This window comes from Novosphingobium sp. B 225 (assembly GCF_002198665.1).
Classification (GTDB): Bacteria; Pseudomonadota; Alphaproteobacteria; order Sphingomonadales; family Sphingomonadaceae; genus Novosphingobium.
Window position 1 is genome coordinate 1 of sequence record NZ_MWLM01000026.1, and the last position, 56,566, is coordinate 56,566.

Consider the following 56,566-nt stretch of genomic DNA (forward strand, 5'->3'; position numbering starts at 1 on the left):
CTCCGTCAGCGCTGCGCGCTGCCACCTCCCCCAAAGGGGGAGGATTGGTAGCGTTACAGCCCCTTCGCGTAGACCCGGTATTCCTTGTTGATCTTGCTGTCGATCGCGGCGGCGATCGCATTCATGCCCTGGTTGTCGTCCAGCACCCAGCCGATCTCGCCGCGCTGGCCGTTGTAATTCTTCACCGAATTGCTGCGAATCGCCTCGATCATCATGAAAGCCAGCTGGCTGGCCATGCGGCTGCCCTGCAACGTCTTGCGCACCCCCATCAGCGGCACGCGCATATCGGTGTTTCGGGGTTTGAGCGTCCACAACCCCAGTTTGATCCACCCCAGCAGGCTGGGCTTGCCGCCCCGGCCATTGGTCTTCATCTGGATCTGGTTGAGATCAGGCAGGGTCATCATGAAGGCCACCGGTTCGCCATCCAGTTCGGCGATCATGATCAGATCTTCGCGCACCAGCGGCTTCAGCTTTTTGCCGGTATAGGCCACTTCTGCATCGGTGATCGGCACGAAACCCCAATTGTCCGACCAGGCATCGTTAAGGATGTCGAGGATGGTCCGGGCTTCGGCATCGAAATTGCCTTTGTCCACTCCGCGCACGTGGATCCGGGCGTTGCGCTTGCCCATGTCGACGATCTTCTTGATCAGCGGCGGGAATTCCTGCGTTATATCAAGATCATAGGTGTAGAGCGTCTTTACACCGTCATAGCCCGCACCTTCGATCCAGGCCTGATAGGCCGGATTCTGGTGCCCCATCATCACCATCGGCGGATGGTCTGCGCCCTTGATCAGCAGGCCGGGCTCTTCCCAGACCGACAGGTTCATCGGCGCGAGCACACGGGTCATGCCTTGGCCGCGCAGCCAGTCTTCCGCCGCAGCGATCAGGGCCTTGGCGCTTTCCTCATCTTCGGCCTCGATCGCGCCCCAGTTGCCGGTGCCGGGCCCCATGCCCTGTTCGACCGGCTGGATCTGAGCCTGTTCATCGATATGGGCAGAGATGCGCCCGACCACGCGATCATCCCGGCGAGCCAGGAAATACTGGTGGCGGGCATGTTCGAAGAACGGGTTTCCGCCTGGCGAAAACTTTTCCACTTCTTCGCTGCGCAGCTGGGCGACCCAGTTGGGGTCTGATGCATTCAGCCGATAAGCAAGATCGATAAAAGCATTGAAATCCGCCTTGCTGGTGACGGGGGTGACAGTTACCTGTTGTTCAGCCACGATCTTGCCTTTGTTCGCGAATAGGGGCGTCTCGCGCCCTGCCTGCGGCGGGCAGCCCGGCAAAGTCAAGCCGGACCGTGCAGGAACGGGCGCGAAAAAACAGTCGGGTCACATTTGGATTGCTAGCATGACAGTACAGGAACGCATCGCCGCCGCGCCGTCGCTGGCCACGATTCCCGATGACAAGGACATGCTGCGTGCGGCCGTGGAATTGACTCGCGATCTGGCCGAGGCGCGGCCGGAAATCTATTGGCCCGACATGCTGGTTTCGGCCGGGATCGGCTATGCCGCGATGGCCGGAGCGATCCTGTTGCCCGGCTGGCAGGCCTGGGTCTGCGCTGCGGTGGCAGTGGTGTTTCTATACCGCGCGCTGTTGTTCATTCACGAATTGACCCATATCCACCGTGATGCCCTGCCAGGGTTCCGGTTCGTCTGGAATGTGCTGGTCGGCATTCCGATACTGACCCCCAGCCTGATGTATGAAGGGGTACACACCCTGCACCACGCGCGGACCCGGTATGGCACGCAAGAGGATCCCGAATATCTGCCTTTGGCGTTGATGAAGCCCTGGTCGCTGCCGCTGTTTATCCTGGTTGCGGCGCTGCTGCCTGCGGCCTTGCTGGTGCGCTATGCGGTGCTTGGCCCACTTGGCGTGGTTATTCCGCCGCTGCGCCGGCTGGTCTGGGCACGGGCCAGCTCGCTTTCGATCAACCCCGATTTCCGCCGCCGCCCGCCCGAAGGCGCATTTGCGCGAATGGTCGTGGCGCAAGAAGTGGGCGCGGCGCTGTGGGGGTGGTTCCTGATCTATACCGCGTGGGCCTATGACTGGCGGCCGCTGGCGATCGGCATGAGCGTGATCTCGGCAGTCGCGGTGTTCAACCAGATCCGCACACTGGTGGCTCATTTGTGGGAGAATGACGGTGCGGCGATGACCGTGACCGGGCAGTACCTCGATTCGGTCAACGTCCCGCCGCCCGCATTGCTTTCGCCGCTGTGGGCGCCGGTGGGCCTGCGTTATCACGCGCTGCACCACCTGCTGCCCTCGATGCCGTACCACGCATTGGGCGAATGCCACCGCCGGCTGACCGCGCACCTGGGTGCGGGGTCAACCTATGACGGGGCGAACTATCCCGGGCTGCTGCCATTGCTGGCCCGGCTGGCACGCAGCACGATGCTGCCGCGTTAGGGCCTGATGGCCTCTGCAAGTGCCGCAACGCAGTCCACGGGGTCTTGCCGTCCAACCCCTGCGGGGCGGGCCGATTTTGCTCCGTGGACAGCGTTGCTCGTCGATCACGATGCTACGGGCCGCACTCCGAACGGTTGCCAGCCTTTCGGAAAGCTGGAGCGCACCGCGTAGGACGAGAAGTTCGGGAAAGCCGAATCGCCGGTGCCGATGTCGAGCACGGCAAAGGGTGTGCGGCTGTGCCAGTCGCCATAGATCACGATTTCAACCTGGCCCAGCTTGCCGCTGGCGCCGCGCAGGCGGAAGTAGCTGTAGACCAGTTCAGTTCTGGCATCCTTGTCGCGGGTGGTGCGAACCAGGCCTTCCAGGCCATAACTCTTGCCGTCGTGACGGATCGGGCAGTCTGCCAGCAGCTTGTGGAAGGTCAGGTAGGGTCCCTTGATCCCGCCAAAGCTGCGGCCCTTGCCCACCTCGGCCACGATCAGCCGATTGCGGCTTTCGCTGCGCTTGGCATTGCCATAGCCCTGCATGTCGAACGCCTTGCCGTTCGTCGCCCAGTCGGACAGAGCGCCGCCGCGGGCGGTGATCCGCACCGCTTCGTTGATCCAGTCGCACGGGGTAAAGCGCAAGAGCTGGGCGTAGACCTGCTTGTCCATGTCGATCTTGCCGCGATATTCGACCACGGTGATCGCCGCCTCTCGGCCGGTCAGCGAACTGCTGCCACGAACCTTGTCACCCTCGTAAGTAAACCGCGCTGAACCGCGCGGGCTGGTGATCGTCACCTCGGTGCCTTGCGCGGACCAGGTGCCGACCCAGTCCTGCCTGTTGAAAGTCAGCAAGGCCTTGCCCTGCGTCAGAAAGCTGATCTGGATCTCGGCCCCGGCCTGGTCGCGAAAGCGCCAGTCGGTGCCGGTAAACTGGGCCGGGCCTGCAGGCAGAGGTTCGGCCGGATCAGCGGCCAGAGCCGGGGTGGAGATCAGGGCCAGGGCCAGGAGCAGGCGGCGCATGAAACCTCTCATTGATGGCGTGCTTGATCGGGGCCGGCGGATTGCAGGAAGGACTATTCCTCGGTTCGGATCAGCACGGTCATGCCGACCAGCAAGAACAGCAGAAACGGCCCCCACGCCGCGACAAGGGGCGGGTAGCCGCCGAAGTTGCCCATCGCGAGCGCGGCATTGTCGACCACGAAATAGGCGAAGCCCAGCGCCATACCGATAATCGAACGCACCAGCAGCGCGCCTGAGCGGGCGAGGCCGAAGGCGGCGACGGCGCCGAGCAGGGGCATCAGCAGGGCGGAAAGCGGGCCGGAGAACTTGTGCCACCACTTGCCTTCCAGCTCGCTGGTGCGGCGGCCCGAGGCCTTGAGGGCCTGGATTGAGCGGTGGAGGGAGATGATGTCTTCGCCGTCGGGATCGACCTTGCTGATGGCGACTTGTTGAGGAAACACATCCTGGGCGACGACTATGGAGGGGAGTGACCCGGAATGGGTCGAGGCGATGTCAAATTGTTTTGGGGATTCCAATCTCCAGCCCGGATTGGCATAGCTGGCCCGCGGCGAGCGCAATTGTTCCAGCACCATGCCGGTGGCATCGCGGCGGTACCAGGTGACGTTTTCCATGCGGATCCCCGCCCCCGTGCCGCTGACGGTTCCGGCGGTCAGGATATTCGGCCCGTCGCGCAGATAGACATTGGCGCGCACGCCCGAATCCGCCGGCACCGGACCATATTCGCGCGCCTGCCAGACCTTGAGCGTCGCGGACGAGCGGGTCACCACCCGTTCGTTGAAACCAAAGCTGAGCAGCGACACCACCGCCGCGCTGGCCAGCAGCGGCGCCAGCACCTGATGCGCAGAAAGCCCCGCGGCCTTCATCGCGATCACTTCGCTGTTCTGGTTGAGCGTGGCGAGCGTGATGATCGTTGCCAGCAAGACCGAATAGGGCAGGAACCGCTGCACCAGCTGCGGCACCCGCAGGCTGACATAGTGCCACAGCTCGGCCTGGCCATTGCCCGCCGCACCCAGGATCTTGCCGCTTTCGCTGAGCAGGTCGAGCGTCTGGAGCAACAGCACCAGAATCAGCAACATGCCCAGAATCCAGATCACGAACTGCCGCGCCAGATAGCGCGCCAGTGTGGCCGAGGGGAACAGTTCGATCCGCATCGCCTAGCGCCCCTTCACCGGATCGCGGCGGAACCGGGCGAGGAACTGGCGCAGCCACTTGCTACCATTCGTCGCCAGCCGATCGAGCGCACCGATCGGCTGGCCGCCGGGGACATAGGCGATCCGCCAGTACATCCACAGGATCAGCACGGCAAAAGCGATGAACGGCCCCCACAGCGCCAGCTCGGCCGAAACCCTGCCCAGCGCGGCCACCGCCTGCCCATATTCGTTGATCTTGTGATAGGCGACCACCATGATCACCGAAAGGAACACCCCCAGGAACGAGGTGGACCGCTTGGGCGGCACCGCCAGCGCCACCGCCAGCAACGGCAACAACAGCATCATCGCCACTTCGACCAGCCGGAAGTTCAGACTGGCCCGGCTTTCATTGCGCACTTTCTGGCTGACCGAATCGTTCCAGCCGATCCGCAGCAGTTCGGGCAGGATATATTCCCGCTCTTTGCCGCCGCGCTGGCGGAATTTCTCCACCGCAGGCAGATCGATCGGCAGGTCATGGCGGGTAAAGCTGAGCACGCGCGGGCTCTGCCCCGGCACGTCCTGTACGATCTGGCCCTGGGTCAGGCGCAGCACGATCGTGTCGGGGGCATCCTTCAGCGCCAGAAACCGCCCTTCGCGGGCGGAAATGGTCAAAACCTGGCCCTTGGCGGAACTGACCCGGGCGAAAATCCCGATCAGTTGGCGGCCTTCCTCGCGGCTCTGTTCGATCCGCAGCGCCATCTTGTCCTGCAAGGTGGTGAATTCCCCCACCTTGATCGAAGCCCCCAGCGCGCCCGAACGCAGTTCGAACTGCAGCTGTTCATACCAGTACCGCGTCATCGGCTGCAAATAGCCGACCACCACCAGATTGACCGCAGCCAGCACCAGGGTGATGGCATAGGGCACCCGCAACAACCGGGTATAACCCAGCCCCACCGCGCGCATCACGTCCAGTTCACTGCTGGTCGCCAGCTTGCGGAACGCCAGCAGAATGCCCAGCAGCAACCCCAGCGGAATCGCCAGCCCGGCATATTCGGGCAAAAGGTTGGCCAGCATCCGGAACACCACGCTGACCGGCCCGCCTTCTGTCGCGACGAAATCGAACAGCTTGAGCATCTTGTCGAGCACAAGCAGCGATGCGGCGATGATAAACACCGCCACCATCGGCCCCAGCACAAGCCGCAGGATATACCGGTCAATGGCGGGGAGGAATTTCACCGCAGGGGATGGGGCAGCCTGAGCATTGCAGGCTCCATAACCGCCCAGCGGCACTCGTGAAAGGGTTATCCTTGGGGCCGGGTCAGTGTTGCTGAGATTTGGGTTTACCCCAGCGACCGTTCAATCAGACGATGGACCTGAATGGTTCACGCAGAGACGCGGAGAAGAAAAAGGAGACGCAGAGAGGTAACGCTTCCGGCGAAGCCGCTCTCCATTCCAGGCATCGCGCCAAACGATTGGCCGGGATGGCAAGTAGCGCCTGCGCCGCAAGCGCTCCCTCTCTGCGCCTCCCCTTTCTTCTCTGCGTCTCTGCGTGAACCATTCAAACCGCGCGGTCCGCTAACCCCGTGGCCGGGTGGGCACACGACGGAACGGAATAGTTCACGCAGAGGCGCAGAGGCAGAAAAGAGGCGCAGAGAGGGAGCGCTTGCGGCGCAGCCGCTTTTCTTCCCCCGCATAGCGTCAAACGGTTGGCTGGGATGGCAAGTAGCGCCTGCGGCGCGGAGCGACCCCTCTGCGTCTCCCCTTCTTCTCTGCGTCTCTGCGTGAACCATTCCAACCACGCGGTCCGCTCACCCCCGTGGCCGGACAGGCACAGGATGGACCTGAATGGCTCACGCAGACGCAAAGTGGCAAAGCTGGGGGGCAGGTGGCCCTATTCCTCGATCCCCAGCAAGCGCTGCGCCAGCTTGAGGTGCGGGCGGTCGATCATCCGGCGGTCGATCTGCAATGCCCCGGCCGCTGGATTGCCGCTGAACGCGGCAACGATGGCGCGCGCTTCGGCCAGTTCTTCCTCGCTGGGGGTGAAGGCGGCATTGATGATCGGAACCTGGGCCGGATGAATTGCCAGCATCCCGGCAAAACCATCGGCGCGGCTTTCCTCGGCGGCCCGCTTCAGGCCCTTGTCGTCCGCGAAATCGGCATGCAGCGTGTCGATCGCAATCAGCCCGCGGGCATGGGCGGTCAGCAGCGTCTGGGTGCGGGCAAAACGGAATGCGTCGGTCCACTTGCCACCGGCATCGCGCTTGCGGGCCGCGCCGATCGCGGCCGACAGGTCTTCCGCGCCCCAGGTCAGCCCGGCCAGGCGCGGCAGCGGCATGGTCAGGTAACTGGGGATGGTGATCGCCGCTGCGGCGGTTTCGCTGACCAGCGGCAGGATCCGGGTCGAATTGGCCTGAACCCCGCAGCGCTGTTCCAGCTCATACAGTTCCGCGCCCAGCGCCTGGACCGATTCCGGCCCGGCCGATTTGGGCAGCATGATCCCGTCGGGCGCGCCGGGCAGCACGGCCAGCAGATCATCGCGCCACATCCGGCTGTCCAGCGCGTTGATCCGCACCCAGCGGCCAAATTTGCGGTCGGTCACTTGCTGGCGGTGCGCTTTCAGCCAATCGCAAGCCATTTCGCGCGCGCGCTGCTTGTTGTCATAGGTGACCGAATCTTCCAGATCGACGATCACCACGTCCGCGCCAGCGGCAGCAACCTTGCCCAGCTTCTTTTCGCTGTCCCCCGGAACGAACAGCCAAGACCGCACTGCCATGACGCAACCCCTTTGTTGTCAGCCCGCCGTCTCCATCGGCGGATAGTCAATATACCCTTCCGCTATTGGCAGATACCAGCTTTGCGGAACGTTAACGTTGGGTGCCAGATCGGCCCCGACGCGAATGCGCGCGGGCAGATCGGGATTGGAAATGAACGGGCGGCCAAAGCTGATCGCTTCGCACCGGCCCGATTGCACATCGGCCTCGGCCTCGGCGGCGGTGTAATCGCTGTTGAGCACCAGCGGTCCGGTATAGATCGAACGGATCACGCCGTCCTGCTTGGGCACATCGGTGCGGCCAAAAGTGCCCGTGGGCCCCGGCTGGCGCAATTCGACAAAGCCCAGTCCATGCTTCTGGCAAACCCGCGCGGCTTCGCTGAAGATCGCTGCCGGATCCGGATCATCGCAGCCCTGGCTGTCGCCATTGGGGGAAAGCCGGATCGACACCCGGTCTGCCCCCCACACGTCCACCAGCGCGCCCAGTACCCGGTCCATCAGGCGCACGCGATTGGCCGGACTGCCGCCGTAATCATCGTCACGCAGGTTGCTCGACAGGCGCAGGAACTGGTCAATCAGATAGCCGTTTGCGCCGTGCAGCTGGACCCCGTCAAACCCGGCTTCCTTCGCATTGCGCGCGGCATTGGCATAGTCTGCAACGATCCGGTCGATGTCTTCCAGCGTGGCGGCGCGTGCCTGGACATGCGGCTTGCGGCCCGTTGGCGTGTGGGCATGATCGGGCGCGGTGGTGGCGCTGGCCGAAACCGGCGGATTGCCATCCAGATAGTCGGAATGGACGATCCGGCCCATGTGCCACAGCTGCAACACGATCTTGCCGCCTTCGGCATGGACCGCTTCGGTCACCGGTTTCCAGGCCTGGGTCTGCGCATCGTTCCAGATCCCCGGTGCGGCGTGCCAGCCCAGTCCTTCCACACTGATCCCGGTCGCTTCGCTCAGGATCAGTCCGGCGCTGGCGCGCTGGCGGTAATATTCCACCATCCGGGCACTTGGCACGGCTCCGGCATCGGCCCGGCCGCGGGTCAGCGGGGCCATCAGGATGCGGTTGGCGGCATCAATCGCGCCCAATTTGATCGGCTGGAACAGTGCTTCGTGCATCAGGCAATCCCCAATTTCGATTTACAGGTTTAACCGTGCGGCTAAGGCAAGGTCATGGGCATTGCAACCGTGCACAGCGGCAGGAACTGGAACGGCTGGCATTTTGCCGCACTGCTGGGCGGCAATTTTGCGCTGGCACTGGGGCCGTTGTGGGTGCGGCTGGCCGATTGCGGGCCGGTTTCGGCGGCGTTCTGGCGGCTGTTGCTGGCCGTGCCGGTGTTCGTGCTGTTCGCACGGGCAACGGGCCAGCCGGTGCTGGGCCTGCCGCGCAAGGTGATGCTGGCGCTGGCCGGGGCCGGGGTGTTCTTTGCGCTGGATCTGGGATCGTGGCATCTGGGGATCGGGCTGACCCGGCTGGGCAATGCCACGCTGTTCGGCAATTCGGGATCTATCCTGCTGGTGGTCTGGGGGCTGATCGTGTTGCGGCGGCGGCCCCGCAGCAATGAATGGCTGGCCTTTGCTGCGGCACTGGGCGGTTCGGCAATCCTGCTGGGGCGCAGCCTGGAAATCGATCATGCCACGCTGATCGGTGATCTGCTCTGCCTGCTCGCCGGGTTCCTCTATACTTTCTATATCCTGCTGCTCCAGAACGCGCGGGCCAGCCTGGGCAACTGGTCCTTGCTGACCTGGTCCAGCGCCAGCAGCGCGGCGGTGCTGCTGGGTCTGGCGCTGCTGCTGGGCGAACCGGTCTGGCCGCGCGATTGGGGCCCGGTGCTGGCGCTGGCGCTGACCAGCCAGGTGATCGGGCAGGGCTTGCTGGTCTATGCGCTCAAGCATTTTTCGCCGCTGATCGTGGGGCTGGCGCTGCTCACTCAGCCGGTGGTTTCGGTGGTGCTGGGCTGGTTCTGGTTTGGCGAAGTGCTGTCGCCGCTTGACGGGCTGGGCATGGTGCTGGTCAGCGCCGGGCTGGTGCTTGCCCGCTCGACGCAGAAGTGATCGCGCGGGGGGGGATCGGTCATGGCAGGTTCGGACCAGAGTGCGGCGGTTCAGGCGATCCGGGGGCTTGACCAGCTGTGGCAGCGCTGCGCGCCGGGGCAGGCGCCGGCCCCGCTGACGCGCCATGACCGGCTGCTGGTGGACCTGCTGGGGCTGGGGATCGGGCAAGTGCTCGACCACCTGTTCCAGCAGCGCCCGACCTTTGAACAGTTTGCCGGGTGGATCGCGGTCACCGCCGGCCTGCCCGATCCGGTGCGGGTGGAACGCTATCACGCGCTGCTCGATGGCGCGCCGGTGCCGCCCGCCGCGCAGGCCCGGATCGCCGCGCTTGAAGCCGCGCCTGCGGTGCTGGACGCGGCGGACATGGCGTTCTGGGAGCAGCACGGCTTCGTCGTCCTGCGTCAGGCAATTTCCGCTGCCGAGGCTGAAGCCGCCGCGCGGGTCATGTGGGACCATATCGGGGCCAGTCCGGACGATCCCGCCAGCTGGTACGCCGATCCCGCGCGCGGGCTGTGGTTCCCGCTGTGGCAAGCGCCGGAACTGGACGTCGCGCGCCGGTCTCCCCGCGTCCACAAGGCGTTCGCGCAGATCTGGGGCACGGGTGACCTGTGGGGCAATGTTGACCGGATGAGCTTTAACCAGCCGGTCCGTGACGATTGCCCGTTCTTGGGATCAGCGCTGCATATCGATACCAGCATGGCCCCGCCGATGCCGCTGGGGACGCAGGCGATCATCTATCTTACCGATACGCCCGCCGATCATGGTCCCTTGCAGGTGCTGCCGGGGTTCCACCGCGATTACGATGCGTGGTTCGCCGCGCTGGACGGGCAGGACCCGCGCGGCGTGGACCTGACAGCGGGAACCGTGCCGGTGCCGGGCATGGCCGGGGACATGGTGATCTGGCACCACGCCCTGCCGCACGGCGCAACGCCCAACCATGGTGCGTTCCCGCGCATCGTGCAGTACCTCAACATGGCCCCGCCCGGTGTGGTGGACGAACGGCCCTGGATCTAGCGCGAGCCCAGATCCCCCTGGCCCACGGTCCCGCTGGCCATTTCCAGCATCTTGTCGAGGCTCTTCTTCGCTTGCAGCCGCAGCCCTTCCTCGATCTCGATCCGGGGGGAGAGGTCGCGGAGCGCAAGGTACATCTTTTCGAGCGTGTTGAGCGCCATGTAGGGACAGATGTTGCAGCTGCATTGCCCGTCCGCGCCGGGCGCGCCGATGAAGGTCTTGTCGGGGATCGCCAACTGCATCTGGTGGATGATGTGCGGCTCGGTCGCGACGATCAGGGTATCACCCTCGAACGCCTTGGCATAGTTCAGGATCCCGCTGGTCGAGCCGACGTAATCGGCGTGATCGACGATATGCGGCGGGCATTCCGGGTGCGCGGCGACCGGCGCGCCGGGGTGCTGGGCCTTGAGCTTGAGCAGCTCGGTCTCGCTGAACGCTTCGTGGACGATGCAGACGCCCGGCCACAGCAGCATCTCGCGGTTGAACTTGCGGCTGAGGTAGCCGCCCAGATGCCGGTCCGGGCCGAAGATGATCTTTTGGGTTTCCGGGATCTGCGCCAGGATCGTTTCCGCGCTGGAACTGGTGACGATCACGTCGCTCAGCGCCTTCACCTCGGTCGAGCAGTTGATATAGGTCAGCGCGATGTGATCGGGGTGCGCCTTGCGGAACTGGGCGAACTTTTCGGGCGGGCAGGCATCTTCCAGACTGCACCCGGCGTTGAGATCGGGCAGGATCACGGTCTTTCCGGGCGCGAGGATCTTGGCGGTTTCGGCCATGAATTTGACCCCGCAGAACAGGATCACATCGGCATCAGTCGCCGCCGCCTTTTTCGACAGTTCGAGGCTGTCCCCGATGTAGTCGGCCAGGTCCTGGATGTCCGGGCTCTGGTAATAATGCGCCAGGATGATCGCGTTGCGTTCCCCTCGCAGGCGCTGGATCTCCTCGCGCAGGTCAAGTCCGGTCAGGTTGGCGGGCTGGGCGGTCATTGGATTCACCTTGTTGCAAAGCTGCCGCCCAGATGGCCCGTCCCGCCGCACTAATCAAGGCAGGTATGCCTCCATCGGCCGCACCGCGCCGGGATGGCCGGCCATGACCGAGCGGGTCAGCTCCATTCCCCAGTCGCTATAGGCCAGCACTTGCCCCAGCGCGATCCAGCCGATTACCACGGCGCTCCCCACCAGCCATGCCGGGTGAACCGCGCCGAGGTGGCGGCGATCGCGCAGCATGCCGGCTGCGACAAAGCCCAGCCCGATCGTGTTGCTGATTTCCCAGCCCCACGGGATCAGCAGCGGCATCGGCAGCAGGCGGCCAAAGCCTGGCCCGGTGATCGAGGCCATGGCGCAGATCATCAGGCGGCGGTGCCAATCGTTGCGGCGGCGCATCCGCACGGCCAGCGCGACCATGGCCGCAAAGGCCAGCAGCCCGGTGGGATTGCCGATCAGGAATTCGTTCGCATCGAAAAAGAACGGCCCGCCGCTGCGCCGCATCGAGGCCACGGTCAGCGCCATGCCCAGCCCGACCATGACCGGCACCCAGATCGCCGCCAGCCAGCCCAGACGGCGGTGCTGCGCCCGGTTGCCGCTGGCCACCAGCCAGCTCTGCAGCAGGAACAACGCGGTCCAGCCGAAGAACACCACACCATGCAGGTGATAGACCAGCGGCACGGCAAAGCTTGAGCGCCCTGCGGCCAGCTGAACCGAAAAGCCCGCCACCAGCACCGCCGCCATCGCACAGGCGAGGTGAAAAAAGAACCGTTCCTCCGCGCGCGGGCGTGCGCCGCCTTCGGCCAAAGTCGCCATATGTGCTCCCCCAATCGTGGCGACCCGTTGTGCCCGGACATTCCACTGTGTCCGCCGGGCCGTCAAGCCTATTGGCCCGGCGCGGGTTCCCCGTCAAAGCGGACTGTCACCGTGATCCGGTCATGCCCTGCCGCGATCAGCGGGATCGTCAGGTTCTGGCTGATCGCCTGCTTTGCCGCGGCCCGTGCCAGATCCATCAGCACCGGGTTCTGCGCCTGCTGAACCGCCTGCTGCTGGGCGAGCAGGCTGTTGTCACGGGTCAGCTTGGTCTGCGCATCGGCCGTGATCCACACCCCTTCGCGCAGATACTGCGCACGGGCTTCGTCAAGGTTGGGGGCGGAAACCTGTACCGGCGGCAGGACCACATCCAGCCGCTGCGTGGCCGCATCCCAGTGCAGCCGGTCCTTGCCCATTGCCGACAGGTCCAGCGCATAGTCCACCCGCGCCGGGATCACCGCAACCTGGCGGCTTTTCAGCATGCCAAACAGCCGCGCATCATCGGCCGCGACCACCGGGGAAAGCTGGGCCGAAAACACCGTCAGCCGGTTCTGCTTTTCCAGCGCGAGCAGACTGGTGGCGAGCGGATCGCCATAGGGCGAGGCAAACAGGGCGCGCCACAGCAGCCACGCTGCCACGGCCAGATTGACGCCGACCAGTCCGGGCAGCAGCCAGCCGGGCGTGCGGCGACGCAGGTCTGGTGGAGTGGTCATGGCCCGATCAGCCCCCGCACCCGGTCAACCCTGACACCCGATCAGGCCCAGCATCTTGCCCGGTCCGCCAAGCTGGGGTGACGTGATGGTCAAGGCCGCGCCCATCGGGCTGACCGTGCCTTCGCCAACCGCAAAGCCATCGCGCGGGTTGTACAGCGTTGCCTTGGCCCCTTCGACCTTGACCACGGTCATTCCCACTTTGCATGCCATTTTTGGCAGGCCCGGAACCAAAGCCATTTCCAGCGAGATCGGAGTGTAAAGCGATCCCCAGCTGGCGATGCCTTCGGGCAGCACCGGCTGGCCATCCAGCCGCGCGCCGGGCAGCTTGGTGGCAAAGCGTTCGACCCGCGCCACCCAGGCTTTCGCGCGCGCAGCCTCGCCCTCGGCGGGGGCTGGGGTAATGGCAGGGCACTTTGCCGCCTCGCTGCTCTGTGCCGCGCAGTTCAGGATCATGGCGCGCCGCGCTTCGGGGCGGACCGCGCTCAGCAATTGCGCCTCAGCGCCCGGGCTGGAAGCACCCCAGCCTTTGAGAAAGTGGCTCGCCGCCGATGCCTTGACCCCCGAGACCGGAGTCCAGGTGGCCCAGAGTTCGCCGCTGCGCAGGTTGCCCAGGGCCAACACCCGCCCGGACCAGACGGCCTGATAATAAGTTCCGGCCTCGCTAATCGCCGTCTTCGCGCCCGCGAACACCGGATCGCCGCACGGCTTGGTGGCCACGACCCCGCGCACCTGATCGAGCCGCTGGTTGATCAGCGACCGATTGGCCGGATTGATGGCCGGATCCAGTTCTTCAAGCGTCAGGGCCAGAGCCTGCTGCCGTGCCGGGTCCAGATATTTGCATTTGCCATCGATCGCCAGATGGGTGGCGATATCAACATAGGCCTGCCCCATACTCTGGGCCTGCGCCGCGCCCGGCCAGGCCAGGCTGGCGGCCATGGCCAGAGCGATAGCGTTCAGTCGGGCAAAGCGTGTGCGGATCATAGGGTCATGCTCCATGTTTCACCATCCTCTGTAACCCGGCCCTGCCGCTCCAGATCGATCAGATGCGCCAGCACCGAACGCCCGGCCGCGCCGTTCAGCCGGGGATCGAGCCCCTTGTACATCACCGGCACCATCTGCCCGATGGTATGTGGCCCGGTTTCCAGCAGCCGCACAATCTGTGCTTCGCGGCTTTTGCGGTGGCCCAGCATGCCGCGCACCAGCTGGCGCGGCTTGGTTACGGCTGGGCCGTGAGCGGGGTAATAGACGCTGTCTTCGCGGTCATAAAGCTTTTGCAGGCTCGCCATATAGGCGCTCATGTCCCCGTCCGGGGGCGAAACCACGCTGGTGGACCAGGCCATCACATGATCCCCGGTGAACAGCGCGCCGCTTTCCACCAGGCTATAGCACAAATGATTGCTGGTATGGCCGGGGGTGGCGACCGCGCGGATCGTCCAGCCTTGCCCGCTGATTTCCTCTCCATCGCCCAGCACGCGGTCAGGCGCATAGTCCGGATCGAATGCGGTATCGGCGCGCGGGCCATCATCGTCCAGGCTCAACGCCGCGCAGCCCACGATCGGCGCGCCGGTCGCAGCCTGAAGCGCGCGGCTGGCCGGGCTGTGATCGCGGTGGGTGTGGGTGCACATGATCGCGGCGATCCGCGCGCTGCCCACTGCCGCCAGGATCGCTTCGACATGGCCTGCGCCATTGGTATCGGCGTGGCCAGGCATGCCGGTATCGGCCGGGCCCGGATCAATCACCGCCACATCATCCCCCGCGCCGACCAGATAGGTCTGGGTGCCGGTAAAGGTATAGTGCGACGGATTGGGCGCAAGCACGCGCCGCACCAACGGTTCGCATTGCTCGGACAGGCCGGTGGGCCAGGGTTTGGGCGGGGCGTCCATGGATTGGCATATGGCCCCTACTGCCCCCCTCGCCAAGTCCCGATCCGCTCGCTAATCATCGCGCCAAAGGGAGAGATACAGCATGACCACCACGGGCGATCTGATTCTGGTGCTGGATGCGGGCACAACCTCTACCCGCGCGATGGCGCTGGGGCTGGATGGGGCGATGCTGGCCGTGGCGCAGCAGGAACTGACCCAGTATTACCCCCAGCCCGGCTGGGTTGAACATGACGCGGGCGAGATCTGGGAACGGACGCTGGCCTGCATGCGCGCGGTGGTGGAACAGCTGGGCGGGGCGGCACGGATCGCCTGCATCGGCATCACCAACCAGCGCGAAACCGTGGTCGCCTGGGACCGGGCGAGCGGGCAGCCGCTGCACCACGCGCTGGTCTGGCAGGATCGCCGCACCGCCGATTTCTGCGCTGACCTCAAGAATCAGGGGCAGGAGCCGGTGGTTCAGGCGGCGACCGGGCTGCTGCTTGATCCCTATTTCTCGGCCACCAAGATGCGCTGGCTGATCGATAATGTGCCCGAAGCGGCCAGTGCGGCGCAGCGCGGACAGCTGGCGCTGGGCACGGTAGAAGACTGGCTGGTGTTCAACCTGACCGGCGGTGCGCATCTGACCGATGCCAGCAATGCCAGCCGCACGCTGCTGCTTGCGCTGGATGGTGCGACATGGGACGCGGGGCTGTGCGATCTGATCGGCGTGCCGCGCGCCGCGCTGGGTGAAGTGGTGGACAATGCCGGGCAGTTTGGCGTGACCCGGCCCGATCTGCTGGGCCGGGCAGTGCCGATCACCGGGCTGGCCGGGGATCAGCAAAGCGCCACCGTTGGGCAGGGCTGCCTGTCCCCCGGGGAAACCAAGGCGACCTATGGCACCGGGGCCTTTGTGCTGGCCAATATGGGCAGCGCCCTGCCGCGATCGGGCAACCGGCTGCTGGGCACGGTGCTGTGCCAGCTGGGCGGGCAGCGCAGCTATGCGCTGGAAGGATCGGTGTTTGTTGCGGGCAGCCTGATCAAGTGGCTGCGCGACAGTCTGGGCCTGATCGCCAGCGCCGGTGAGAGCGAGGCGCTCGCGCGTTCGGTAAGTGACAGCGGCGGGGTGGTGATTGTCCCGGCACTGTCAGGTCTCGGCGCGCCGCACTGGCGCCCCGAAGCGCGCGGAGTGATCACCGGGCTGACGTTTGCCACCACCCGCGCCCATCTGGCCCGCGCCGCGCTGGAAGCCATGGCGATGCAGACCGCAGACCTCGCCCGCGCCTTTGCCGCGGACGGGGCGGAATGGACCAGCCTGAAAATTGACGGCGGGATGAGCGCCAACGACTGGATGGCGCAGGATCTGGCCGATGTGCTGCAGGTGCCGGTAGAGCGCCCGCACTTTGTGGAAACCACGGCGCTGGGCGCAGCGATGCTGGCAAGCGTGGGGGCGGGGCTGTTTGGCTCGCTGGAGCAAGCGGCAGGCGCAATGCGCGGCGCGGTGCAGCAATTCGCGCCGGGCGCGGCAGTGGATAAGGCGCGGCGGGCGGGCTGGGATCGGGCCTTGGCGGCGGTCTGAGCTGAGGACCCGGTAGCGCTTCAGTTTCCCACCACTTCCGCCACTGGCACGTAATCATAGCCCAATTCGAGCGCGACGGCTTCGTAAGTAACTTTGCCGCCCGACACGTTGAGCCCCGCTGCCAGATGCGGGTTGGCGGCCAGCGCGCCTTTCCAGCCCAGGTCCGCGATCCGCAGCGCGTGGGGCAGGGTGACGTTGTTGAGCGCATAAGTGCTGGTCCGCGCGACCGCGCCGGGCATGTTGGCGACGCAGTAGTGGACGATGCCGTCCACTATATAGGTCGGATCGGCGTGGGTGGTGGCGTGGCTGGTTTCAAAGCAGCCGCCCTGATCGATCGCGACATCCACCAGCACCGCGCCGGGCTTCATCAGCGCCAGCATGTCGCGGGTGACCAGCTTGGGCGCGGCGGCACCGGGGATCAGTACGGCGCCGATCACCAGTTCGGCCTCGGCAATCATCTGTTCGATGTTGGCGCGGTTGGAAAAGCGGGTCTTGGCGCGGCTTTCGAAATGGGTGCCAAGCCGTTCGAGCACTTCGGGATCGCGGTCAAGAATGGTCACGTCCGCGCCCAGCCCGACCGCCATCTGCGCGGCGTTGAAGCCGACTACGCCGCCGCCGATCACCAGCACGCGGCCGGGCAGCACGCCCGGCACTCCGCCCAGCAGCACTCCGCGTCCGCCATGCGCCTTTTCCAGCGCGGTCGCCCCGGCCTGGATGCTCATCCGCCCGGCGACCTGGCTCATCGGCTTGAGCAGCGGCAGCTGGCCGCCCGGCCCGGTGACCGTTTCATAGGCAATCGCGGTCACCCCGCTCTTCACCAGATCCCTGGTCTGTTCAGGATCGGGGGCGAGGTGGAGGTAGGTGTAGAGCACCTGCCCTTCGCGCAGCATCGCCCGTTCGGCGGCCTGTGGTTCCTTGACCTTGACCACCATTTCGCAACTGCCAAAAATGTCCGCCGCGAGCGGTTTCAGCACGGCCCCGGCAGCGGCATAGGCGGCGTCGCTCGCCCCGATCCCGTCACCCGCGCCGGCCTCGACCCACACCTCATGGCCATGAGTCACCAGTTCGCGCACGCTTTCAGGGGTCAGCCCGACCCGGTATTCGTGGTTCTTCACTTCCTTGACAGTGCCGACACGCATGGGGGTTCTCCTTGGCGATCTCGTTACAATTGAAACGAAATTGCTGCAAGCTTCCATCTTGCTGGGTGACCTGATAGCCTCTGCCGTCATGTACGAACGCAAGCTAAAGCTCTGGCAAGAAGCCGGACTGCTGGACGAGGCGCAAGCCGCCCGGATCCGCGCGTGGGAGGCCGATCACAGCCGCCCGCTGGCGCTGTGGGCGGTGATCGGGATCGCCGCGCTGGCGATTGGCCTGGGCGTGGTGCTGGTGGTAGCGGCCAATTGGGAGGAGATCCCCGGCATGGTCCGGCTGGCGCTGCATCTGGCGCTGCTGGCCGGGACACTCGGCTGGCTGTGGCGCCGCGGGGACCGGATGGCGCGGGCGCAGCCGTGGGGGCTGGAAGCTCTGCTGTTCGTCACCGCCATGCTGGGGATGACGTTCCTCGCCCATGTCGGGCAGGTCTATCAGACCACTTCGCCGCTGTGGCAGCCGCTGGCCTTGTGGCTGGCACTGATGGGGCCCTTGCTGCTGCTGCGCGGACAAAGCTGGCTTGCGGCCATGCTGCTGTTCGCCACGTCGGTCTATGCCGTGTGGGACTATGCCGAGCCTGCGGGCGCGGTTTGGGGGCGGAGTGATCGACCCGGCGCCTTGGCGGTGACCGTGGTTACCGCCTTGCCGCTGCTCTACGCCCCGCTGGCGGCGTGGTGGCGCGGGCGGTCAGCCCGGCCCGCCTTCTGGCTCCGCCTTGAACAAGTGGGCTTTGCCTATGCCGTAGGCGGGACCAGCCTGATCGCGATTGCCAGCGTGGACAAGTCGTTCGATTCCGGCAGCAACGAATTCGTATCATTCGGCATGCTCGCCTTGCGCGCGGTCATTGCGCTGGCGGCGGGCGGGGCGATTGCGGCGGCGCGGCCCGGCAAATCAGGGCAGGCGACCGGCGGCATTCTGGCGCTGTGCGCAATGGTCCTGCTGCTGGCCTATCCCCTGTCAGGGTCACAAGTGGTGGCGGCGCTGCTGTTCATGGCGCTGTGGGCGGGGATCGCCGGGGCCAGCCTGCATGCGGGCTGGCGCGGGGTGTTCCAGCTGGCAGTGGCCGTGATCGCCTTGCGCCTGATCGTGCTGAGTTTTGAACTGGACGATGATTTGCTGACCAGCGGCGCCGGGCTGATTTTCAGCGGGTTGCTGATCCTGGGGATCGCCTGGGGTGCGATGCGGATCGCGCGGCGCTTTGCCCCGCCCCGGGAGAGTGAGGCATGAACCGCCGCCTGATCAACCTCGCCGCGCTGGCGCTGCCCCTGCTTGGCCTCGGCGCGGTCTGGCTGCAGACCGAGCTGCAAAGCCGCGAAGGCACCGAATGGGACGTGCCGGTGCAAGGCTATGACCCGCGCGATCTGCTGCGCGGACACTATGTCCAGTTCCAGTATGACTGGCCCGGCCCCGATCCCGAAGCGGGCCGCACCTGGTCCGCCCTGTGCCTGGTGGGATCGCCGCCCAATCTGGTCCGGGCGGTGCCGATCATGCCCGATGGAACCGCGGCGGGAAATCCCGCCTGCGTGCAGGTGGCGGGCCAGATTGATCCGCGCGGGGGTCAGGCGGCGAATACGTTCGGCGGGCGGCTCTATGCCCCGAAAAACACCGCGCTGGATCTGCAGGACAAGCTGGGAGATCCCAAGCTGCAAGGCCTGATCCGCATCCGCTTGCGCCCCGATGGCCACATCACCCCGCTGCGGATGACCTTTCGTCCCCGTCCGCCCCGGCCAGAAGGTGAAACGGATGCAGATCAGCCACCGGCGGTAAACATTACCCCGCGCCGATGACCCCCGATCCGCGCCTGCTCGCCGCACTGCATGGGCTGGCGCAGCAAGCGATGGTCGATGCGCCGGGACTGGCCGTGCTGGGGCTGTGCGGCGCGCAGGGTTCGGGCAAATCTACGCTGATCGCCGCACTGGCAAGCGATCTGGAGGAACAGGGCACGGCCTGCGCGGTGCTCTCGCTTGACGATCTCTACCTTGGCCGCTCCGCACGGGCAGAGCTGGCGCATCGCTGCCATCCGCTGTTCGCCACGCGCGGCGTGCCGGGCACGCATGACGTGGCGCTGGGCCTGGCCACGCTGGATGCTCTCGTACGCGGCCTGCCTGCACCGCTGCCGCGCTTTGACAAAGGCCGCGATGAACCGCTGCCCATGGCGCAATGGCCGCGCGCGCCAGCACAGACGCGGCTGCTGCTGCTCGAAGGCTGGTGCCTTGGCGCGTCACCGCAAGACCCGGCGGCACTGGCCGAACCGGTCAATACGCTGGAACGCGATGAGGATCCCCAGGGCCTGTGGCGCGGCGCGGTCAACCGCGCGCTGGCGGGCAGCTATGCCGCCCTGTTCGCGCGGATCACCCGGCTTGCCCTGCTGGCCGCGCCGGACTGGCTTGTGGTGCAGGGCTGGCGGGATCAGCAGGAACAGGCACTGCGCGATGTGGCTGCGCCCCGGGCCATGACCCGCGCCGGGATCGCCCGCTTCGTCCAGCACTATGAACGCCTGACCCGGCACATCCTGACCGAAATGCCGGGGCGCGCCGATCTGGTGGTGCGGCTGGGGCCAGGCCGGGAAGTGCTGGCATTGGAGAGCAAAAGCTAGAGCGGCGGCCGGCGCCGCTGCGCAGACGCTACTTGCGATCCGATCCTACCTTGGCGCAGAACGGCTGCGGCTCCGGCTCGCTCAGCTGGCACTGGGCCTTCACGTCATACTGGCAGAACCAGCCTGCACCGATCGACTGGCACTGCGGTGCAGCTGGCGGCAGGCTGACGCCTTGCAGCCGGGCATCAAGATTGGCGGCATGGTTGCGGCACTGCTGCTGCAGCTCTGCCGTGACCCATTCCAGCGCCGCGCCTTGCGCCGCAGCCTGATCGGCATGGCCCGGTCCGACTGGCAGGGGCCCCATCACGGCCACTGGCCGGTCGCGCTTGATCCAGGTGGTGCGCTGTTCCGGATGCAACAAGGCGGCACTGGCTCGCGCGGCATAGCGTCCGCCCTGATAGTCCGCGGTGAAGGCCTTGATTGCCGCGCAGTCGCCATCCTTGATCGCGGCCCAGGCGCGTTCCTCGTTCCAGCGCGGCCAGGGGATGAATTGCCCCATGCCCAGCACTCCGGACAGCGTGGCCAGCGTGCCGCCCGTTGCCATCACTGCCACTACCGCCTGGCGCTGGATCATGCGCCGCCGCGCCAGCGGTTCGGGCGGATAGATCTTTGCCCGGCGGTTGCGGACCGCGCCGATGATGTCGCGGGTATAGAGGCTGTCAAACAACCCACGCCACCAGCGGCCAAAAGCCGATCCGGCGGGAACCAGATAATCATAGCTCAGCGGCTTGGCGACAACCGCCGGGTCCAGCCGGACATGGATGAAATTGTCGGCCCTGGCCGCCAGATCGGCAATCCGGTCAAACCGGGTCAGTTCATCGCCGTCATCCGAACCCGCCTCGCTTGACCAGCACAGCACCACGCAGCGGGCCTTGGCGATGGCTTTTGCATCGACCGCCCCCTGGCCATCGATCGTGCTCAGGGCCACATCGATCCCGGCAGCAGACAGCGCATCGGTCAGCTCTGCCGCGCGCGAGCGGAAGGCCGGGCGGACGAAAACCAGAGTATCGATCATGGCCGCGCCCCCGCAGCCCGTGCATCGCGCAAGGCGATCATGCTCGCCCGGATTTGCGCGAATTGCGCCTGACCCTCTGGTGCGACCAGGCCGCTGCGCTCCATCCGGTCCAGTTCGGCCAGTGCCTCGGCCGGGCTGGTCCCAGCGATCCCCATTGTCGCCATCGTCGTCACGTGGTTGATCAGAACCAGCTGATCGGACCAGATCGCGCCGGGTAACGCAGCGCGCTTGCGCGACAGGGCCAGTCCGCGCTGAAGATAGGGCGTGGACGCAGGCACGCCGCCCACTATCTGGTTGAAATCCGCCGCCGTCCACAAGGCATCGCTCAGGGTGCGGGAAAGCTGGATGTCGCCGGGATCGGCGCGGACCAGATCATCCAGCATGGCAATCGCTTCGTCCAGCGCCGGCATCACCCGGTCACGGCGCAGCAGGTGGGCATCGACCTGCGCCTGGTAATGCAGCATCTTTGCCAGGATCATGCGCGGTCCGGGCAGCGCGGGGTTGAGCGCCAGGGCATCCCGCGCGGTGCGTACGGCGGTGGTAACGGTCCGGTCGGCGTCGAGCCACTGGCCACGCTTTGCCGAAAGCTGCACGGATTTGTCGAGCGCATCGACATAGTTCCGGAGCCGTTCGAGCGAAGTTGGATCTTTCTCTGCCCGCGTGCGGTTGCTCGCCACGCATTCATCCACCATCGGCCCGGCCGCGTCAGGTGCCAGATCGAGCAAAAAGCCGGAAGTTCCGCAAATGAGCCCTTCCAGAAAGCCCAGGAGGTAGGGATTTTCGCTGTTGGCCAGCGCCATCGCCCTGGCGCGCCCGATTGGTTCGACAAAAGAATTCGCCTGCCCGGTCCGGCCTGACAGTTTGCGCGCGCCTTCGATCGTTTGAATATCCAGAAATAGCTGCGCTGCCGCGCTCAGCACTTCGCCGCGGATCGCTTCCTGTTGCAGCGTGACGTTGGCCGGATCTTGTCCAAGCCCGGCTCTGATTGCCGCCAGCCCCAGGTCTATCTGCGCCTTGGCCGTCTTGGCGTCCTGAACCTGGATCGCCGCGATCGCCAGTTCATACCGGGTTACCGCGAGGAGGTTTCCGGCCGCTGGTACCGGATTGGCGTTCCTGAACAGTTCGGCAAGCCGCACGACTTCCTTGTTCGCGGCGAAAGAATCCTGCAGATCGCCGCGCAGCTTGGCGAAGCGGGCCTTGGTCTGCATCACTTCGATGCGTTCGAAATCGTTTGCGGCGATCTGTTCCATCCGGGTGACCAGCGCGGGAATCTTGTTGCTTTGTCCTGCGTCCTGATACAGCCCGGCCAGCTGCATCAGATCGGCCATGGTCGGGGTTTGCAGGACCACCTGTTCCCACTTGGAGATGGCGCTGGCGGTGGTTTCCAGCCCGCGTTCGACGGCCTGCGAATACATCACCGCTTCATTGCGCCGCGCAATCGCGGTCTTGCGGGCCAGGATCGCCTTGGTCGCCGCCCAGTTTTCCTTGCCGCCCAGGTTGAACAGGCGCAGCGCTTCGGCACCGTCAGGCGTTTCCAGCATGCTGTTGCCGACTTCGAGCAGCACCTGCCGTTCGCGTTCGAAATCCTGATCCTGTTTGGCCAGCAGGGCGACGAACTCGTCCTTTTCACGCGCGGCTTCGTCCAGCAGGCGTTCCAGTTCGGCAATCGTCGCCTTCTGGCTGGCGGCGCTGGCCGTCTTTGACGAAAGGCGCGCGTTAAGTTCGACGATCTTTCGGTCGCGTTCATCGATCACGCCGCGCAGCCGGAACAGTTCGGCGCTGGCTTGCCGCCCGAACGATGCAGCAGCTTCGGATGAGGAATAGACCAGGGTTGCCACCTGGTTGCGGTCCTGCGCGCTGCGGGCGCGGATCTGGGCATCGGCTGTGCCAGCGCTCAACAGCACGGCCAGAATTGCCAGCCAGTTCAGAATTGTGCGGGCCATGGCCAGTCCGTTTGCAACAGCAGCAATCCGCGAGCTTCGGTATATGTGCCGCCAAGTCAATAGAATCATTGCGGCATTGCAGGGGCTGGAAGGCTAAAGCTAGACCCTGTTCCACCTAAGTGAAACAGGGTCTAAAGCGGCTGGCCGTCCTTGTCGCGGTAGATTTCGCGGCGGCCGACGTGGTTTGCCGGGCCGACGAAGCCGTCTGCTTCCATCCGTTCAACCCATTTTGCCGCCGTATTGTAACCCACGCCCAGCTGGCGCTGGAGCCACGAGGCACTGGCTTTCTGGCTTTCAAACACGATCTGGCAGGCCTGGCGGTACTTGCGTTCGTCCGGGTTGTCGCTGGCGGTGGCATCCAGATCGTCGAACCCGAACATCCCGTCTTCGGGCTCTTCGGTGACCGAATCGACATATTCCGGGCTGCCCTGCGCGCGCCAGTAATCGGCCACGCCTTCCACTTCTTCGTCCGAAACGAACGGCCCGTGGACGCGGCGGATCGGGTCGGTGTTGGGCTTGTAGAGCATGTCGCCCTTGCCCAGCAGCTGTTCCGCGCCCTGCTCGCCCAGAATGGTACGGCTGTCGATCCGGCTGGTCACGGCAAAGCTGATCCGGGTCGGCAGGTTGGCCTTGATCACCCCGGTGATGACATCGACCGAGGGGCGCTGGGTGGCCATGATCAGGTGGATCCCGGCCGCGCGGCTCTTTTGCGACAGGCGCTGGATCAGCACTTCGATTTCCTTGCCGACCGTGACCATCAGGTCCGCCAGTTCGTCAACGATGACGACGATTTGCGGCAGCGGCTGGTAATCAAGCTGCTGCTCTTCGCACATTTCTTCGCCAGTTTCGGGATCGAAGCCAACCTGGATGCGGCGGCCCAGCGGCTTGCCCTTGGCCTGCGCGGCGCGGACCTTTTCGTTGAAACCGGCCAGATTGCGGACCGAAATCTCGCTCATCATGCGGTAGCGGCGTTCCATTTCCTCGACCGCCCATTTGAGCGCGCGCACCGCCTTGCTGGGTTCGGTCACCACGGGGGAAAGCAAGTGCGGAATGTCGTCATAGCTCTTGAGTTCGAGCACTTTGGGATCGACCAGGATCAGGCGGCACTGCGCCGGGGTCAGCCGGTAAAGCAGCGACAGCAGGATGCAGTTGAGCCCGACCGATTTGCCCGAACCGGTGGTCCCCGCCACCAGCAGGTGCGGCATGGTTGCCAGATCCGCAACCACCGGTTCCCCGGCGATATCCTTGCCCAGGATGATCGGCAGCATGCCCTTGTGGCCAGCAAAGGCTTCCGATGCGACCATTTCCTTGAAACCGACCATCTGCCGGTCGGCGTTGGGCAGTTCGATCCCCATCACCGTGCGGCCGGGGATGGAAGAGACGCGCGCTGAAATCGCGCTCATGTTGCGGGCGATGTCGTCCGCCAGCCCGACCACGCGGCTGGCCTTGATGCCCGGCGCTGGTTCCAGTTCGTACATGGTCACCACCGGGCCGGTACGCACGGCGGTAATCTCACCCTTTACATTGAAATCGTCGAGCACGGTTTCGAGCAGGCGGGCGTTGCGTTCCAGCGCCAGCTTGTCGATCTTTTGATGCGAGCTGGGCGGGGCATCGCGCAGCAGATCCAGTCCGGGCAATTCATAGGCGTCGAACAGATCGCCCTGGCGGCTGGTCGCGGTCAGCTGTGCGGGCTTGGCCGGGCGGGTCGGATCGCTGATTTCGGGCGCGCGGCGCGGCGCGGTGCTGAGCGGTTCGGGGGCAGAGGCACGCTCTTCGCGCACCCGCTTTTCGCGCGCGACCGGAATGATCCGGTCATTGTCATCATAGCGTGACGGGCGGCGGCGCAGCAGGTTGGGCAGGGTCAACAGGCTGCCCCAGTCAACCGCAAAGACCCGGCCGGCCAGCACGGCTCCGCCCGCAAGGCACAGCACCGCGGCGGCCAGCGTGGCCCAGCCGCGCCCGGCCTCGGGCAGCATATCGGCGAACAGGTGAACCGTCTTTGCACCAAGCAGGCCAAAAATCCCGCCCATGCCCGCGGGCAGCGATCCGCCGGGGCGCGTGAAGGCCAGCGCCATCACCGTGCCCAGCAGCGCCATCGCGAACAGCAGCACCCCGATCGGCCGCCACCAGGCGTGGTCGGCGTGGGGCAGATCGGCATCGTCTTCTTCCACCAGCCGCCACAGCTTGCGCGCAAAGACATAGAGCAAGGGCAGCAGCAGTACCGCGACCGGTCCGAACAGGAACAGCGCGCGTTCGGCCACCCAGGCCCCCGGCGCGCCCATCCAGTTGAGCACGGGCCCGCCCGATGCGGTCGAAACGCTGGGATCGGTCTGGTGATAGGTCGCCATGGCCAGGGCCAGGAACACCATGCCCGCCAGCAGCGCCAGCGCGCCCGCGATCTCGGCACTGCGCCGCAGACTGCGCCTGAGCGCAGTGCGCCAATCGACTTTCGCGCCGCGCGTGCCTGCCGAGACTGGACGTGTTGCCATGATGCTCCCCTGATCCGGATCGGCGTTATGCGCCTGTGGGTGACTCCGCGTCAAGAATCCTTGGGAATCAGGCGAGTCGGTTCGCCGCAGAAAGCCCATCAATCGCCGCCCAGCGGGCATGCTTGAGGCGCTTTGCGGTGTTCGGATTCATCCCGCCGAGCGCGATCACCGGCGCGGGAGAGCGGGCCGCGATCAGCCGGAACCGCAGCGGCCCCAGTGCTTTGCCGCCGGGGTGTGAGCGTGTCGGGAATACGGGGGAAAGCAGCACGGCATCGGCCCGGCATGCGCCGCGCAGCTCTTGCAGCGAATGGGCCGTGATCAGCCGCAGTGTCGCCGCTCCCGCCGCGATCCGTCGCGCCGCGCCATAGGCCCCGTCAGCGCTCCAGCGCCGCGCCTCTGCCGCCGATCCTGCCAGCACCGCCACTTGCCCGCGCGCCCGCGCGATCCGCGCCAGTGCGGTGAACCGTGCGCGCCGCTCAGCCTCGCTCAGGTGGTAGTGCCGGAACACGAACCCGCTGCCGCGCGGCAGGCGGCGCAGCGCCTGTTCCAGCACGGCATCGTTGCGCGCATCGGATATGAGCCAGAGCTTCGGCAGGGGCTGGCGGGATCGCATCGCCACGCTATAGCAGCGCGCCATGAATCAGCCACTCGAAGATGTCCGCACCCGCCTCGCTCACGCCGCCGCCATCGCCGGGCGCAAGGTGGAAGAACTGACACTGATCGCGATCAGCAAGACCCATGCGGCCGAAGCGATAGTGCCGCTGATCGAAGCCGGGCAGCGCACCTTTGGTGAGAACCGCGTGCAGGAAGCCCAGGCCAAATGGCCCGCGCTGCGCGCGCAGTATCCTGGGATCGAACTGCATCTGGTCGGCCAGCTGCAATCGAACAAGGCTGATGAGGCGGTGGCGCTGTTCGATTGCATCCATTCGCTCGACCGGCCCTCGCTGGTGACGGCTCTGGCCCGGGCGATGGACAAGGCCGCGCGGCGCGTGCCTTGCTTCGTTCAGGTCAACATCGGTGCGGAAGAGCAGAAGGGCGGCTGTGCAATCGCCGATCTGCCCGCTCTGCTGGCCGCAGCGCGCGGTGCGGACCTGCCGGTGATCGGGTTGATGTGCGTGCCCCCCGCCGGGATTGAGCCCGCGCCGTTCTTTGCCTTGCTCGACAAGCTGGCTGCGGATCACGGGCTGGCTGGTCGTTCCATGGGCATGTCGGACGATTTCGAAACCGCGATAATGCTGGGCGCGACCCATGTGCGCGTTGGCTCGGCCCTGTTCGGGGTGCGCGGCTGAATCAGCCCCCGTGGCGGCTAAGCTCGTCCCCGCTGACCGTCACCACATGCAGCAGGTTGGTTGAACCCGGCGTGCCGAACGGCACCCCGGCCAGCGCGATCAGTTTTGATCCAGCCGTGGCGAACCCGTGGCGCAGCGCCATGCGTTTGCCCTTGGCGATCATTTCTTCAAAGCTGCCGATGTCCTTGGTGTGGACCGCGTGGGTGCCCCACAGCAGGGCCAGGCGGCGGGCGATTCTGGGGCTTGGGGTCAGCACCAGCATCGGTACCCCGGGCCGTTCACGCGCGACGCGCCGCGCGGTGCTGCCCGATCCGGTGAACACCGCGATGGCCGAAACGCTGACGGTTTCGGCGATCGAGGCCGAAGCCTGGGCGAGCGCATCGGCGGTGGTGGCATCGGGGCGGACCTGGGTGAAATGGATCCGCTCGGCATAGCCGGGATCGTTTTCGACCTGCGCGGCGATACGGTGCATGATCGTCACCGCCTCCACCGGCCAGGCCCCGCTGGCGGTTTCGGCGGACAGCATCACTGCGTCGGCCCCGTCATAGACCGCATTGGCCACGTCTGACACTTCGGCGCGGGTCGGGGCCGGGCTCTCGATCATCGATTCCAGCATCTGCGTGGCGACCACCACCGGCTTGCCGCTGCGACGGGTGACCTCGACGATCCGCTTTTGCAGCGGGGGCACTTCCTCGGGGTTGAGCTCAACCCCCAGATCGCCGCGCGCGACCATGATCCCGTCGGCCAGTTCGATGATTTCTTCCAATCGGCCAATCGCGGCGGGCTTTTCGATCTTGGCCATCAGCGCGGTGCCGCTCGATCCCATCAGCTTGCGCGCTTCGGCCACGTCCTCGGGCCGCTGGACGAAGCTCAGCGCGATCCAGTCTGCGCCCTGTTCCAGTGCGAAAGTCAGGTCGCGGCGGTCCTTCTCGGTCAGCGCGGGCACCGGCACTACGGCATCGGGCACGTTCACGCCCTTGCGGTCGGAAATCACCCCGCCCACTTCGGCGCTGCACAGGATTTCATTGTCATCGGCGCGGATCACGCGCAGGCGCAGCTTGCCATCGTCGATCAGCAGCCGCTGGCCCTTTTGCAGCACGCCGAACAGTTCGGGATGCGGCAGGCAGACGCGGTTTTCGTCGCCCGGTTCGGGATTGCGGTCGAGCGTGAAGTGCCCGCCGTGGCGGATCACGGCCTTGCCGCCGGCAAATTGCCCGACGCGCAGTTTGGGCCCCTGCAAGTCGCACAGCACCGCCACCGGACGGCCCACGTCCTTTTCAACCGCGCGAATTGCGGCGATCGTCTGGGCGTGGGTTTCGTGATCGCCATGGCTCATGTTGACGCGGAATGCATCGGCCCCGGCGCGCAGCAGCTTTTCGATCATTTCCGGGCTGCGGCTGGCGGGGCCCAGCGTTGCCAGAATCTTGACCTTGCGGCCGCGCGGATCGAACTTTGCCACTTTGCACCCTTTCACTTCTGACCCGCGCTATGGCAAAGCAGGCGGGAAAGACCAAGGACTACCCCATGAGCTGTTCCGAAAATACGAATGCAACCCCCGGCGATGCCCTTGAGGCATTGGACGATGCGGTTGCCGCCGCTGCGTTCCGCCGGCTTGTCCGCCATTTGCGGCACCGCCATGATGCGCAGAACATCGATCTGATGGGCCTGTCCGGCTTTTGCCGCAATTGCCTGGCCGACTGGATCCGCGATGCCGGAGCCCCCTATGACAAGGACGGCGCGCGCGAGGTGATCCACGGCATGCCCGCCGCCGAATGGAAAGCGCGCTTCCATGTCGAGGCGACGCCAGAGCAATTGGAACGCATGGCCGCAAGCATGAAGAAGAACGCGCCGGTGGTGCTTCCACGTGAGTGGAACAGGCTCTAACCCTCAGCCAGCGCCGACCGCATCCAGGCCGGGGCCTGCTGCGGGGCGATATTCTCTACCCGCCGGTGATCTACCGCCAGGCCCAGCGCGGGATAGGCGGCGCGCTGGCGGGCCGGGTCGCTGGCGGCAAGCGGTACCACCACCAGCCGCCGGTTGACCTTTTGCCGCCAGTTCATCCGCGCGGTGTTTTCCTGGCCGACATAGCAGCCCTTGGTAAAGCTGACCCCGTTCAGTTCGGCGGCATTGCATTCCAGCCAGAGCAAGTCGGCAAGCTCGTCCGGCCCTTCGCAGACCCCTTGCTCCAGACGGTGGGCGAGCCATGCGGCGTCGGCACTATCGCCGCTGGCCGCGCCCAGCCAGCGCTGGCCCAACTCGGGCAGGCGCGGATCGGGGGCAGGGCCTGCGCCCGGCTGCCAATGCACCCCCAACGCCGGATCGATGGCGATCCCCAGCTTGCGGCGCAGGCGGTACAGCCCAAGTCGTTTGGCCAGAGCCTCGGCCTGATCGGCCGCGCAATCGACCAGCAGGTCCGCACCGTCTGCCCAGACCAGAAAATCGAACAGCACTTTGCCTTGCGGGCTGAGCAGCGCGGCCCAGACCGGCAAGGCGCCGGTCACGTCATGGGTTACCAGCCCTTGCAGAAAGCTGCGGACATCCTCGCCCGGTTCCAGCGGGGTCAGGCGCAGCACGGCGCGGCGGGTCAGCAGGGTGGCAGTCATCGCCGCACAAGGTGGTGCCTGCCGTCCCCGCGCGCAATGGCTGATTACAGGTCCATCGCCAGCCAGGCCTGAACGTTGCGCTTGGTGTTATAGACATAGACCCCGCTGGAAATCGGGATCACTTCATAGGCGCTGAAAATGTTGAACAGGGTGACCCGTGCGGTCACCGCCTTGCCGCCCAGCTTGAATTTGTAACGCGCGCCCATGCCGATCCGGGTCGAACCCGGCGCGAACAGGCTGTTGTCGACATTGGCAAAGACCCCGTCGTCATGGTTGACATAGGCGTCCAGCGTCACCGCTTTGGCAAACGGCAGGGTCCAGTTGACGTTGAAGCGCGAACGGAACTTCATCTGGTTGACCGGGCGCTTGCCGATCGGCTGGGCGATGCTGGGCGATGCCTTGACTGTCGGGTCCAGATAGACCCCGCCGGTGACCACGCGCAGGCCCTTGGTAATGTCGCTGGTGATCGAAAATTCCACCCCCTGATGGGTTTCATCCCCCAGCAGGCCGAACCGGTTGCCCACGTCCAGATCGATGAACGGCTTCTGGATCCAGAAATAGCCCGCGATCAGGGTGGTGCCCTTGACCGGGGTCCAGCGCAGCCCGGCGTCATACTGTTTGGTGCGGATCGCGGGCAGCACCTGATAGGCATTGGCGGCATAACTGGGCGCGCTGCCCGCATCTTCCAGCCCGCGCACGAAGCTGCCGTACAGGGTCAGCCCTTTGGCCAGGTTCAGCGCTGCGCTGGCACTGGGCAGGGTGATATTGGTGCTGCCGCTGGTCTGCGGCACGCCGGGGTTCGCCACGCGCTTGACGTAATGGGTGCGCTGCAGCCCCAGAGTCAGTTCGCCCAGCCCCTTCCAGGCCAGCGAATAACCGATCCCGCCGCTCAGCTGGCGGGTCTCGTCGCCGGTCTGCGGGCCAAAGTTGAACTGCGGCCGGGGCGGTTGCAGCACCGCGTCCAGCGGCCCGCTGGCAACGGTCTTCGCATCGCCCCCGCCATAGGTTGCATCGATCGAGCGGCCCCGGATCGCGGCGGTGATCAGGTGCTGGCGCGGTCCGTCAACGAAGCGGCGCGACAGCCGAAACTCCCCGCTCCACGAAGCCGCCTTGTTGCCGGGGTTGGCAAAGACCACCCGGTCGGTACTGGTATCGGGCTTGATCAGCACAATGTTGGTATGGCCCGGATCGCCGTTGTAGGCCGAATGGAACAGCCCGCCGCGCAGCGTCCAGTCGCCCAGATTGGCGTGGCCTACGGTGCCGAAGCTGTCGCTGCGGCTGTCATTGGTGGCCCAGTCCGGCCCCAGATACTTGCCCCACGGCAGACGCGGGGGCAGGGCATTGCTGGTCGGGATGAACAGCGACTGGGCGGTTTCATCGTTGAACTGCTGGTGGTTGTAGAACGCCAGCACCTCGACCCCCTTGGACGGGCGCCAGCGCGGGACGATCCCCACGTTATAGCCCTTGGAACCGGCGCCATTGGCATATTGGTTGTTATAGATCCCGAATCCGGCGGACAGCGCCAGCTCTTTGCCCGCAATCGGGATCTGCGCGTCCATTTCCAGCCCGACCGAGCCAAAGCTGTCCATCGATACGAACGGACTGACCGCGAACTTGTCGCCCGCCTTCTTCATCTGCAGGTCGACGATCCCGGTGGGGGCGGGAAAGGCATAGCCCTGTGCGGCGGGGCCAACGCGGATGGTCGATCCATCCAGCACGCGGCTGCCCATGCCGCCCTGGATGTCGAAATACATCCCTTCCAGCCGGTAATTGCCCGCGCTGCCGGGCGAGAAGCCGCGCACATTGCCTTCGTCATAGACCCCGATATTCTCGTGACTGGTCGATGTGCCAAAGGCGTCCTCGGCACTGGCGACCGCGTTGTCATCGGTGTTCTGTGCCTGGGCCGCGGCCGGCAGCAGCGCTGCACCGGCAAGGAGACTGGCCAACAGGGCGCGGGTCTGGGTCGGCATTCGGGTTCTCCCTCAACTACTTGTATGCGACCCGACCGGCGAGTGCTTTGGTGTATTGCGGGGGTAATACATCGCGTGAAGTGAGGCACGGCCCTATCGACGAACGGGCATGCTGGTCCGATCAACTACACGTGTAGTCGGTTTATGGCGATGCGCGGGCTGGGCAGCGCGGCGTGGCTGTGGCAAATGCGCGGCGCAGCTTAGCACAGAGGCTTTCGTGACCCAGACCCTGACCATCCGCCGCCCCGATGACTGGCACGTCCACTTGCGCGACGGGGATCTGCTGACGGGCGTGGCGCCCTATACCGCGCGCCAGTTCGCGCGGGCGATCGTCATGCCCAACCTGGCCCCGCCAATGACCGACGTTGCCGGGGTGGCGGCCTATCGCGACCGGATCCTGGCGGCGTTGGGGCCGGACAGTACTTTCACCCCCTTGATGACCCTGTACCTGACCGACGCCACCGACCCGGACGAGGTCGCGCGCGGCTTTGCCGAACAGGTGTTCGTTGCCGCCAAGCTTTACCCCGCCCACGCCACCACCGGATCGGCCCACGGCGTAACCGACGTGGCCAATATCCGCGGCGTGCTGGAACGCATGGCGCAGATTGGCATGCCGCTGCTGGTCCACGGCGAAGTGACCCATGCCGAGGTCGACATCTTTGACCGCGAGGCGGTGTTTATCGATGCCGTGCTGGCCCCGCTGCTGCGCGATCTGCCCGAACTGAAAGTGGTGTTCGAACATGTCACCACGCGCGAAGCGGTCGATTTCGTGCTGGCCAGCAGTGCCAATGTCGCGGCCACGATCACCCCGCAGCACCTCCACATCAACCGCAACGCCATGCTGGTGGGCGGGATGCGCCCCCACGCCTATTGCCTGCCGGTGGCCAAGCGTGAACATCACCGCCTGGCACTGCGCAGCGCCGCAACCGGGGGCAGCACCAAGTTCTTTCTGGGCACCGATACTGCGCCGCACGCCAGGCACCTGAAGGAAGCCGCCTGCGGCTGCGCGGGGCTGTTCAATGCCCCCTTTGCGCTGGAAAGCTATCTGGCGGTGTTCGAGGAAGAAGGCGCGCTGGACCGGTTCGAGGGCTTTGCCAGCGTCAACGGCCCGCGCTTTTACGGCCTGCCGCTGAACGAGGAAACCGTCACACTGGAACGCAGCGGGGTGCAGGTGCCGGAACTGATCGATGCGAACGGCACGGGAATCGTGCCGTTCCACGCTGGCGAACGGCTCAACTGGCGCTACCTCGGTTGACCGCGCGCCGCAGCGCCAGCAAGTCCCACACGAACAGCGCGATCGCCGCCCAGATCAGCACGAAGCAGGCGAGCTGCACCGGCTTCAGCGGCTCGCCAAACACGAACAGCCCCAGCATGAAACCGATGGTGGGGGACAGGAACTGGACCATCCCCAGCACTGAAAAGTCCATCCGCCGCGCCGCCACGGCAAACATCAGCAGCGGCACCGCGGTCAGCGCTCCGGCGCTGGCGACCAGCAGGCTCTGGCTCAGGTCATGCGCCAGGGCCGAACCCAGCGGTTGCTGGCCATACCACCATGCGGCTCCGGCGGCAGGCAGCAGCAGTAGCGCCGCTTCCACCGTCAGGCCCGGCAGCGGGCCAACCGGGGTAACCTTGCGAACCAGACCATAGAGCGAGAAACTGACCGCGAGCGACAGGCTGATCCACAGGGTATCGCGCGCGCCCCAGGCCAGCAGTGAAACGCCCAGCGCGGCCAGCGCCACGGCGGCCCATTGCCGCCGGCTGAGCCGCTCATTCAGGAACAGGGTCCCGATCAGCACATTGACCAGCGGGTTGATATAGTACCCCAGGCTGGTCGCCAGCACATGCCCATCCTGTACGGCGGCGATATAGATCAGCCAGTTGATGCCGATCAGCACGGCGGTGGCGAACAGGCGCAGCATCAGGTTCCGGTCCGTCAGTACCCGGCGCAGCTCGGCCCCTTGCCGCAGCACGGCGATGAACAGCAGGCACAGCGGGACTGTGAAAATGATCCGCCAGGCCACGAATTCGAACGGCGGCACAGCATGGAGCAGCCGCAGGTACAGCGGCAGCAGCCCCCAGATGATATAGGCGCCCAGGGCAAAAGGCAGTCCGCCGGGGCGATCACTGGTGGGTCCGCGCATCGCGCCGCGCTAGCCGCTGGTGCGCTGCGGGGCAAGCGCGCTTCCCTCGCGCGGCTGCCCTCGCTAGACAGGCATGGTCCAGCTGCCGTGGAGACCTGCCCGATGCCAAGCCGCCCCCTGATCCCGATTGTGCTGCTGCTCGCGCTGGCGGCCTGCGGCAAGGGCAAGCCCGATGCGGATGCCCTGGCGGGCCGCGATCCGGCGGTGGCGGGGGCTCTGGCCGATCCGGTCATGGCCGATCCAGACCTGACTTCGCAGAACCGCGGCAATGCGGCGCTCTCGGGCGGCGGCCCGGCCAGCGGTGAAATCCCCCCGGACAAGCGCGGTCAGGAAGAGATTGACCGGGCCAAGGCCGAAGTCATCACCCTGCTGGGCCGCACGGCTCCGCCCGCGCCGATGGCCGAAGCGAGCGATGCGGTCAGTGCGGCGGTCCAGGCCCCCACTGCCGCCGCGCTAGCCCGGGCCTTGCCCTTTGCCGCGCCCTGTGCGGGCAAGCTGGCCTATTCGGCGGTCTGGGCGGCGAAGCTTCCCGCCAAGCTCCCGGTCTATCCCCGCGCCCATGTCCGCGAAGCTGCCGGGGTGGATGACGCGGCGTGCCACTTGCGCGTGGTGCGGTTCATCACCCCGGTTGCAGTTGCCGATGTGATCGATTTCTACCACGCCTTGGCCACTGCGGCGCAATTGCCGGCCGCGCGGCGCAAGGCGGGTGATGATCAAGTGGTCGGCGGGGTAAAGGGTTCGGGCGGCTGGATGCTGTTCGCCCGCCAGCGCGCCGATGGCCTCAGCGAAGCACAGCTGGTTACCGCAGGCCTCTGAACTTACTCTTCGCGCAGCCCCACGCCGATCATCGCGCGCGGCTGCTCCATTTCGTTGGAAGCGACCGGATAGGCGCAATAGTCCGCCGCGTAATAGGCGCTGGGGCGGTGGTTGCCCGAAAGGCCGACTCCGCCGAACGGGGCAGAGCTGGATGCGCCATTGGTCGGCCGGTTCCAGTTGATCACCCCGGCGCGGACATTCGCCCAGAACCGGTTGTACTCCGTCGGTCCGCCGCCCACCAGCGAGGCAGACAGGCCAAACCGGGTAGAGTTCGCCTCGGCAATCGCCTCATCGAAATCGTTGACCCGGATCACCTGCAGCAAGGGGCCGAACAGTTCGACGTCGGGGCGGTCCTTGACCCCGGTCACGTCGATGATCGCGGGGGACAGGAACGGCAGGTCATCACGCGGGCGAACCAGGTGCTTGATCGCCTTGCCGCCGTGGCTCAGCAGATAGAGGAAGCTTTCGGTGAGCCCGTCAGCCGCCTGATTGTCGATCACCGGGCCCATGAAAGGGGTCGGGTCATCAAACGGTGCACCCACGATGATCCGTTCGGACAGCCGTTTCACTTCGGCTACCAGCGCATCGTACATCGACGATTTGACGATCAGGCGCCGCGCTGCGGTGCAGCGCTGCCCGGCGGTGGTAAAGGCCGATTGCACAACCAGCGTGGCCGCGTCGGTCACTTTGGGGGTATCCCAGACGACGATCGGATTGTTGCCGCCCATTTCCAGCGCGACGATCTTGTCCGGCCGCGCGGCCAGCTTGCGGTTGATCGCGATCCCGGCGTGGGCGCTGCCGGTGAACAGCACCCCGTCGATCCCCTCATGCGCCACCAGCGCCTGGCCTTCTTCGGGTCCGCCGATCAGCAATTGCACCACTGCCGCGCTGATCCCGGCGCGGTGGAAGCAGTTGATCAGCATTTCGGCGGTGGCTGGGGTCTTTTCGCTTGGCTTGAAGACAATCGCATTGCCCGCGATCAGCGCCGGCACGATGTGGCCGTTGGGCAGGTGCGCGGGGAAGTTATAGGGCCCCAGCACCGCCATCACCCCGTGCGGCTTGTGGCGCACGGCAGAAGTGCCCTGCAGCGCGTTGTCCAGCTTGCGCTGCGCGGTCCGGTCAGCATAGGCGCGGATCGAAATTTCGACCTTGTTGATGACGCTTTCCACCTCGGTCCGCGCTTCCCACAGCGGCTTGCCAGTCTCGCGCGAGATCATCGTCGCGAGCTTTTCGGTGTCCTTGCGCACTTCGTTGGCAAACCGGCGCAGCAGTTCCATCCGCGTGGCGAGCGGCTGGGCCGCCCAGGCCGGCCAGGCCCGCCGCGCGCGCGATACAACCTCGTCCACATTGCCGCGCTTGCCGCGCCACAGTTCGGCGCCGGTAGCCGGCTCCCACGAAATGATTTCAGCGGTACTCAAAGCCCTGTCCCGTCCTTCCGGTAGCGACCCCGGGGTTATTACCGGCCCTTAGCTGCTGCGCGCATATAAGCAAAGCCTTGCGTTAATTGATAATCACCAAGCCAAATTTTTTTCTTAAGGCGGGGGTCCGAGTGCCGCGCCCAGGCGGCGAATTTGGGCTATTGCCGTGGTGAACGCCGACCAATCATCGGCTGCCGCGATCGGCGCCCAGATCCGCTCGACCTCTGCGATCACCAGACTGGGTGGAACCGTTTCGGCCCACAGCGGATGATCGGTTCCGCTGGGCCGATAGGCGGCCAGCGCCGCAGCCCAATCGCCGTCTCCGGTTTCGCTGCGACCAAAGCGGTGACGATGGAAGAACAGGTCCGGTGCGATCCCGGTTTCGCGCATGTGGCGCTCTGCCACGGCGATCAGCGCGGCATCGGCATCGAACCCGCGCGATTCAATTCCCAGCCGCCAGACGAACTGCCGGGCCAGCGCCTGCTGGTACAGCATGCCAAAGCGGTTAAGCGCAAAGATCAGCGGCTCCGCTTCGGTCAGCAGGCGAAGCGACACGGCCAGCTGGGCACAGTTCCAATGCAGCGCTTCGGCCTGGCGGCCAAAGGCATAGAGCCCCTGATGGTCGAAATAGGCGGCGGTGAACCCGGGATCCCACTGCGGCAACCAGCGCCACGGGCCATAGTCAAAGCTTTCGCCCGAGACATTCATGTTGTCGGTATTGAGCACCCCGTGGACAAAGCCCGCGACCATCCATTCCGCCGCCAGCCGGGCGAGCCGTTCCACCACCTGGTGCATCAGGCGCACGGCCGGTTCGCTGCGCCCGGGGGCATCATCCGGCGGAACGCTGCCGGGGAACTGCGCCAGGCAGTAATCGACCAGCTCCGCCATGTGCTCACGCTCTTCCAGATAGAGCAGGCGCTGGAACGTGCCGATGCGGATGTGACCGTGGCTGAGACGGACCAGCACTGCGCTGCGGGTCGGGCTGGGTTCATCCTGCCGCCACAGATCTTCGCCGGTTTCGATCACGGAGAAACTTTTGCTGGTGTTGACTCCCAGTGCTTCCAGCAGCTCGGTCGCCAGAACTTCGCGCACTGCGCCTTTCAGCGTCAGGCGGCCATCGGCAGTGCGGCTCCACGGGGTCAGGCCCGATCCCTTCGTGCCCAGATCCAGCAGCCGCCCCGCGCCATCGCGCAACTGGGCAAAGGTAAAACCGCGCCCGTCGCCCAGATCCGGGTTATAGGTACGGAACTGGTGGCCGTGATAGCGCAGCGCCAGCGGCTGGGGCAGATTGCCGGGCAGGGCATCGAACCGGGCGAAGTGTCTGATCCACCCGGCTTCGTCCAGATCGCCCAGCCCCACGCTCTGGTCCCAGCGATCATTGCGAAAGCGCACGATGGCTTGCGGGAAGTCGGCAGGGCGCACCGGATCGGCCAGCCAGGGGGCCAGCGCAGCGATCGGCGTATCGGCCTGATAGGGTGAAGCTTGCGGTTCGGCGCGCATCGGGCAATAGTGGGGGCGAACAGTCCGCGGCACAAGCCGCAGCACCAAGGAAATCCGGGTCACCAGGATGAGCGAATTTGCCGACCGTTTCTGGACGAGCCGGGACGGGCTCAAATTGCACTACCGCGACTATGCGGGGCGCGATGATCGCCCGCCGGTGCTTTGCCTGCACGGGCTGACCCGCAATGCCCGCGATGCCGAAGGGCTCGCCGCGCGGCTGGCGGGCGAATGGCGGGTGCTCTGCCCGGAAATGCGCGGGCGCGGTGACAGCGCCTATGCCAGGGATTCGGCCACTTACAACCCGCTGCAATATGTCGAGGATCTGGGTGAGCTGTTTGAACAGGCCGGGCTGGAACGGGCGGTGTTCGTCGGCACTTCGCTGGGCGGGCTGATGGCGATGATCATGGCCCTGACCCATCCCCAGCGGCTGGCCGGGGTGGTGCTGAACGATGTCGGCCCCGAAATCGATCCGGCCGGGCTCGAACGGATTCGCGGTTATGTCGGACAGGGCCGCAATTTCCCGACCTGGATGCACGCTGCCCGGGCGCTGGAAGAATCGCAGAAGATCGCGTTCCCCGATAATGAGATTTCCGATTGGCTGGTCATGGCCAAGAAAGTCATGGTGGTGGGCGGCAATGGGCGGATCCATTTCGATTACGACATGAAAATCGCCGAACCCTTTGCCCGACCGGGGGGCGAAGCCGGGGTGGATATGTGGCCCGCGCTGGCCGGACTGAAGCATTGCCCTGCGCTGCTGCTGCGCGGTGAACTGTCGGATGTGCTCTCGCCCGCCACGCACCAGCGGATGGCGGCCAGCCTGCCCGATGCCCAGGCAGTTGAAGTGCCGCGGGTCGGCCATGCACCCACCCTGGATGAACCGGTCGCCGCGGCTGCGATCGACCAGCTGCTGGCCCGGATCGCCTGACCTTGCTGCGGTTGCTGCACCTCCATTCCAGCTTCGCGGCGGGCGGCAAGGAACTGCGCGCGGCCAAGCTGATGAATGCCTTTGGCCCAGGGGTGGAACACGTCGTGGTTTCAGCCGTGCCGGGGGAAATGGCGGCGGCGGCGGCGGTGGGCAAGCAGGTGCGGGTCAGCTATCCCGATGACTTCCCGGCGCTGTCCGGCCGCCCGCTCCCGCGCCGCCTGCTGGCGCTGGCGCGGGCGATGCAGGGGTTTGACCTGATCCTGACCTATAACTGGGGCGCGATGGATGCGGTCATGGCGCATACGGTGTTTGCCCGCCATCTTGGCCTGCCGCCGCTGGTCCATCACGAGGACGGGTTCAACCAGGATGAAACCCAGCGGCTCAAGCCCGCGCGCAACTGGTTCCGCCGGATCGCGCTGACCCATGCGCAAGCCGTGATCGTGCCCAGTCAGCGGCTGGAACATATCGCCCGCACCGCCTGGGCGCAGCCCGCACGCAAGGTGATCCGCATCGCCAATGGCATCCCGCTGGCCGATTATGGCCGCAAGGCCAAGGCCGATGCGCTGCCACGGGTGATCAAGCACCCCGGCGAACTGTGGCTGGGCACTCTGGCGGGACTGCGCGCGGTCAAGAACCTGCCCCGGCTGGTCCGCGCCTTTGCGCAAATGCCCGAAGAATGGAATCTGGTGATCCTGGGCGAAGGCCCCGAACGCGCTGCGATTCAGGCCGAGGCCATGCGGCTGGAACTGGGCCACCGCGTCCACTTGCCCGGTTTCGCCAGCGATCCGGCGCGGGTGCTGGGGCTGTTTGATCTGTTCGCGCTGTCTTCCGACAGTGAACAGTTCCCGATTTCGGTGGTAGAAGCGATGGCGGCCGGGCTGGCCGTGGTCAGCCCGCGAGTGGGCGATGTCGAAGCCATGCTGGCCCCGGAAAACCGCCGATTCGTTACCCCGCCGGGAGACGATGCGGCGCTGGGTGCGGCCTTGGCCGCGCTCGCCGGGGATCCCGATGCCCGCCGCAGCATCGGCCAGGCCAACCGCGTTCGGGCGCAGGCCGATTACGATGAAGGGCGGATGATCGCCGCCTATGCCCGCGCCTATGGCGATGCAATGGGGCGGCGCAGCTTCCCCTGAACCCATTCACGCGCCCTTCAGCGGGGGACAGGCAGTCATTCGCTGATTGAAAAGGCGGGTTCTTGCGCTAAACAGCCCGCACATCCGGTTACCTTCGTGAAAGCAGACACCCTTGGCCAAGAGTCCCGCCAACCCGACCAATCCCGCCAACGATCGTGATCAGGCCCAGCAGGACGGGTTCCTGCGCGAAGTCGATGAAGCACTGCGTGAGCAGGAAGTGTTCGATCTGATCAAGCGCTATGGCAAGCTGGTGGGGCTGGGGATCGCAGTGATTCTGGGCGGGCTGGCCGGCTATTTGTGGTGGGATCACTCGGCCAAACAGGCTTCTTCCGAACTTAGCGAGAAAACCGTGCTGGCGCTCGATAAGATCGATCCGCGCGGCGGCGGGATGGACCAGGCGCTGAAAGATATTGATCCCCTGACCAAAGAAGGTTCAGCCGCGGCCAAGGCCAATGCCTTGTTGCTACGTGCCGGAATCGCGTTCCAGCAAGGCAAAGTGGAAGATTCCGCGCGTGATTTCGCCGCGGTAGCCGCCGATACTCAGGCCCCCCAGGCGCTGCGCGACATGGCGCTGGTCCGCGAAACCGCCATCCGGTTTGATCAGCTGCCCCCGCAGCAGGTGGTGGACCGGCTCAAGCCCCTGGCCGTGCCGGGCAATCCGTGGTTCGGCAGCGCGGGCGAGATGTCGGGCATGGCCCAGCTCAAGCTGGGCAAGCCGGATCTGGCGGGCGCGATGTTTGTGGCGGTTGCCAATGACAAGGAAGTGCCCCGTTCGCTGCGCACACGGATGCGCCAGATTGCCGGGCAGCTGGGTTTCGAAGCGGGTGAAGACCCCGCGATTGTACCGGCCGGCGCGGCGGGCACCAAGTAAGCAGGATGAATGCGATGCAGACCAGTTCGATTTCCCGCCGCGTGATCGCCGCTCCGTTGCTTGCGGTGCTGGCGCTCAGCCTTGCCGGTTGCGGCGTGTTCGGCGGCAAGGACAAGCCGACCACACCGACCGTGGGCAACCGCATCCCGATCCTGTCGCGGGTTGATACCGGGGCCAAGGTTGATGCCGGGCTGGCCGCGCTGTCGGTGATTGTCCCCCCGGCTACCGCCAATTCCGATTGGGCGCAGGCCGGCGGCACCGCCAACAAGAGCTATGGCAACCTGGCGCTGGGCGTTGCGCCCCAGCGTTCGTGGAGCGCCCGGGTCGCCGGTTCCGACAAGAAGCAGCGCCTCGCCGCGTCGCCGGTGATCGGCGGCGGGCAGCTTTACGTGATGGATACCCAGGGCGTGGTTCACGCCTTTGACGCGCAGACCGGATCGGTGCGCTGGACCGCGGGCTTCCAGATCAAGGGTGATGGCGCAAATTCGGTCTATGGTGGCGGTGCCGCCTATGACAATGGCCGGGTCTATGTCACCACCGGCATGGGTGAAGTGGCCGCACTCGATGCCAAGAACGGCGCTGTGCTGTGGAAGGTAAAGCCTGCCGGGCCGCTGCGCGGTTCACCAACGATCGCGTTCAATTCGGTCTTCGTGATGACCATGGACAACCAGCTGTGGTCGCTCAACGCCGCCGATGGTGCGCCGCTGTGGAACGAGTCCGCTTCCACCGGGCAGACCGGGGTGTTCGGCGTGGCCGCTCCGGCCGCGGGGCAGGGCACGGTGATTTCCGGCTTCTCGACCGGGGAACTGATTGCCTACCGCTATGAAAACGGCCGCCAGCTGTGGTCGGACGCCTTGTCGCGCACCTCGCTGTCGACCTCGGTCGGGGTGCTGACCGATATCGACGCCGATCCGATCATCGATCGCGGCCGGGTCTATGCGCTGGGTCAGGGCGGGCGCATGGCCGCCTATGAACTGGTTACCGGCCAGCGGATCTGGGAACTCAACCTGGCGGGGATTTCAACTCCGGCGGTGTCGGGCGACTGGATCTTTACCCTGACCGACGATGGCAAGCTGCTGGCGATTGCCCGCGCGACCGGCAAAGTGCGCTGGCTGACCCAGCTGGCGCGCTATGAAAAGCCGAAGAAAAAGAAGAACCCGATCTTCTGGTCCGGCCCGGTGCTGGCCGGGGACCGGCTGTGGTTCGTCAATTCACGCGGCGAAGTCTATTCCGCTTCGGTTGCTGACGGCACCCCCGTGCCTTTCACCGAGCTGAAGGAATCGGTCTCGCTCGCACCGGTGGTGGCAGGCGGTACGCTGTACTTCCTCGACGATGGCGGGCGGATCACGGCGTTCAGGTAATTGAGTGCAGCCGGCCGCTCTCATCCTTTCCGCCTGCGGGAAGGGCGGGGCGCTGGCCTGTCAGCCGAATCCCCGTTACCGGCCCTTTAACCAATCCGCGCTAGGCAAGCGGGCATGACCGTGCCCGATCACAGCGCGCCTCCCCGGCCGCAAAGCGATGTTTCGTCTGCCGTCGGGCTGGTCGGGGCCCTGGGGCTGTGCCTGTGGATCCTGTTCTGTCATTTCTACCCGGAAGTGGCCCCCGCTCTGGGTCTCGATCCTGCGCGCGGGCGGCTGACCGGGCCCAATGCGGCGCTGGCCGGGCTGCTTGCCTCGGCCGGGCCGATGGTGCTCTGGTCGGTGCTGGTCGACAAGGTCCACTTGCGCCCCAGCACCGGGATCGACTGGTCGCTCAAACGGCCGCTGGGCGATGTGATGGATATTTCGATCACCAAGCTGGCCGGGCTGTGGGCCACCTGGACGATCATCGGCTGCCTCTATTTCCTGGGGCGCTGGTACTGGAACGACTTTTACGCGATCTCGATGCAGGTGCTGGCCAACGTGATGGTGCCGGTGTTCTTCCTGTCCGTGCCTTATGTCTTGTGGCTGGACCGCAATCTGGTCGAACCAAAGGACGCCAGCTGGCACTTTGGCGCGATGCTGGTGGGGCGCGAAGCCTATGACCCGGAAAAGGTTCGCATTCATTTGCGCGCCTGGGCGGTGAAAGGCTTTTTCACGGCCTTCATGATCGCGATCGTGCCCGCCGGGTTCGCCGATCTGGTGGGCCGCGACTGGAGCGAATTCGTGCATCAGCCGGCCATGCTGGCGGGACTGCTGATCACCATGATGTTCGTGTTTGATGAACAGATCGGCACGGTCGGCTATATTCTGACGATGAAGCCGCTCGATGCGCAGATCCGTTCAGCCAACCCGCATCTGGCCGGTTGGGTCGCGGCTTTGATGTGCTATCCCCCGTTCCAGGTGATGCAGGGCGGCGGGCCGATCGAATACCAGATCAATACCCGCGACTGGGCCTATTGGCTCGATGGCTACCCTGCCCTGATGTGGCTCTGGGCGGCGATGCTGGTCTTGCTGACCGCGATCTATGCCTGGGCAACCGTGATTTTCGGTATCCGCTTTTCCAACCTGACCTATCGCGGCGTGATCAGCAACGGGCCCTATGCCTACACCCGGCACCCGGCCTATCTGTCCAAGAACGCGTTCTGGTGGCTGGCAACGCTGCCGTTCCTGGTGACCAGCCATTCGGCCACCGACGCGGTGCGCAACACCTTCTTCCTGGGCTGCGTCAGCGCGATCTATTACTGGCGCGCCCGGACCGAGGAAAAGCACCTGCTGGGCGAAGACGCGAAGTACCGCGACTACCACGCGTGGATGCAGCACCACGGCGCGATCACATCACGGCTGGTGCGGCTGGGGCAGATGTTCCGGCGCCGGGTCTAGCGGCTCAAAGCTCCGCCGCGCCGCTCACTTCAAAAACGGTGATCTTGCGCCCCGAAAGCCCCAGCGCGGTGCGTTCTTCACCCCAGGTCACCATGTGCGGGCTGGCGAAATGCACATCCAGGTGCTCCCGGCTTTCCCACAGTTCGCTGACCCGGATCAGGCCCGGGTCCAGTACGTCCTCGGCATAGTTGTATTCGATGCACCCGGCTTCGGCGCGAGTGGCCAGCATCACTTTGGCCATCAAGGGGCGCGCGGCCTCCATCGCTTCGGGCGGCATGCGGAACTGGCCGATCACGGCAACGGGCATCAGAACGCCTCCTCATAGACGCGGGACAGATCGCCGCCCCATTCGCCGTGGTATTTGTCGAGCAGGACCTGGGCGGGCACTTTGCCGCTGCGCACCACTTCGTCCAGCGGAGCGAGGAACCCGGTTTCGTTGTCTCCCACCCCGTTGATCCGCCCGCGCGCGGACAGCCCGGAGCGCGAGATGTCGAGCACTTGCCCGGCGATGTCGCGCAGGGTCCCGCCGCCGGGCAGCGGCGCGTCGAGCCCCAGCTTTGGCACGGCTGCTCGCAAGGCTTCGCGCCCGTCCATGTCCCAGTCCTTGACCAGATCCCACGCCGCGTCGAGCGCGCCCTGATCGTACAGCAGCCCGACCCACAGCGCCGGCAATGCGCAAATCCGGCTCCACGGCCCGCCATCGGCGCCGCGCATTTCCAGAAAGCTTTTCAGCCGCACTTCGGGAAAGGCGGTGGAAAGGTGATCGACCCAGTCGCTTTCAGTCGGAAGCTCGCCGGGCAGCGCGGGCAGTTCGCCTTTGAGAAAATCGCGGAAGCTCTGCCCGGCCGCGTCGATATATTTGCCATCGCGGAACACGAAATACATCGGCACGTCGAGCATGTATTCGACATAGCGATCATAGCCAAACCCGTCTTCGAACACGAAGCCCAGCATCCCGGTGCGGTGCGGGTCGGTATCGGTCCAGATATGGCTGCGGTACGACAGGAAGCCGTTGGGCTTGCCATCGGTGAACGGCGAATTGGCGAACAGCGCGGTGGCAAGTGGTTGCAATGCCAGCGAAGTGCGGAATTTCTGCACCATATCCGCTTCACTGCCATAGTCGAGATTTACCTGGATCGTGCAGGTCCGCAGCATCATGTCGAGGCCGAGGTTGCCGACCCGCGGCATGTGCCGCAGCATGATCTCATACCGCCCCTTGGGCATGATCGGCAGGTCTGCCCGGGCCTTGTCCGGCCACATGCCCAGGCCCAGAAAGGCCGTGCCGGTGCGTTCACCGATTGCTTTCACCTGATCAAGGTGACGGCCGGTCTCGTCACAGGTCTGGTGCAGGTTATCGAGCGGCGCGCCCGACAGTTCGAGCTGGCCCGCTGGTTCGAGACTGACCGCGCCGTCGCTGCCCGACATGGCGATGACGTTGCCGCCCTCAAGCACTTCCTTCCAGCCAAAGTCCTTCAGCGCCAGCAGCAGGTCGCGGATCCCGCCCGGCTCATCATAGCTGGGCGCGTGATGATCGCTGCGCTTGAACACCAGCTTTTCGTGCTCGGTGCCAATCCTCCACCGCTCACGCGGCTTTTCACCTTTGATCATCGGCGCGATCAACTGGTCGCGGCTCTCGATCACCGGATCGTTGCTATCTGAAACCTGTCTGGTGCTCATGGCGCGGGGATAAGTGCGCCGCGCGGCTTTCGCCAGCAATATTTGCGAGAGCCTGTCCTGATTGGGTGGAGGTATCGGCACGGAGCCTGATTTGGCTCAGCGCGAGGCGCGAGGAGGGAGCCATGCCATCGCATAGTGACCCCAATGGCTCTTGGCTCGCAACGCTGCGCTGGGCCAAATCAGGCCCGCCCTGCGGGTCGGCATCAGGAAACCCGCTGGACAGCGCCCACGTCGCTTGCAGGGGCAACGAGCCCTGCTGCACACCGCGCCTTGCCAGCGGGCTTTCTGATGCGATGACGAAGCCTCCACCCAATCAGGACAGGCTCTACTGCACCGTTACATCATAAATCAGCGCGACCGAGGCTGCTACCGCCAGCGAAGCGGCTTGCCCGGAAAGGGTCGAGCCAGAGACGGAAGCGCCGAAACCGTCGGTCTCATCGGTGCCGGTGGCGTTGTCATCCTCCACGGTTGCGGCGGCGGCACAGCTTGTGCCCGATTTCATCGTTCCCGCAACATAGCTGACCGTGCCGGGCAGGGCATCGGACAGGGTGATCGTGCTGGCCGCCGAATTGCCGCCATTGGTGATGGTTACGCAGTACCGCATCGTCGCGCCTGGGATCGCCTTGGGATTGGTGGTGCCATTCACCGGATCGCTGACCACGCTGCTGGTCTTGGCCACGGTCAGGTTGGGATAGATCACGGTGATCTGGTAATCCTCAACCTCGCCATAGCCGGCCAGGCCGCTGCTGGCGGCACTGCTGTTCGATGAAAAGCGCAGCCGGGCAATGGTGGGATTGATAGTGGTATTGGCCGGCGGGGTAAGCGCCAGGGCAATCACGCCGTTGGCCAATCCGTCACTATCGCCGCTGCCACCATCGACAGCATCGGTAATGGCCGCTTCATTGGTATCGCCAAAGTCACCGTCACCATTGCGATCGAACCACAGGCTAAGCTTGCCGGGGCCGCTCACTGCGACATTGATTGTGCTGGTCTGGCTGCGAAACAGGGCTGGGATGGTCGCGCCGTCATCGGCATCGGCCGAGGCATTGGCACTGTCATAGGCGGCGCTTTCGCTGGTCACGGCCGCACCCATACGCAGGCCGGGCAGGCTGCGATGATTGGCCGCGCCATAACTGGTCCCGGTCAGCGGTGCGTCGCTGAAATCATAGGGAGCATAGAACCCAAAGGCGGCGGCAGTTCCGCCAGCCGAATAGATCGTTACGCCCAGCGATAGCGCGGATGCGGTGCTTTCCACCACGGCTGTCCCAACCCCGCCAACCGGATCATAGATCGTGGTGGTTCCGGCGGAATTGCTGACCGTGATCGAACCATAGGTTTCGATCGTCTGCCAGGCCGTGCCGTTGCTGGTGGCGCTGATCGATTCGTTGGTGGTCGGCCCGTCGGAATCCTCGGCATCGCCCATGACATAGCGCAAGCTGACCGGGCTGCCGTTGAGCGTGGCAGACAAGGCCAGATTGAATTGCGGATCCCCGCTCGGGATATAGTTGACCAGCCCGATCGGATTGAGTCCGGCGTGGAGCAATTGCAGCGTATCCCCGCCCCATTCACCAACGGTGTAGGGCCGGATATCCTGCGTAATGCTGGTGATCTGTCCGGTGATCGCCATGCCGTCGCCCACGGTCCAGCTCTTGTTGACCGTGGCCCCGGCGTTGAAGAAGGCTGTGCCGGTACAGGTCCAGTCGAGCCAGAAGATCTGCCCAACCTTGGCGCTGGTTCCGCTGCTGGCATAGCCCGATCCGGTAGCGGTCGATCCCGTGGGGCAGTTGATTGTGTTGGCGCCAATCGTGACTGTCCGGCTGGCATAATCGTCTTCGCTGGTGACGCCATTGTTGACGGTGGAATCGGGATCGGACTGAGAACTGGCGGTTATCTGGGCAGTGTTGGTCACGCTGCTGCCAACCGCGCCGCTGGCGGTGGCGGTGATCGTCAGGCTGGCCGAACCACCTGCGGCCAGGCTGCCCACGCTCCATGCCCCGGTGGCACTGTTGTAGGTGCCGGTGCCAGTCGAACTGACATAGGTCGCGCCGCTTGGCAGCACGTCACTGACGGTCACTCCGGTTGCGGTAGCGCTGGAGGACGCAGCGCTGGCTGCAGTAAGGGTGTAGGTGAACGTGGTGCCATAGGTCGGCGCGGCGCTCGACGAGGTCATCGCCAGCGACAGGTCGGCCAGGGTGGTGCCGGTGATATAAAGATCGGACCGGGTAAAGGTGCCGACGTCGACCGAAGCATTGTCGCAGATGGTCAGCGTCCAGGTGCCGAACGAGCGCTGACCATTGAAGGCGGACAGCACGGTATTGGGACGGAAGTTGTGAGAATAGGGCGGAACAGCTGCGATTGAATCGGTGGCACTCACCGCATGGTTGACGATCGGTTGGGAAGCAGAATCGTCGAACAGGTCGGAAAGGTTGTCACCATCTCCGCCTTCGGCATTCATTAGCGTGACCACGGTACCCTGCGGCGATCTCAACGTGATGATCAAGTCGGCGCGAAAGGTGTGCTGCAGTGCCACACCTATGTTCACATCGGTGATCGTCACATTCGATCCTGCGGTGAAAGTTCGAACGAGCTCGGTTCCGGTCCCGCAAGTTACATCGTTGATCGCACCGCTGGTGTTGTTGGTGTACTGACTGCTGGCCTGCGCCCAGGTCGCGCTGGGCCAGGCCAAGGCCAGCAGGCACAGCAGACCCAGCGCCAGCCGCAGCGCATGCAGCGTCGCACTGAAGGACGCGGATAGGGGATATGACGGCCATGCCTGTGACATGGCCTGCAAATAACGCCAGCGTGGCTAAGCGATTGCTGCCGGGGCGCTAGGTATCAATCCTGATCGCGGGCCCAATCTCCGGTCACCCCCATCCACAGCGCGGTGGCGGCCAATGCAGCAGTTTCGCCGCGCAGCACGCGTGGACCCAGCGTGATCGCGCGGGCCTGGGACAGGGCGCGGATCGCTTCGCGTTCGGCTGCGTCAAACCCGCCTTCGGGGCCAGTCAGCACGGCGGCGGGGCCGCTATGGGCGGCAAAGGCTGGGGCGGCGGCGATTCCGCCTGCCTCATCGGCAAAAAACAGTGCGCGCGCCGGTTCCCATTGGCGCAGCAACTGATCAAGCTTCACCGGCGCGAGCAGTTCGGGCAGGGCGGTACGGGCGCACTGTTCGGCGGCTTCGGTCAGGATCGTCTGCGCCCGCTCAAGATTGAGCTTGTCGGCCACGCAGCGCCGGGTCAGCACCGGCTGAATCTGCCGCACCCCCAGTTCGCACGCTTTTTCCAGCACCAGATCGAACCGGTCCTTTTTGAGCAAGGCAGCGCAGAGCGTGAAATCGGGCACGCCCTCGCGCGGGCGCAGCAGGCTTTCGCAGGCCAGCACTACCTCGCGCTTGCCGGCCTCCAGCACCCGCGCGGCCCATTCGCCGGTCTGGTTATCACACAGCACCACTGCATCACCCGCGCCCACCCGCATCACCCGGGCAAGGTAGTGCGCCTGCGGGCCCTCGATCGTCACGTGATCGGCCACTCCCAGCGGCCCGGGCACAAACAGGCGCGGCGCGCTCTTGGGCGGCCAGGCGGGAATCTTGGGCTGATGACTGTCGCTGGTCATGGTCAGGCGGTGTGGCAAATTGCCGCGCGCCTGTCCATTTGCGTTATTTTGACAACACCGGCCCGCTCCCCCGGCCCGGTGTTGCTGCCGAAACTCGCTCTTTCGCGAGTTTCGGAGAAGTCCCTCAGAACGGTTCGTTGAGCCGCGCCAGCGCGCCTTCGATCAGCCCGGCGATCTGGTCCGGGCGACCATGATCGAGCTGCAATTGGCCAATCGCCACGCTGCTTTCGATCACATCGCGGCAACGGTCGAACCGGCGGTCTTCATAGGCCTGCAGCGCGGCGTTGACCGAAGCGTTGCGGGCCAGTTCCTGCGCCAGCACGATCGCGCTTTCCACGGCCATGCCTGCGCCGCTGGCAAGGTGCGGGGTGGTAGCGTGGACCGCATCGCCCAGCAGCACGACCCGGCCATTGGACCACGGCCGCGGCTGGAGCACCGCGGCCAGCGGGCGGTAATTGATCCAGTCTGCGCGGGTCATGTTGTCACGGATCCACCCGGCATTGCCGCCGAACGGGGCCAGGTGCGCTTGCAGATGATCGAACAGTTCGTCGTCGCTGAGATGCTCCTCGCGTTCGACATGCGGGGTCAGCAGGAACAGGTAAACCGCATCCTCGCCGCAAATGGTGATGCCGCAGGGGGCTTCGGCACCGAAATAGAATTCACCCATGTTGTCCTGTTCGGGCGGCTTGCGGATTGAGATGCGCCAGCAGCCCTGGCCGGTTGGCTGGGCCGGGCCCATGTGCGGAAAGCACAGGTCGCGCACGCCCGAAAACACGCTGTCCGCGCCGATCACCAGATCATAGCGGCCGCTGCTGCCGTCCGAGAAGGTCGCGTCCACCGCATCGCCGGTTTCGGACAGCGCGGTCACGGTCAGGCCAAGCCGCACCGGGATGTCCAGCGCCCGAACTGCATCCTGCATGATCCGGTGGAGCACCGGGCGCATGATCCCGCCGGTGGCGGGCAGGCCTTCCTCGATTACCGGTTCGTCCAGCACGCGCAGGATCTGACCGTTGAACAGCCGGATCCGCGAATGGTCGGTGACGGCGCCTTCCTGCTTGATCCGGTCCAGCAGGCCAAGCTGGCTGTAAGCGCGCAGCGTTGGCCCGGTGATCGTGATCCCGGCGCCATAGACCCGCCAGTCCGGATCGAGATCGATCAGATCGACCTTTACCCCGGCGCGCGCCAGGCTGATGGCTGCGGCCATGCCGCCAATTCCGCCGCCCACGATAAGTGCGCTGGCAATGCTGCTGATGTTCTCCCCGGTCATGCTGCCTGCTTAGACGGGCGGGCGCGACAAGGGAATTCCGAACCATGGATAGATAGCCATCCAAACAATCAAAGCGACCTTGCCAGCACGGGTCATTATGCACGCCATCAACAATCCGCGTATCGGGGAGGATCACGCATGCGCTTTGCACTCTATACCACCACCGCTCTGGCCGCATTCGGCCTGGCCGCACCAGCCATGGCCCAGGCAGCCGATGACCAGTCCGGCATCACCGATATCGTCGTCACCGCGCAGCGAAAGGAAGAATCGCTGCAGAAGGCCGCCTTGGCAATCGATGCGGTCAGCGCGGCCAGCTTGACCAGTCGGGGGATTTCGTCGGCGACGGACCTGACCAAGTCGGTGCCTGCGCTCAGCATTCCGGCATCGGGCGGTTCGATCGCCTCGGTGTTCCTGCGCGGGGTCGGCAACATCACCACCAGCAGCTATAACGATCCGGCAGTCACCCCCAACTATGACGGCGTGGTGCTGGGGCGCGGCGGCGGTGTGTTCGGTGCGGCATTCTACGATCTGCAGCGCGTCGAAGTGCTCAAGGGGCCGCAAGGCATTCTCTATGGCCGCAATGCAACCGGCGGGGCGATCAACATCATCCCGATGCGTCCCGAACTGGGCAAGAACGGCCTGGGCGGGAGCTTCAGCTATGGCAATTTCAACGCGGTGGACGTGAACGGCCACGCCAACCTGGCCGTGAGTGAAACTTCGGCGCTGCGTATTGCGGGCAGCTATCTTGAACATGACGGCTACAACCGCGATGGCACCGACGATGCCAAGCGTGGCAGTGTCCGCGCGCAGTTCCTCTATCAGCCATCAAGCGACCTTTCGCTGCGGCTGGCAGGCGATTACACCCATGTCGGCGGGTTCGGTCCTGGCGGGACCTATCTGGGTGGCTATACTCCGGGGCCAACCGGCTACACCTTCACTCCGACCACTTTCGATACCAACGAAGGGTTCAACACGGCGGCAGCCAATGCCTATCGCAAGACCGTGCTGGGCGCGCCCGGGTTCGGTTTCCTCAGCGCCATGAACCGCGATCAAAAGCTGGATGCGACCTATTGGGGGGTCAATGCCGAACTGAACTGGCAGACCGGCATCGGCAAGCTGACGGTGATCCCGGCCTATCGCGAAACCAAGGATCGCACGTTCCTGACTGGCCCTGCTTTCAACGTTTCGAACACCAACGAGGACATCAAGCAGTTCAGCCTGGAAACCCGCCTGTCGGGCCAGAACGGGATGCTGGATTACGTGCTGGGTGGATACTATTTCAACGAAAAGATCCACGCGAACAACCAGTACAATCAGGAATTCGTACTGCCGATCCAGGTCTATGACCACAAGGCGGACAGCTGGGCGCTGTTCGGCCAGCTGACCGGGCATGTCAGCGACCAGTTCCGCCTGATCGGCGGGCTGCGCTATACCCACGACAAGAAGTCGATCAACGGCATCATCAACAATTTCATCGCCTTCTGCGGCGGCATTCCGCCGGTTACGCCGCCGGCTTCGTTCGGCGTTGGCGGGCGTCCGGGCGGCTGCGCCAACCCGGCGGCGCTGCCGCGCTTCCCGAACTTCCTGAACACGGGTGACACGGTCAACTGGCTGAAGACCAATGGCTGGATCCCCGCCGGGATGACCGACCAGCCCAACACCCAGGTGTTCCCGCTGCTGTCGGGTGCCGGGCTGATCCTCAAGACCTACAGCCCCAACGTCGATAGCGGCACTTTCACCCGCGCGACCTGGAAGGCTTCGGCCGAATACGATGTCGGGGCGAGCAACCTGCTCTATGCCACGGTCGAAACCGGCTATCACTCGGGCGGGTTCCAGATGGCCGAGGGGCGTCCGCGCTACAAACCGGAATATATCACCGCCTACACCATCGGATCGAAGAACCGGTTCCTTGACAACAAGGTGCAGCTCAACCTGGAAGGCTTCCTGTGGAAGTACCGCAACCAGCAGATCACCTATTTCACGGTCGATACCAGCGGCACGCTGATCAACTCGAACGAGAACGCCGGGCGCTCGACGATCAAGGGGTTTGACGTTGATCTGGTGGTCAAACCGGCGGGAGGCACCACGATCAGCGCCAAGCTCCAGTACCTCGATTCGAAATACGATGACCTGCATCTTTACACTGCCGCCCCGCGTGACAACTTTGCCTGCCCGTTTACGCTGACCGGCCAATTTGCTGGCGGCGCCCCAGTGAAGGATTTCAACTGCTCTGGTACCACCGGGCTGTTCGCGCCCAAGTGGACGCTCAACTTTGGCGTAGAACAGGTTGTGCCGGTGACCGACAACCTGGAACTGGTCGCCGACGTCAATACCGCCTGGCGCGACAGCCAGTGGGGGGCGTTTGAGCGGCTGCCGTTCGAATTGATCCCGTCCTATTGGACAACCGATGCCTCGCTGACCCTGCGCAATGCCGAAGGTGGCTGGGCGATCACCGGCTATGTCCGGAACCTTGAAAACAAGCGCCGCAATCTGGCCCCGCAGTCCTCGCCGATCGGCGTGGCCGTGGCACACTATTCGGCGCCGCGCACCTACGGGCTTCGTCTCAGCGCGGATTTCTGAGGACGCCTGCCACATGATGCAGCCCCGGTGCCGCAAGGCGGTGCCGGGGCTTCGTCTTGATCAGATCGGGAGCGGGATGGGATGAGCAGCACCAATCGCCGGCAATTTGTGGCCGGACTGTCAACGACAGCCTTGCTTGCGGGAACGTCGCTGTCAGCCGCAAAGCCCTTGGCCAAATTCGGCAAGGGTCAGGCGGCGGCGCCCAACATCGTGTTCATCATGGCCGACGATCTTGGCTATGCCGACCTGTCGATCACCGGTTCGCACCATATCAAGTCTCCCGCGATCGATTCGATCGGGCGCGAAGGGGTGGTGCTGCGCCAGGGTTACTCATCAACCCCGATCTGCTCACCCACCCGCACGGCCTTGCTTACGGGGCGCTATGCCCAGCGGCTGGCCGTGGGGATCGAAGAGCCGGTGGCCGCCAATGCCCCCGCGAACCTGGGGCCGCCGCTTGATCAGCCGACGATTGCCTCGGTGCTGCGCGATCAGGGTTACCACACCAAGCTGATCGGCAAATGGCATCTGGGCGATCCCGGCAAGCACGGCCCGTTGCAGCATGGCTATGATGAATTCCTGGGCATCGTCGAAGGTGCGGCGGACTATTTCCGGCACAGGATGGTCATGGGCAACAGGGAAGTCGGCATTGGCCTTGCCCGCGATGACAAGGGGATCGCGGCAGGAGGGTACCTGACCGACATGTTCGGTGACGAAGCCGTGCGGACAATCGAGGCCGCTGGTGACAAGCCGCTGTTCCTCAGTCTGCACTTCAACGCGCCGCACTGGCCGTGGGAAGGGCGCGAGGATGAGGCTGCGGCCCGGACCATCGGATCTTCCCAGCACTATGACGGGGGCAATCTCGCCAAATACCGGGAAATGGTCGAAATCATGGACCAGAACGTGGCCAAGGTGCTGGCGGCGCTCAAGCGGACCGGCAAGGCTGACAATACCCTGGTGGTCTTTACCAGCGACAACGGCGGAGAACGCTTTTCCGAAACCTGGCCGTTCACTGGCCAGAAGGGCGAAGTGCTGGAAGGCGGAATCCGCGTTCCGTTGCTGGCGCGCTGGCCAGCCCGGATCGCGGCAGGCAGCACCAGTCAGCAAGTGATGGCATCGATGGACTTCTTGCCGACGTTCCTGTCGATCGCGGGCGGAAATGTCGCAGCCGCCGGCCGGTTTGACGGGATTGATCTGTCAGCGCAGCTGCTGGGCACGGCAGCGCCGGTCGAACGGACGCTGTTCTGGCGCTTTAATGCGGGCGGGCAGGCCGCCGTGCGGCAGGGCGATTGGAAGTACGTCAAGCTGGGCGGCAAAGAGCATCTGTTCAACCTGGTGCAGGATGAGCGCGAACGGGCCGAACGCGGGCAGGCCGAACCGCAACGCCTGGCAGACATGCGGGCACTGTGGGATCGCTGGAATGCCGAGATGTTGCCCTATCGGGTGGACGGTTTCTCGGAGAGTGTCAAAACCGCCTATCCTGACCGGTATTGAGGGGCAAGCCATGCGTGTCGTCATCACCGGTGCAGGCGGGTTCGTTGGCCGCCAGATCGTTGCCCGGCTGCTCGCGCGCGGGGATCAGGTGGTCGGGATCGACAGCCAGGCGAGCGGTATTCCAGCCGGAGCGGAAGTGGTCGCGGGTGACCTTGGCGATAGCGCGGTGCGCGCTGCGGCACTGGCAGGCGGGCTCGACGCGCTGATCCACCTCGCCACGGTGCCGGGCGGCGCGGCAGAGGCCGATCCGGTGGCCAGCCGCCGGATCAATGTGGATGTGATGTACGATTTGCTGCTGGAAGCGGCGGCGATGCGGCCCGGCTTGCGGGTGGTCTATGCCAGCTCAATCGCGGTCTATGGTGATCCGTTGCCGGCATTGGTCGATGATCAGACCCCGCTCAGCCCGAAGATGATCTATGGCGGGCACAAGGCGATGATGGAACATGCCGTCGCAATGTTCTCCAATCGCGGGATGATTGACGGGGTGACGGTGCGCTTGCCCGGCATCCTCGCCCGCCCCAAGGGGCCAAGCGGCATGAAGAGCGCTTTCATGTCGAACCTGTTTCACGCGCTGAAGGCGGGCGAAGCGTTCGCGTGCCCAGTCTCGGCCCAGGGCACGATCTGGGCGCAATCGGTGGCGCGCTGTGCGGACAATTTCCTGCACGCGCTCAGTCTGGATGCGGCGCTGCTGCCGCCAACCCGCGCGGTCACCCTGCCGGCCCAGCGGATCGCGATGGGCGATCTGGCGGGAGAGATCGCGCGGCAGTGCGGGGTCTCGCCCGATCTGGTCACCTACCAGCCGGATGCCGCGCTCGAAGCCGCCTTTGCGTCGAACCCACCGCTGGCGACTCCGGCCGCCGAGCGCGCCGGATTTGCGCATGATGGAGATCTTGCTACACTCGCCGCCAGCGCCCTCGTGACTTTGGAATAGACGGGGGGCTTGGAGGTTGGCGATGCGGTTCGGACGGCTTGACCTCAACCTGCTGGTTGCGCTCGATGCGCTGCTTACCGAAAAGAGCGTGAGCCTGGCGGCAGACCGGCTGTGCCTGTCGCAATCGGCCACTTCCAGCGCGCTGGGCCGGCTGCGCGACTATTTTGGCGATGAATTGCTGATGGTCAAAGGGCGGCACATGATCCTGACCGCGCGGGCCGAAGAACTGATTGAACCCGTGCGCGCGGTGCTGGAACAGATCCGCAGCACCATTGCCATCGCTCCGCCGTTCGATCCCGCCACGGCTGAACGCCAGGTTCGGATCATGGCGAGCGATTACACCACGCAGGTCCTGCTCGCCGAAGCGCTCGCCCAGCTGGAACAGGACGCGCCGAACATGCGCTTCGAAATCCAGCCGATGAGCACCAACCCGATCGAAGCGGTGGAGCGCGGCTATATCGATCTGTTGATGACGATCGATTTTGCCGTATCCGCCGATCATCCCAGCCAGGTCCTGTTCGAAGACGATTACGTGGTGGTCGGCGATGCACAGAATCCGGCCTTGCAGGGTGAAGTGACGCGTGAACGCTATTTCGAACTGGGCCACGTCACCGCCCGGTTCGGGCGCGCGCAGATGCCGGCTTTCGACGAATGGTTCACCCGCCGACAAAAGCAGCAGCGCCGGATCGAGATTGTTGCGCCCAGCTTCCTGTCGCTGCCGGGGCTGGTGCTGGGTACCAGCCGGATCGTCACGATGCATCGCCGCCTTGCCGAACAGGTCGTGCAGACCTTTCCACTGGTGATGCGCGAACTGCCTTTCGCAATCCCGCCGATCCGCGAAGTGGTGCAGTGGCACCTGACGAACAGCAATGACAAAGCGCTGCGCTGGGTGGTCGAACGGCTCGAAGCCGTGGCCCAGCGCCGGGCGCAGGGTGCCAGCAACGTGATCCCGCTGGAGCCGGTCGACGAAGTGCTGCGTGATGAGATTGCGGTGCGCTGGCAGAACGATACCGGCCAGCGCTGATCAGGCGTCCGCGTCGAACCTGGCCCGTGCCGCACGGATCGGGCCGGACTGTTCCTGAATCCACCCGATCAGCCCTTGCGCCTGCGCCAGCAAACCCTGCCCCAGCGCTGTCAGGGTATAGCTGACCCGCGGCGGCACATCCCCGGTTACGCTGCGCGCCACAAACCCATCGCGTTCCAGCGTGCGCAGCTTCAGCGTCAGCACCCGCTGCGAGATCGCCTGTTCGGCTGATAGCTGCGCCAGCACCCGTTTCAGTTCGGCATGGCGCCATGCGCCCATGCCCAGCACCAGCAGGATCAGGGTGGTCCACCGATCCCCCAGCAGAGCCATCACCGCGCGCACCGGCGCGTCGCGCTCGGTCCCATGGGCGGCCATCTGCGCGGCCAGTGCAGCGATGCCGTCGCGCGGCGCGGTCATGTGCCGGTCCCCTTGCAGGGCACAAATAAGTGCCGTCTTCCCACCATCGCCGTGCAGCTTAAGACCAGTGGCAGGACAAGCAAGTACCGGGAGAGTGATCATGGCAGGCGATGCGATCCGTCTTGATGGCAAGGTTGCAGTGATCACCGGCGGGGCTGGGGGGATCGGCTTTGCTACGGCCCGGCTGATGACAGCGCGCGGCGCGCGCGTGGTGCTGGCCGATATTGCGGTGGAGCGCGCGCGGGAACTGGCCGCAACGCTGCCCGGTGCCATCGCCCTGCCGCTCGATCTGGGTGACGAGGCGTCGATCGAGCAGCTGATCGAAAGCACCGTGGCGCACTTTGACCGGCTTGATGTGCTGCACAACAACGCCGCGCTGCTAGGGCCGGAGATTGCGCAGAACGATGGCGATGTGGAACGCATGGCGACCGAGCTGTGGGACCGGACCTACCGCGTAAACGTGCGCGGCACGATGATCGCCTGCCGCTCTGCCCTGCCGCACTTGCGGGCGAGCAAGGGCAACGTGGTCAACACGGTCAGCAATCTGGCGCTGCAAGGCCACCTGATCCAGGCCGCCTATGCCAGCAG

General features: G+C 65.3%; 49 protein-coding genes (1 of these 49 cut by a window edge). 21 read left to right on the forward strand and 28 right to left on the reverse strand.

All coding sequences use genetic code 11. The features are described 5' to 3' along the window. Positions 1–53: 53 nt before the first annotated feature. The gene (locus MNBBLIKP_RS03095) at positions 54–1,223 is read right to left on the reverse strand and encodes an N-acetyltransferase (protein ID WP_441339262.1); all 1,170 of its coding nucleotides are present in this window, start codon (positions 1,221–1,223) and stop codon (positions 54–56) included. 124 nt (positions 1,224–1,347) lie between these two features. On the opposite strand from MNBBLIKP_RS03095, the gene MNBBLIKP_RS03100 reads away from it, so the two are divergent. Beyond that, entirely contained in the window at positions 1,348–2,406 is a 1,059-nt protein-coding gene (locus tag MNBBLIKP_RS03100) for a fatty acid desaturase family protein (RefSeq protein WP_088307361.1), read from the forward strand. 104 nt (positions 2,407–2,510) lie between these two features. On the opposite strand, the gene MNBBLIKP_RS03105 is transcribed toward MNBBLIKP_RS03100, so the two are convergent. From MNBBLIKP_RS03105 to MNBBLIKP_RS03125, 5 genes are all read right to left on the reverse strand, one after another. Continuing rightward, on the reverse strand, positions 2,511–3,410 hold the full coding sequence (locus tag MNBBLIKP_RS03105; RefSeq protein WP_140420516.1) for a hypothetical protein: 900 nt from the start codon (positions 3,408–3,410) through the stop codon (positions 2,511–2,513). Between the two features lie 53 nt (positions 3,411–3,463). After that, positions 3,464–4,561, reverse strand: a complete 1,098-nt coding sequence (gene lptG / locus MNBBLIKP_RS03110; protein ID WP_088307365.1) for an LPS export ABC transporter permease LptG — start codon at positions 4,559–4,561, stop codon at positions 3,464–3,466. A gap of 3 nt (positions 4,562–4,564) precedes the next feature. Beyond that, the gene (locus MNBBLIKP_RS03115; RefSeq protein ID WP_088307367.1) at positions 4,565–5,776 is read right to left on the reverse strand and encodes an LptF/LptG family permease; all 1,212 of its coding nucleotides are present in this window, start codon (positions 5,774–5,776) and stop codon (positions 4,565–4,567) included. Between the two features lie 655 nt (positions 5,777–6,431). Then, positions 6,432–7,313, reverse strand: a complete 882-nt coding sequence (locus MNBBLIKP_RS03120) for an HpcH/HpaI aldolase/citrate lyase family protein (protein WP_088307369.1) — start codon at positions 7,311–7,313, stop codon at positions 6,432–6,434. Positions 7,314–7,331: 18 nt separating this feature from the next. Beyond that, a complete protein-coding gene (locus tag MNBBLIKP_RS03125) occupies positions 7,332–8,426 on the reverse strand; it encodes an alkene reductase (protein ID WP_088307371.1) in 1,095 nt (364 codons plus the stop codon). Positions 8,427–8,480: 54 nt separating this feature from the next. Between MNBBLIKP_RS03125 and MNBBLIKP_RS03130 the strand changes: the two genes are divergently transcribed. Together MNBBLIKP_RS03130 and MNBBLIKP_RS03135 are read left to right on the forward strand one after the other, a co-directional pair. Then, positions 8,481–9,362 (forward strand): DMT family transporter, encoded by an 882-nt coding sequence (locus tag MNBBLIKP_RS03130; protein ID WP_088307373.1) that lies wholly within the window; start codon positions 8,481–8,483, stop codon positions 9,360–9,362. 21 nt (positions 9,363–9,383) lie between these two features. Next, positions 9,384–10,376, forward strand: a complete 993-nt coding sequence (locus MNBBLIKP_RS03135; RefSeq protein ID WP_088307375.1) for a phytanoyl-CoA dioxygenase family protein — start codon at positions 9,384–9,386, stop codon at positions 10,374–10,376. On the opposite strand, the gene nadA is transcribed toward MNBBLIKP_RS03135, so the two are convergent. The 5 genes from nadA to MNBBLIKP_RS03160 all read right to left on the reverse strand — a co-directional run bounded on the left by nadA (position 10,373) and on the right by MNBBLIKP_RS03160 (position 14,765). Then, on the reverse strand, positions 10,373–11,359 hold the full coding sequence (gene nadA / locus MNBBLIKP_RS03140) for a quinolinate synthase NadA (RefSeq protein ID WP_088307377.1): 987 nt from the start codon (positions 11,357–11,359) through the stop codon (positions 10,373–10,375). The genes MNBBLIKP_RS03135 and nadA overlap by 4 nt on opposite strands. A 54-nt stretch (positions 11,360–11,413) precedes the next feature. Beyond that, entirely contained in the window at positions 11,414–12,172 is a 759-nt protein-coding gene (locus MNBBLIKP_RS03145) for a hypothetical protein (RefSeq protein ID WP_088307379.1), read from the reverse strand. A 68-nt stretch (positions 12,173–12,240) separates the two neighbouring features. Continuing rightward, positions 12,241–12,882, reverse strand: coding sequence for a DUF4230 domain-containing protein (locus MNBBLIKP_RS03150; protein WP_088307381.1), 642 nt, complete (start codon positions 12,880–12,882; stop codon positions 12,241–12,243). 24 nt (positions 12,883–12,906) lie between these two features. Further along, the gene (locus MNBBLIKP_RS03155; protein WP_140420517.1) at positions 12,907–13,863 is read right to left on the reverse strand and encodes a hypothetical protein; all 957 of its coding nucleotides are present in this window, start codon (positions 13,861–13,863) and stop codon (positions 12,907–12,909) included. Further along, on the reverse strand, positions 13,860–14,765 hold the full coding sequence (locus MNBBLIKP_RS03160; protein WP_088307385.1) for an MBL fold metallo-hydrolase: 906 nt from the start codon (positions 14,763–14,765) through the stop codon (positions 13,860–13,862). The genes MNBBLIKP_RS03155 and MNBBLIKP_RS03160 overlap by 4 nt, the downstream gene beginning before the upstream one ends. Before the next feature lie 82 nt (positions 14,766–14,847). Between MNBBLIKP_RS03160 and glpK the strand changes: the two genes are divergently transcribed. Further along, positions 14,848–16,320, forward strand: a complete 1,473-nt coding sequence (gene glpK, locus MNBBLIKP_RS03165; RefSeq protein WP_088307387.1) for a glycerol kinase GlpK — start codon at positions 14,848–14,850, stop codon at positions 16,318–16,320. A gap of 20 nt (positions 16,321–16,340) precedes the next feature. Here the strand turns inward: glpK and ald are convergent, their stop codons facing one another. After that, entirely contained in the window at positions 16,341–17,459 is a 1,119-nt protein-coding gene (gene ald, locus MNBBLIKP_RS03170; RefSeq protein WP_088307389.1) for an alanine dehydrogenase, read from the reverse strand. A gap of 88 nt (positions 17,460–17,547) precedes the next feature. Here ald and MNBBLIKP_RS03175 point away from each other — a divergent pair, with 88 nt between their 5' ends. From MNBBLIKP_RS03175 to MNBBLIKP_RS03185, 3 genes are read left to right on the forward strand one after another with little or no spacing between them, the layout of a single operon-like run. Then, positions 17,548–18,696, forward strand: a complete 1,149-nt coding sequence (locus tag MNBBLIKP_RS03175; RefSeq protein WP_088307391.1) for a DUF2157 domain-containing protein — start codon at positions 17,548–17,550, stop codon at positions 18,694–18,696. Then, positions 18,693–19,256, forward strand: a complete 564-nt coding sequence (locus MNBBLIKP_RS03180; RefSeq protein ID WP_088307393.1) for a GDYXXLXY domain-containing protein — start codon at positions 18,693–18,695, stop codon at positions 19,254–19,256. The genes MNBBLIKP_RS03175 and MNBBLIKP_RS03180 overlap by 4 nt, the downstream gene beginning before the upstream one ends. Then, entirely contained in the window at positions 19,253–20,065 is an 813-nt protein-coding gene (locus MNBBLIKP_RS03185; RefSeq protein WP_088307395.1) for a kinase, read from the forward strand. The genes MNBBLIKP_RS03180 and MNBBLIKP_RS03185 overlap by 4 nt, the downstream gene beginning before the upstream one ends. 28 nt (positions 20,066–20,093) lie before the next feature. On the opposite strand, the gene MNBBLIKP_RS03190 is transcribed toward MNBBLIKP_RS03185, so the two are convergent. From MNBBLIKP_RS03190 to MNBBLIKP_RS03205, 4 genes are all read right to left on the reverse strand, one after another. Continuing rightward, positions 20,094–21,080, reverse strand: coding sequence for a hypothetical protein (locus tag MNBBLIKP_RS03190; RefSeq protein WP_088307397.1), 987 nt, complete (start codon positions 21,078–21,080; stop codon positions 20,094–20,096). Beyond that, on the reverse strand, positions 21,077–23,023 hold the full coding sequence (locus tag MNBBLIKP_RS03195) for a hypothetical protein (protein WP_088307399.1): 1,947 nt from the start codon (positions 23,021–23,023) through the stop codon (positions 21,077–21,079). Before MNBBLIKP_RS03195 ends, MNBBLIKP_RS03190 begins: the two co-directional genes overlap by 4 nt. 131 nt (positions 23,024–23,154) lie before the next feature. Next, positions 23,155–25,512 (reverse strand): DNA translocase FtsK, encoded by a 2,358-nt coding sequence (locus MNBBLIKP_RS03200; protein ID WP_088307457.1) that lies wholly within the window; start codon positions 25,510–25,512, stop codon positions 23,155–23,157. A gap of 67 nt (positions 25,513–25,579) precedes the next feature. Then, complete coding sequence (locus tag MNBBLIKP_RS03205; RefSeq protein WP_088307401.1) at positions 25,580–26,149, reverse strand: thiamine phosphate synthase; 570 nt, start codon at positions 26,147–26,149, stop codon at positions 25,580–25,582. Here MNBBLIKP_RS03205 and MNBBLIKP_RS03210 point away from each other — a divergent pair. Further along, a complete protein-coding gene (locus MNBBLIKP_RS03210; protein WP_088307403.1) occupies positions 26,148–26,801 on the forward strand; it encodes a YggS family pyridoxal phosphate-dependent enzyme in 654 nt (217 codons plus the stop codon). The two genes, MNBBLIKP_RS03205 and MNBBLIKP_RS03210, sit on opposite strands and share 2 nt — an antisense overlap. A gap of 1 nt (position 26,802) precedes the next feature. On the opposite strand, the gene pyk is transcribed toward MNBBLIKP_RS03210, so the two are convergent. Continuing rightward, positions 26,803–28,260 (reverse strand): pyruvate kinase, encoded by a 1,458-nt coding sequence (gene pyk / locus MNBBLIKP_RS03215; protein WP_088307405.1) that lies wholly within the window; start codon positions 28,258–28,260, stop codon positions 26,803–26,805. Positions 28,261–28,325: 65 nt separating this feature from the next. Here pyk and MNBBLIKP_RS03220 point away from each other — a divergent pair, with 65 nt between their 5' ends. Continuing rightward, positions 28,326–28,685 (forward strand): DUF1244 domain-containing protein, encoded by a 360-nt coding sequence (locus MNBBLIKP_RS03220; RefSeq protein ID WP_088307459.1) that lies wholly within the window; start codon positions 28,326–28,328, stop codon positions 28,683–28,685. On the opposite strand, the gene ygfZ is transcribed toward MNBBLIKP_RS03220, so the two are convergent. Continuing rightward, the gene (gene ygfZ, locus MNBBLIKP_RS03225; RefSeq protein ID WP_088307407.1) at positions 28,682–29,404 is read right to left on the reverse strand and encodes a CAF17-like 4Fe-4S cluster assembly/insertion protein YgfZ; all 723 of its coding nucleotides are present in this window, start codon (positions 29,402–29,404) and stop codon (positions 28,682–28,684) included. The genes MNBBLIKP_RS03220 and ygfZ overlap by 4 nt on opposite strands. Positions 29,405–29,448: 44 nt before the next feature. Further along, the gene (locus tag MNBBLIKP_RS03230; protein ID WP_088307409.1) at positions 29,449–31,374 is read right to left on the reverse strand and encodes a TonB-dependent siderophore receptor; all 1,926 of its coding nucleotides are present in this window, start codon (positions 31,372–31,374) and stop codon (positions 29,449–29,451) included. A 217-nt stretch (positions 31,375–31,591) separates the two neighbouring features. On the opposite strand from MNBBLIKP_RS03230, the gene pyrC reads away from it, so the two are divergent. Further along, positions 31,592–32,629 carry a dihydroorotase gene (pyrC, locus tag MNBBLIKP_RS03235; RefSeq protein WP_088307411.1) on the forward strand — a complete coding sequence of 346 codons (1,038 nt, stop codon included), beginning with the start codon at positions 31,592–31,594 and terminating at the stop codon, positions 32,627–32,629. Here pyrC and rarD read toward each other — a convergent pair. Continuing rightward, the gene (rarD, locus tag MNBBLIKP_RS03240; protein WP_088307413.1) at positions 32,607–33,515 is read right to left on the reverse strand and encodes an EamA family transporter RarD; all 909 of its coding nucleotides are present in this window, start codon (positions 33,513–33,515) and stop codon (positions 32,607–32,609) included. The two genes, pyrC and rarD, sit on opposite strands and share 23 nt — an antisense overlap. Before the next feature lie 102 nt (positions 33,516–33,617). On the opposite strand from rarD, the gene MNBBLIKP_RS03245 reads away from it, so the two are divergent. Beyond that, positions 33,618–34,331 carry a hypothetical protein gene (locus tag MNBBLIKP_RS03245; protein WP_088307415.1) on the forward strand — a complete coding sequence of 238 codons (714 nt, stop codon included), beginning with the start codon at positions 33,618–33,620 and terminating at the stop codon, positions 34,329–34,331. A 2-nt stretch (positions 34,332–34,333) separates the two neighbouring features. Here the strand turns inward: MNBBLIKP_RS03245 and astD are convergent, their stop codons facing one another. Continuing rightward, the gene (gene astD / locus MNBBLIKP_RS03250; protein WP_088307417.1) at positions 34,334–35,749 is read right to left on the reverse strand and encodes a succinylglutamate-semialdehyde dehydrogenase; all 1,416 of its coding nucleotides are present in this window, start codon (positions 35,747–35,749) and stop codon (positions 34,334–34,336) included. A 114-nt stretch (positions 35,750–35,863) separates the two neighbouring features. Further along, positions 35,864–37,249 (reverse strand): protein adenylyltransferase SelO family protein, encoded by a 1,386-nt coding sequence (locus MNBBLIKP_RS03255; RefSeq protein ID WP_088307419.1) that lies wholly within the window; start codon positions 37,247–37,249, stop codon positions 35,864–35,866. Positions 37,250–37,316: 67 nt separating this feature from the next. Between MNBBLIKP_RS03255 and MNBBLIKP_RS03260 the strand changes: the two genes are divergently transcribed. The 5 genes from MNBBLIKP_RS03260 (at position 37,317) to MNBBLIKP_RS03280 (ending at position 42,979) form a co-directional block, all read left to right on the forward strand. Continuing rightward, positions 37,317–38,174 carry an alpha/beta fold hydrolase gene (locus tag MNBBLIKP_RS03260; protein WP_088307421.1) on the forward strand — a complete coding sequence of 286 codons (858 nt, stop codon included), beginning with the start codon at positions 37,317–37,319 and terminating at the stop codon, positions 38,172–38,174. Positions 38,175–38,179: 5 nt separating this feature from the next. Continuing rightward, the gene (locus MNBBLIKP_RS03265) at positions 38,180–39,307 is read left to right on the forward strand and encodes a glycosyltransferase (protein WP_254912900.1); all 1,128 of its coding nucleotides are present in this window, start codon (positions 38,180–38,182) and stop codon (positions 39,305–39,307) included. 112 nt (positions 39,308–39,419) lie between these two features. Then, on the forward strand, positions 39,420–40,178 hold the full coding sequence (locus tag MNBBLIKP_RS03270) for a tetratricopeptide repeat protein (RefSeq protein ID WP_088307423.1): 759 nt from the start codon (positions 39,420–39,422) through the stop codon (positions 40,176–40,178). 5 nt (positions 40,179–40,183) lie between these two features. Then, on the forward strand, positions 40,184–41,539 hold the full coding sequence (locus MNBBLIKP_RS03275) for an outer membrane protein assembly factor BamB family protein (RefSeq protein WP_088307425.1): 1,356 nt from the start codon (positions 40,184–40,186) through the stop codon (positions 41,537–41,539). 114 nt (positions 41,540–41,653) lie between these two features. Further along, positions 41,654–42,979 carry a methyltransferase family protein gene (locus MNBBLIKP_RS03280; RefSeq protein WP_088307427.1) on the forward strand — a complete coding sequence of 442 codons (1,326 nt, stop codon included), beginning with the start codon at positions 41,654–41,656 and terminating at the stop codon, positions 42,977–42,979. A 4-nt stretch (positions 42,980–42,983) separates the two neighbouring features. On the opposite strand, the gene MNBBLIKP_RS03285 is transcribed toward MNBBLIKP_RS03280, so the two are convergent. From MNBBLIKP_RS03285 to MNBBLIKP_RS03305, 5 genes are all read right to left on the reverse strand, one after another. Beyond that, positions 42,984–43,286 carry a putative quinol monooxygenase gene (locus MNBBLIKP_RS03285; protein ID WP_088307429.1) on the reverse strand — a complete coding sequence of 101 codons (303 nt, stop codon included), beginning with the start codon at positions 43,284–43,286 and terminating at the stop codon, positions 42,984–42,986. After that, positions 43,286–44,656 carry a glutamate--cysteine ligase gene (locus tag MNBBLIKP_RS03290; RefSeq protein ID WP_088307463.1) on the reverse strand — a complete coding sequence of 457 codons (1,371 nt, stop codon included), beginning with the start codon at positions 44,654–44,656 and terminating at the stop codon, positions 43,286–43,288. The genes MNBBLIKP_RS03285 and MNBBLIKP_RS03290 overlap by 1 nt, the downstream gene beginning before the upstream one ends. Positions 44,657–44,981: 325 nt before the next feature. Further along, on the reverse strand, positions 44,982–47,438 hold the full coding sequence (locus MNBBLIKP_RS03295) for a CshA/CshB family fibrillar adhesin-related protein (protein ID WP_088307431.1): 2,457 nt from the start codon (positions 47,436–47,438) through the stop codon (positions 44,982–44,984). 53 nt (positions 47,439–47,491) lie between these two features. After that, positions 47,492–48,268 carry a 16S rRNA (uracil(1498)-N(3))-methyltransferase gene (locus MNBBLIKP_RS03300; protein WP_088307433.1) on the reverse strand — a complete coding sequence of 259 codons (777 nt, stop codon included), beginning with the start codon at positions 48,266–48,268 and terminating at the stop codon, positions 47,492–47,494. Between the two features lie 124 nt (positions 48,269–48,392). Beyond that, complete coding sequence (locus MNBBLIKP_RS03305) at positions 48,393–49,535, reverse strand: FAD-dependent monooxygenase (protein WP_088307435.1); 1,143 nt, start codon at positions 49,533–49,535, stop codon at positions 48,393–48,395. Between the two features lie 138 nt (positions 49,536–49,673). On the opposite strand from MNBBLIKP_RS03305, the gene MNBBLIKP_RS03310 reads away from it, so the two are divergent. From MNBBLIKP_RS03310 to MNBBLIKP_RS03325, 4 genes are all read left to right on the forward strand, one after another. Further along, positions 49,674–52,115, forward strand: a complete 2,442-nt coding sequence (locus tag MNBBLIKP_RS03310; protein ID WP_088307437.1) for a TonB-dependent receptor — start codon at positions 49,674–49,676, stop codon at positions 52,113–52,115. A gap of 81 nt (positions 52,116–52,196) precedes the next feature. Next, the gene (locus MNBBLIKP_RS03315) at positions 52,197–53,606 is read left to right on the forward strand and encodes a sulfatase-like hydrolase/transferase (RefSeq protein ID WP_088307439.1); all 1,410 of its coding nucleotides are present in this window, start codon (positions 52,197–52,199) and stop codon (positions 53,604–53,606) included. A gap of 10 nt (positions 53,607–53,616) precedes the next feature. Further along, complete coding sequence (locus tag MNBBLIKP_RS03320; RefSeq protein WP_088307441.1) at positions 53,617–54,537, forward strand: NAD-dependent epimerase/dehydratase family protein; 921 nt, start codon at positions 53,617–53,619, stop codon at positions 54,535–54,537. A 22-nt stretch (positions 54,538–54,559) separates the two neighbouring features. Continuing rightward, the gene (locus MNBBLIKP_RS03325) at positions 54,560–55,561 is read left to right on the forward strand and encodes a LysR family transcriptional regulator (RefSeq protein ID WP_088307443.1); all 1,002 of its coding nucleotides are present in this window, start codon (positions 54,560–54,562) and stop codon (positions 55,559–55,561) included. On the opposite strand, the gene MNBBLIKP_RS03330 is transcribed toward MNBBLIKP_RS03325, so the two are convergent. After that, positions 55,562–55,978 carry a winged helix-turn-helix transcriptional regulator gene (locus tag MNBBLIKP_RS03330; protein WP_088307445.1) on the reverse strand — a complete coding sequence of 139 codons (417 nt, stop codon included), beginning with the start codon at positions 55,976–55,978 and terminating at the stop codon, positions 55,562–55,564. A gap of 100 nt (positions 55,979–56,078) precedes the next feature. Here MNBBLIKP_RS03330 and MNBBLIKP_RS03335 point away from each other — a divergent pair, with 100 nt between their 5' ends. After that, positions 56,079–56,566 carry the 5' portion of an SDR family NAD(P)-dependent oxidoreductase gene (locus MNBBLIKP_RS03335; protein ID WP_088307447.1) on the forward strand. It continues 325 nt past the right edge of the window, so 488 of the gene's 813 nt are visible here — the first part of the coding sequence; its start codon is at positions 56,079–56,081; the stop codon falls past the right edge of the window.

Bases quoted from the DNA above. Each gene is read 5' to 3' on its own strand.
- MNBBLIKP_RS03100 (WP_088307361.1), top strand. From the start codon at position 1,348: ATGACAGTACAGGAACGCATCGCCGCCGCGCCGTCGCTGGCCACGATT.
- MNBBLIKP_RS03105 (WP_140420516.1), bottom strand. From the start codon at position 3,410: ATGCGCCGCCTGCTCCTGGCCCTGGCCCTGATCTCCACCCCGGCTCTG.
- lptG (WP_088307365.1), bottom strand. From the start codon at position 4,561: ATGCGGATCGAACTGTTCCCCTCGGCCACACTGGCGCGCTATCTGGCG.
- MNBBLIKP_RS03120 (WP_088307369.1), bottom strand. From the start codon at position 7,313: ATGGCAGTGCGGTCTTGGCTGTTCGTTCCGGGGGACAGCGAAAAGAAG.
- MNBBLIKP_RS03125 (WP_088307371.1), bottom strand. From the start codon at position 8,426: ATGCACGAAGCACTGTTCCAGCCGATCAAATTGGGCGCGATTGATGCC.
- MNBBLIKP_RS03130 (WP_088307373.1), top strand. From the start codon at position 8,481: ATGGGCATTGCAACCGTGCACAGCGGCAGGAACTGGAACGGCTGGCAT.
- MNBBLIKP_RS03135 (WP_088307375.1), top strand. From the start codon at position 9,384: ATGGCAGGTTCGGACCAGAGTGCGGCGGTTCAGGCGATCCGGGGGCTT.
- nadA (WP_088307377.1), bottom strand. From the start codon at position 11,359: ATGACCGCCCAGCCCGCCAACCTGACCGGACTTGACCTGCGCGAGGAG.
- MNBBLIKP_RS03145 (WP_088307379.1), bottom strand. From the start codon at position 12,172: ATGGCGACTTTGGCCGAAGGCGGCGCACGCCCGCGCGCGGAGGAACGG.
- MNBBLIKP_RS03150 (WP_088307381.1), bottom strand. From the start codon at position 12,882: ATGACCACTCCACCAGACCTGCGTCGCCGCACGCCCGGCTGGCTGCTG.
- MNBBLIKP_RS03155 (WP_140420517.1), bottom strand. From the start codon at position 13,863: ATGATCCGCACACGCTTTGCCCGACTGAACGCTATCGCTCTGGCCATG.
- MNBBLIKP_RS03160 (WP_088307385.1), bottom strand. From the start codon at position 14,765: ATGGACGCCCCGCCCAAACCCTGGCCCACCGGCCTGTCCGAGCAATGC.
- glpK (WP_088307387.1), top strand. From the start codon at position 14,848: ATGACCACCACGGGCGATCTGATTCTGGTGCTGGATGCGGGCACAACC.
- ald (WP_088307389.1), bottom strand. From the start codon at position 17,459: ATGCGTGTCGGCACTGTCAAGGAAGTGAAGAACCACGAATACCGGGTC.
- MNBBLIKP_RS03175 (WP_088307391.1), top strand. From the start codon at position 17,548: ATGTACGAACGCAAGCTAAAGCTCTGGCAAGAAGCCGGACTGCTGGAC.
- MNBBLIKP_RS03180 (WP_088307393.1), top strand. From the start codon at position 18,693: ATGAACCGCCGCCTGATCAACCTCGCCGCGCTGGCGCTGCCCCTGCTT.
- MNBBLIKP_RS03185 (WP_088307395.1), top strand. From the start codon at position 19,253: ATGACCCCCGATCCGCGCCTGCTCGCCGCACTGCATGGGCTGGCGCAG.
- MNBBLIKP_RS03190 (WP_088307397.1), bottom strand. From the start codon at position 21,080: ATGATCGATACTCTGGTTTTCGTCCGCCCGGCCTTCCGCTCGCGCGCG.
- MNBBLIKP_RS03195 (WP_088307399.1), bottom strand. From the start codon at position 23,023: ATGGCCCGCACAATTCTGAACTGGCTGGCAATTCTGGCCGTGCTGTTG.
- MNBBLIKP_RS03200 (WP_088307457.1), bottom strand. From the start codon at position 25,512: ATGGCAACACGTCCAGTCTCGGCAGGCACGCGCGGCGCGAAAGTCGAT.
- MNBBLIKP_RS03210 (WP_088307403.1), top strand. From the start codon at position 26,148: ATGAATCAGCCACTCGAAGATGTCCGCACCCGCCTCGCTCACGCCGCC.
- MNBBLIKP_RS03205 (WP_088307401.1), bottom strand. From the start codon at position 26,149: ATGGCGCGCTGCTATAGCGTGGCGATGCGATCCCGCCAGCCCCTGCCG.
- MNBBLIKP_RS03220 (WP_088307459.1), top strand. From the start codon at position 28,326: ATGAGCTGTTCCGAAAATACGAATGCAACCCCCGGCGATGCCCTTGAG.
- ygfZ (WP_088307407.1), bottom strand. From the start codon at position 29,404: ATGACTGCCACCCTGCTGACCCGCCGCGCCGTGCTGCGCCTGACCCCG.
- MNBBLIKP_RS03230 (WP_088307409.1), bottom strand. From the start codon at position 31,374: ATGCCGACCCAGACCCGCGCCCTGTTGGCCAGTCTCCTTGCCGGTGCA.
- rarD (WP_088307413.1), bottom strand. From the start codon at position 33,515: ATGCGCGGACCCACCAGTGATCGCCCCGGCGGACTGCCTTTTGCCCTG.
- MNBBLIKP_RS03245 (WP_088307415.1), top strand. From the start codon at position 33,618: ATGCCAAGCCGCCCCCTGATCCCGATTGTGCTGCTGCTCGCGCTGGCG.
- MNBBLIKP_RS03255 (WP_088307419.1), bottom strand. From the start codon at position 37,249: ATGCGCGCCGAACCGCAAGCTTCACCCTATCAGGCCGATACGCCGATC.
- MNBBLIKP_RS03260 (WP_088307421.1), top strand. From the start codon at position 37,317: ATGAGCGAATTTGCCGACCGTTTCTGGACGAGCCGGGACGGGCTCAAA.
- MNBBLIKP_RS03275 (WP_088307425.1), top strand. From the start codon at position 40,184: ATGAATGCGATGCAGACCAGTTCGATTTCCCGCCGCGTGATCGCCGCT.
- MNBBLIKP_RS03280 (WP_088307427.1), top strand. From the start codon at position 41,654: ATGACCGTGCCCGATCACAGCGCGCCTCCCCGGCCGCAAAGCGATGTT.
- MNBBLIKP_RS03285 (WP_088307429.1), bottom strand. From the start codon at position 43,286: ATGCCCGTTGCCGTGATCGGCCAGTTCCGCATGCCGCCCGAAGCGATG.
- MNBBLIKP_RS03290 (WP_088307463.1), bottom strand. From the start codon at position 44,656: ATGAGCACCAGACAGGTTTCAGATAGCAACGATCCGGTGATCGAGAGC.
- MNBBLIKP_RS03295 (WP_088307431.1), bottom strand. From the start codon at position 47,438: ATGTCACAGGCATGGCCGTCATATCCCCTATCCGCGTCCTTCAGTGCG.
- MNBBLIKP_RS03300 (WP_088307433.1), bottom strand. From the start codon at position 48,268: ATGACCAGCGACAGTCATCAGCCCAAGATTCCCGCCTGGCCGCCCAAG.
- MNBBLIKP_RS03305 (WP_088307435.1), bottom strand. From the start codon at position 49,535: ATGACCGGGGAGAACATCAGCAGCATTGCCAGCGCACTTATCGTGGGC.
- MNBBLIKP_RS03310 (WP_088307437.1), top strand. From the start codon at position 49,674: ATGCGCTTTGCACTCTATACCACCACCGCTCTGGCCGCATTCGGCCTG.
- MNBBLIKP_RS03315 (WP_088307439.1), top strand. From the start codon at position 52,197: ATGAGCAGCACCAATCGCCGGCAATTTGTGGCCGGACTGTCAACGACA.
- MNBBLIKP_RS03320 (WP_088307441.1), top strand. From the start codon at position 53,617: ATGCGTGTCGTCATCACCGGTGCAGGCGGGTTCGTTGGCCGCCAGATC.
- MNBBLIKP_RS03325 (WP_088307443.1), top strand. From the start codon at position 54,560: ATGCGGTTCGGACGGCTTGACCTCAACCTGCTGGTTGCGCTCGATGCG.
- MNBBLIKP_RS03330 (WP_088307445.1), bottom strand. From the start codon at position 55,978: ATGACCGCGCCGCGCGACGGCATCGCTGCACTGGCCGCGCAGATGGCC.